Origin of the sequence: Streptomyces sp. NPDC002328 (assembly GCF_042890065.1) — a bacterium.
Taxonomy (GTDB): domain Bacteria; phylum Actinomycetota; class Actinomycetes; order Streptomycetales; family Streptomycetaceae; genus Streptomyces.
This window is the reverse complement of the sequence record NZ_JBIARQ010000007.1, coordinates 57672-114262: the sequence shown is the minus strand read 5'-3', so window position 1 is coordinate 114262 and position 56591 is coordinate 57672. Positions and strand designations below refer to the sequence as shown.

Annotated in this window: 50 protein-coding genes and 7 tRNA genes (2 of these 57 cut by a window edge); 40 read left to right on the top strand and 17 right to left on the bottom strand. The window is 72.4% G+C overall.

The genetic code is table 11. The features are described 5' to 3' along the window. The 3 genes from ACFYX4_RS19905 to ACFYX4_RS19895 form a co-directional block, all read left to right on the top strand. Nucleotides 1–264, top strand: the final stretch of a protein-coding gene (locus ACFYX4_RS19905) for an aldo/keto reductase (RefSeq protein ID WP_389334514.1). The gene continues 708 nt to the left of window position 1, outside the view; only the last 264 of its 972 coding nucleotides appear in the window; its start codon lies off the left edge, out of view; its stop codon occupies nt 262–264. 83 nt (nt 265–347) lie between these two features. Continuing rightward, nucleotides 348–899 carry a TetR/AcrR family transcriptional regulator gene (locus tag ACFYX4_RS19900; RefSeq protein ID WP_389334511.1) on the top strand — a complete coding sequence of 184 codons (552 nt, stop codon included), beginning with the start codon at nt 348–350 and terminating at the stop codon, nt 897–899. Next, nucleotides 896–2419 (top strand): MFS transporter, encoded by a 1524-nt coding sequence (locus tag ACFYX4_RS19895; RefSeq protein ID WP_389334508.1) that lies wholly within the window; start codon nt 896–898, stop codon nt 2417–2419. Before ACFYX4_RS19900 ends, ACFYX4_RS19895 begins: the two co-directional genes overlap by 4 nt. Nucleotides 2420–2513: 94 nt before the next feature. On the opposite strand, the gene ACFYX4_RS19890 is transcribed toward ACFYX4_RS19895, so the two are convergent. Next, on the bottom strand, nt 2514–3185 hold the full coding sequence (locus tag ACFYX4_RS19890) for a lysophospholipid acyltransferase family protein (protein ID WP_389335200.1): 672 nt from the start codon (nt 3183–3185) through the stop codon (nt 2514–2516). Nucleotides 3186–3525: 340 nt separating this feature from the next. Here ACFYX4_RS19890 and ACFYX4_RS19885 point away from each other — a divergent pair, with 340 nt between their 5' ends. The 3 genes from ACFYX4_RS19885 (at nt 3526) to ACFYX4_RS19875 (ending at nt 5860) form a co-directional block, all read left to right on the top strand. Then, complete coding sequence (locus ACFYX4_RS19885; protein WP_389334505.1) at nt 3526–4734, top strand: glycerophosphodiester phosphodiesterase; 1209 nt, start codon at nt 3526–3528, stop codon at nt 4732–4734. Between the two features lie 76 nt (nt 4735–4810). Further along, on the top strand, nt 4811–5317 hold the full coding sequence (locus tag ACFYX4_RS19880; RefSeq protein WP_389334502.1) for an RNA polymerase sigma factor: 507 nt from the start codon (nt 4811–4813) through the stop codon (nt 5315–5317). A gap of 45 nt (nt 5318–5362) precedes the next feature. After that, the gene (locus tag ACFYX4_RS19875; protein WP_389334500.1) at nt 5363–5860 is read left to right on the top strand and encodes a GNAT family N-acetyltransferase; all 498 of its coding nucleotides are present in this window, start codon (nt 5363–5365) and stop codon (nt 5858–5860) included. 67 nt (nt 5861–5927) lie between these two features. Here the strand turns inward: ACFYX4_RS19875 and ACFYX4_RS19870 are convergent, their stop codons facing one another. Then, nucleotides 5928–6344 (bottom strand): hypothetical protein, encoded by a 417-nt coding sequence (locus ACFYX4_RS19870; protein ID WP_389334497.1) that lies wholly within the window; start codon nt 6342–6344, stop codon nt 5928–5930. Between the two features lies 1 nt (nt 6345). Beyond that, on the bottom strand, nt 6346–6705 hold the full coding sequence (locus ACFYX4_RS19865) for a hypothetical protein (protein WP_389334494.1): 360 nt from the start codon (nt 6703–6705) through the stop codon (nt 6346–6348). A 592-nt stretch (nt 6706–7297) separates the two neighbouring features. On the opposite strand from ACFYX4_RS19865, the gene ACFYX4_RS19860 reads away from it, so the two are divergent. The 8 genes from ACFYX4_RS19860 to ACFYX4_RS19825 all read left to right on the top strand — a co-directional run bounded on the left by ACFYX4_RS19860 (nt 7298) and on the right by ACFYX4_RS19825 (nt 18911). Further along, nucleotides 7298–8341: a methionine ABC transporter ATP-binding protein gene (locus ACFYX4_RS19860; protein ID WP_389334491.1), complete on the top strand. Its 1044-nt coding sequence runs from the start codon at nt 7298–7300 to the stop codon at nt 8339–8341. Next, nucleotides 8338–9084 (top strand): methionine ABC transporter permease, encoded by a 747-nt coding sequence (locus tag ACFYX4_RS19855; RefSeq protein WP_389334488.1) that lies wholly within the window; start codon nt 8338–8340, stop codon nt 9082–9084. Before ACFYX4_RS19860 ends, ACFYX4_RS19855 begins: the two co-directional genes overlap by 4 nt. A gap of 88 nt (nt 9085–9172) precedes the next feature. Further along, on the top strand, nt 9173–9997 hold the full coding sequence (locus tag ACFYX4_RS19850) for a MetQ/NlpA family ABC transporter substrate-binding protein (protein ID WP_389334485.1): 825 nt from the start codon (nt 9173–9175) through the stop codon (nt 9995–9997). A gap of 155 nt (nt 9998–10152) precedes the next feature. After that, the gene (locus ACFYX4_RS19845; RefSeq protein WP_389334482.1) at nt 10153–10791 is read left to right on the top strand and encodes a GNAT family N-acetyltransferase; all 639 of its coding nucleotides are present in this window, start codon (nt 10153–10155) and stop codon (nt 10789–10791) included. Between the two features lie 102 nt (nt 10792–10893). Then, nucleotides 10894–12111, top strand: a complete 1218-nt coding sequence (cbiE, locus tag ACFYX4_RS19840; protein WP_389334479.1) for a precorrin-6y C5,15-methyltransferase (decarboxylating) subunit CbiE — start codon at nt 10894–10896, stop codon at nt 12109–12111. 367 nt (nt 12112–12478) lie between these two features. Next, nucleotides 12479–16555, top strand: a complete 4077-nt coding sequence (gene cobT, locus ACFYX4_RS19835; protein WP_389334476.1) for a nicotinate-nucleotide--dimethylbenzimidazole phosphoribosyltransferase — start codon at nt 12479–12481, stop codon at nt 16553–16555. A 198-nt stretch (nt 16556–16753) separates the two neighbouring features. Further along, nucleotides 16754–17995: a uroporphyrinogen-III C-methyltransferase gene (gene cobA, locus ACFYX4_RS19830; RefSeq protein ID WP_389334473.1), complete on the top strand. Its 1242-nt coding sequence runs from the start codon at nt 16754–16756 to the stop codon at nt 17993–17995. Nucleotides 17996–18092: 97 nt separating this feature from the next. Continuing rightward, complete coding sequence (locus tag ACFYX4_RS19825) at nt 18093–18911, top strand: TrmH family RNA methyltransferase (RefSeq protein WP_389334470.1); 819 nt, start codon at nt 18093–18095, stop codon at nt 18909–18911. 12 nt (nt 18912–18923) lie between these two features. Here ACFYX4_RS19825 and ACFYX4_RS19820 read toward each other — a convergent pair whose 3' ends face one another. Continuing rightward, on the bottom strand, nt 18924–20291 hold the full coding sequence (locus tag ACFYX4_RS19820) for a protein kinase (protein ID WP_389334467.1): 1368 nt from the start codon (nt 20289–20291) through the stop codon (nt 18924–18926). Between the two features lie 618 nt (nt 20292–20909). Between ACFYX4_RS19820 and ACFYX4_RS19815 the strand changes: the two genes are divergently transcribed. The 3 genes from ACFYX4_RS19815 to ACFYX4_RS19805 all read left to right on the top strand — a co-directional run bounded on the left by ACFYX4_RS19815 (nt 20910) and on the right by ACFYX4_RS19805 (nt 22819). Beyond that, nucleotides 20910–21089 (top strand): hypothetical protein, encoded by a 180-nt coding sequence (locus tag ACFYX4_RS19815; protein ID WP_352344700.1) that lies wholly within the window; start codon nt 20910–20912, stop codon nt 21087–21089. Nucleotides 21090–21454: 365 nt separating this feature from the next. Further along, nucleotides 21455–22432, top strand: coding sequence for a phosphotransferase family protein (locus tag ACFYX4_RS19810; protein WP_389334464.1), 978 nt, complete (start codon nt 21455–21457; stop codon nt 22430–22432). 81 nt (nt 22433–22513) lie between these two features. Beyond that, complete coding sequence (locus ACFYX4_RS19805) at nt 22514–22819, top strand: zf-TFIIB domain-containing protein (RefSeq protein ID WP_389334461.1); 306 nt, start codon at nt 22514–22516, stop codon at nt 22817–22819. Between the two features lie 80 nt (nt 22820–22899). Here ACFYX4_RS19805 and ACFYX4_RS19800 read toward each other — a convergent pair. The 5 genes from ACFYX4_RS19800 to ACFYX4_RS19780 all read right to left on the bottom strand — a co-directional run bounded on the left by ACFYX4_RS19800 (nt 22900) and on the right by ACFYX4_RS19780 (nt 23356). Next, a tRNA-Val gene (locus ACFYX4_RS19800) sits at nt 22900–22971 on the bottom strand. 34 nt (nt 22972–23005) lie between these two features. Then, nucleotides 23006–23077: transfer RNA gene (locus ACFYX4_RS19795), tRNA-Val, on the bottom strand. 18 nt (nt 23078–23095) lie between these two features. Further along, nucleotides 23096–23167: transfer RNA gene (locus tag ACFYX4_RS19790), tRNA-Val, on the bottom strand. A 1-nt stretch (nt 23168) separates the two neighbouring features. Continuing rightward, a tRNA-Cys gene (locus ACFYX4_RS19785) sits at nt 23169–23242 on the bottom strand. Nucleotides 23243–23283: 41 nt separating this feature from the next. Beyond that, nucleotides 23284–23356: transfer RNA gene (locus ACFYX4_RS19780), tRNA-Gly, on the bottom strand. Nucleotides 23357–23522: 166 nt separating this feature from the next. Here ACFYX4_RS19780 and ACFYX4_RS19775 point away from each other — a divergent pair. From ACFYX4_RS19775 to ACFYX4_RS19765, 3 genes are all read left to right on the top strand, one after another. Beyond that, a complete protein-coding gene (locus ACFYX4_RS19775; RefSeq protein ID WP_389334458.1) occupies nt 23523–24572 on the top strand; it encodes a chorismate-binding protein in 1050 nt (349 codons plus the stop codon). 11 nt (nt 24573–24583) lie between these two features. Next, entirely contained in the window at nt 24584–25405 is an 822-nt protein-coding gene (locus ACFYX4_RS19770) for an aminotransferase class IV (protein ID WP_389334455.1), read from the top strand. 104 nt (nt 25406–25509) lie between these two features. After that, a complete protein-coding gene (locus ACFYX4_RS19765; RefSeq protein ID WP_389334452.1) occupies nt 25510–26334 on the top strand; it encodes a GNAT family N-acetyltransferase in 825 nt (274 codons plus the stop codon). A 129-nt stretch (nt 26335–26463) separates the two neighbouring features. Here ACFYX4_RS19765 and ACFYX4_RS19760 read toward each other — a convergent pair whose 3' ends face one another. Then, nucleotides 26464–27021, bottom strand: a complete 558-nt coding sequence (locus tag ACFYX4_RS19760; RefSeq protein WP_389334449.1) for a DsbA family protein — start codon at nt 27019–27021, stop codon at nt 26464–26466. Nucleotides 27022–27268: 247 nt separating this feature from the next. Here ACFYX4_RS19760 and ACFYX4_RS19755 point away from each other — a divergent pair, with 247 nt between their 5' ends. Both ACFYX4_RS19755 and ACFYX4_RS19750 read left to right on the top strand, forming a co-directional pair. Next, nucleotides 27269–27712: a hypothetical protein gene (locus tag ACFYX4_RS19755; protein ID WP_389334446.1), complete on the top strand. Its 444-nt coding sequence runs from the start codon at nt 27269–27271 to the stop codon at nt 27710–27712. A gap of 45 nt (nt 27713–27757) precedes the next feature. Next, a complete protein-coding gene (locus ACFYX4_RS19750; RefSeq protein WP_389335235.1) occupies nt 27758–28015 on the top strand; it encodes a hypothetical protein in 258 nt (85 codons plus the stop codon). A 96-nt stretch (nt 28016–28111) separates the two neighbouring features. Here ACFYX4_RS19750 and ACFYX4_RS19745 read toward each other — a convergent pair whose 3' ends face one another. Beyond that, nucleotides 28112–28672, bottom strand: coding sequence for a CGNR zinc finger domain-containing protein (locus ACFYX4_RS19745; RefSeq protein ID WP_389334443.1), 561 nt, complete (start codon nt 28670–28672; stop codon nt 28112–28114). A 210-nt stretch (nt 28673–28882) separates the two neighbouring features. Continuing rightward, nucleotides 28883–29296 (bottom strand): SsgA family sporulation/cell division regulator, encoded by a 414-nt coding sequence (locus tag ACFYX4_RS19740; protein WP_004002642.1) that lies wholly within the window; start codon nt 29294–29296, stop codon nt 28883–28885. A gap of 191 nt (nt 29297–29487) precedes the next feature. Here ACFYX4_RS19740 and ACFYX4_RS19735 point away from each other — a divergent pair, with 191 nt between their 5' ends. From ACFYX4_RS19735 to ACFYX4_RS19705, 7 genes are all read left to right on the top strand, one after another. Further along, nucleotides 29488–29946: a TIGR02611 family protein gene (locus tag ACFYX4_RS19735; RefSeq protein ID WP_389334440.1), complete on the top strand. Its 459-nt coding sequence runs from the start codon at nt 29488–29490 to the stop codon at nt 29944–29946. An 88-nt stretch (nt 29947–30034) separates the two neighbouring features. Then, nucleotides 30035–30106 (top strand) — tRNA-Val (locus tag ACFYX4_RS19730). Nucleotides 30107–32491: 2385 nt separating this feature from the next. Continuing rightward, nucleotides 32492–33781 (top strand): extracellular solute-binding protein, encoded by a 1290-nt coding sequence (locus ACFYX4_RS19725; RefSeq protein ID WP_389334437.1) that lies wholly within the window; start codon nt 32492–32494, stop codon nt 33779–33781. Between the two features lie 14 nt (nt 33782–33795). Next, a complete protein-coding gene (locus tag ACFYX4_RS19720; protein WP_389334434.1) occupies nt 33796–34752 on the top strand; it encodes a carbohydrate ABC transporter permease in 957 nt (318 codons plus the stop codon). Further along, complete coding sequence (locus ACFYX4_RS19715) at nt 34749–35654, top strand: carbohydrate ABC transporter permease (protein ID WP_389334431.1); 906 nt, start codon at nt 34749–34751, stop codon at nt 35652–35654. The genes ACFYX4_RS19720 and ACFYX4_RS19715 overlap by 4 nt, the downstream gene beginning before the upstream one ends. 10 nt (nt 35655–35664) lie before the next feature. Continuing rightward, the gene (locus ACFYX4_RS19710; protein ID WP_389334428.1) at nt 35665–36267 is read left to right on the top strand and encodes a hypothetical protein; all 603 of its coding nucleotides are present in this window, start codon (nt 35665–35667) and stop codon (nt 36265–36267) included. Nucleotides 36268–36459: 192 nt separating this feature from the next. Next, nucleotides 36460–39207 carry a Tat pathway signal sequence domain protein gene (locus ACFYX4_RS19705; protein ID WP_389334425.1) on the top strand — a complete coding sequence of 916 codons (2748 nt, stop codon included), beginning with the start codon at nt 36460–36462 and terminating at the stop codon, nt 39205–39207. Between the two features lie 23 nt (nt 39208–39230). Here the strand turns inward: ACFYX4_RS19705 and ACFYX4_RS19700 are convergent, their stop codons facing one another. After that, the gene (locus ACFYX4_RS19700; RefSeq protein ID WP_389334422.1) at nt 39231–41630 is read right to left on the bottom strand and encodes an SCO7613 C-terminal domain-containing membrane protein; all 2400 of its coding nucleotides are present in this window, start codon (nt 41628–41630) and stop codon (nt 39231–39233) included. 66 nt (nt 41631–41696) lie between these two features. Here ACFYX4_RS19700 and ACFYX4_RS19695 point away from each other — a divergent pair, with 66 nt between their 5' ends. Further along, nucleotides 41697–42143, top strand: coding sequence for an SRPBCC family protein (locus ACFYX4_RS19695; RefSeq protein WP_389334419.1), 447 nt, complete (start codon nt 41697–41699; stop codon nt 42141–42143). Between the two features lie 39 nt (nt 42144–42182). Continuing rightward, a tRNA-Val gene (locus tag ACFYX4_RS19690) sits at nt 42183–42254 on the top strand. Nucleotides 42255–42292: 38 nt separating this feature from the next. Here the strand turns inward: ACFYX4_RS19690 and ACFYX4_RS19685 are convergent. Beyond that, nucleotides 42293–43018, bottom strand: coding sequence for an exonuclease domain-containing protein (locus ACFYX4_RS19685; RefSeq protein ID WP_389334416.1), 726 nt, complete (start codon nt 43016–43018; stop codon nt 42293–42295). Nucleotides 43019–43209: 191 nt separating this feature from the next. Here ACFYX4_RS19685 and ACFYX4_RS19680 point away from each other — a divergent pair, with 191 nt between their 5' ends. The 3 genes from ACFYX4_RS19680 (at nt 43210) to thrS (ending at nt 47172) form a co-directional block, all read left to right on the top strand. Beyond that, the gene (locus ACFYX4_RS19680) at nt 43210–43776 is read left to right on the top strand and encodes a DUF4365 domain-containing protein (protein ID WP_389334413.1); all 567 of its coding nucleotides are present in this window, start codon (nt 43210–43212) and stop codon (nt 43774–43776) included. Then, nucleotides 43773–45041, top strand: coding sequence for a hypothetical protein (locus tag ACFYX4_RS19675; RefSeq protein ID WP_389334411.1), 1269 nt, complete (start codon nt 43773–43775; stop codon nt 45039–45041). Before ACFYX4_RS19680 ends, ACFYX4_RS19675 begins: the two co-directional genes overlap by 4 nt. Nucleotides 45042–45195: 154 nt before the next feature. After that, nucleotides 45196–47172 carry a threonine--tRNA ligase gene (thrS, locus tag ACFYX4_RS19670; protein WP_389334408.1) on the top strand — a complete coding sequence of 659 codons (1977 nt, stop codon included), beginning with the start codon at nt 45196–45198 and terminating at the stop codon, nt 47170–47172. Nucleotides 47173–47206: 34 nt separating this feature from the next. On the opposite strand, the gene ACFYX4_RS19665 is transcribed toward thrS, so the two are convergent. Then, nucleotides 47207–47866, bottom strand: coding sequence for a potassium channel family protein (locus ACFYX4_RS19665; protein WP_389334405.1), 660 nt, complete (start codon nt 47864–47866; stop codon nt 47207–47209). Nucleotides 47867–47933: 67 nt separating this feature from the next. On the opposite strand from ACFYX4_RS19665, the gene ACFYX4_RS19660 reads away from it, so the two are divergent. Next, nucleotides 47934–48494: an HIT family protein gene (locus tag ACFYX4_RS19660; protein WP_389334402.1), complete on the top strand. Its 561-nt coding sequence runs from the start codon at nt 47934–47936 to the stop codon at nt 48492–48494. A gap of 148 nt (nt 48495–48642) precedes the next feature. On the opposite strand, the gene ACFYX4_RS19655 is transcribed toward ACFYX4_RS19660, so the two are convergent. Continuing rightward, nucleotides 48643–50304, bottom strand: coding sequence for a hypothetical protein (locus tag ACFYX4_RS19655; RefSeq protein ID WP_389334399.1), 1662 nt, complete (start codon nt 50302–50304; stop codon nt 48643–48645). A gap of 210 nt (nt 50305–50514) precedes the next feature. Beyond that, nucleotides 50515–52710 (bottom strand): elongation factor G-like protein EF-G2, encoded by a 2196-nt coding sequence (locus tag ACFYX4_RS19650; RefSeq protein WP_389334396.1) that lies wholly within the window; start codon nt 52708–52710, stop codon nt 50515–50517. 258 nt (nt 52711–52968) lie between these two features. Here ACFYX4_RS19650 and pgsA point away from each other — a divergent pair, with 258 nt between their 5' ends. From pgsA to pdxS, 5 genes are all read left to right on the top strand, one after another. Beyond that, nucleotides 52969–53715, top strand: a complete 747-nt coding sequence (pgsA, locus tag ACFYX4_RS19645) for a phosphatidylinositol phosphate synthase (RefSeq protein WP_389335197.1) — start codon at nt 52969–52971, stop codon at nt 53713–53715. Continuing rightward, a complete protein-coding gene (locus ACFYX4_RS19640; RefSeq protein ID WP_389334393.1) occupies nt 53712–54629 on the top strand; it encodes a phosphatidylinositol mannoside acyltransferase in 918 nt (305 codons plus the stop codon). Before pgsA ends, ACFYX4_RS19640 begins: the two co-directional genes overlap by 4 nt. After that, nucleotides 54626–55792: a glycosyltransferase family 4 protein gene (locus ACFYX4_RS19635; RefSeq protein WP_389334389.1), complete on the top strand. Its 1167-nt coding sequence runs from the start codon at nt 54626–54628 to the stop codon at nt 55790–55792. Before ACFYX4_RS19640 ends, ACFYX4_RS19635 begins: the two co-directional genes overlap by 4 nt. A gap of 5 nt (nt 55793–55797) precedes the next feature. Then, nucleotides 55798–56340: a hypothetical protein gene (locus tag ACFYX4_RS19630; RefSeq protein WP_389334386.1), complete on the top strand. Its 543-nt coding sequence runs from the start codon at nt 55798–55800 to the stop codon at nt 56338–56340. A gap of 128 nt (nt 56341–56468) precedes the next feature. After that, nucleotides 56469–56591 carry the 5' portion of a pyridoxal 5'-phosphate synthase lyase subunit PdxS gene (gene pdxS / locus ACFYX4_RS19625; RefSeq protein ID WP_389334383.1) on the top strand. The gene runs 783 nt beyond the window's last position, so 123 of the gene's 906 nt are visible here — the first part of the coding sequence; the start codon lies at nt 56469–56471; its stop codon lies off the right edge, out of view.

Below are 56591 nucleotides of genomic sequence, written 5' to 3'. Positions count from 1 at the left end.
CTCGCGGACCCGCACGCGCCGGACGCGCTGAAGGCGGTGGCGCGGGAGACCTCCCTCGGCTGCGACGCGGTCGCCCTCGCGTTGGTCCTGCGGCAGCCCTGGGCCGGCGTCGTCCTCTCCGGCGCCGCGACCACCGCCCAGCTCGCCTCCAACCTGCACGCCGCCGCCGTCGACCTCGACGAGGACCAGGTGGCCCGTCTCGCGGCCCTCGCGGAGGAGCCGCACGCGTACTGGGAGCACCGCGGGCAGCTGCCCTGGCACTGAGGGAACCCCTTGTCGCGCCGAGGCCATGAGACGCACATGCCCGCGATGAGACACTGATGTCTCATGTGGGTTATGGTTGTCTCATGGCCGTCGATCGAGACCACGTGCTGCGCAGCGCAGCCGCCCTGCTGACCCGTAGATCCACCGCGACCATGGACGAGGTCGCCAAGGCCGCCGGGATCAGCAGGGCCACCCTGCACCGGCAGTTCGCCGGGCGCGACGCGCTGGTGCGGGCGCTGGAGGCGCTCGGCATCGAGGAGTGCGAAGCGGCCCTCGACCGGGCCCGCCCGGACGACGGCCCCGCGAGCGAGGCCGTGCGCCGCCTGGTCCGCGAGATCGAGCCGGCCGCCGCGCTGCTCGCCTTCCTCTACACCGAGAACCAGCTGTTCGAGGGCGAGGAGCAGAACCAGGGCTGGGCCCGGATCGACGACCGCATCGCCCGCCTGTTCGCGCGCGGACAGCAGAGCGGCGAGTTCCGCATCGACCTCACCCCCGCCTGGCTCACCGAGGCGCTGTACGGGCTGCTGGGCTCCGGTGCCTGGGCGGTGCTGGAAGGCCGGGTCGCCCGCAACGACTTCACCCACATGATCGTCGAGCTACTGCTCGGCGGCGCACTACGGAGAGAGGAACCATGACCAGCACCCTGCAGCCGGTGACCACGCCCGAGGCGGTGAAGCGCCCGGGCCGCTGGCTCGCGCTGTCCGTCCTCGTGCTCGCCGTGCTGCTGGTGGCCGTCGACGCGACCGTCCTCGGTCTCGCGACCCCCTACATCAGCGAGGACCTCGCGCCCTCGGGCACCCAGCTCCTCTGGATCGGCGACGTCTACTCCTTCGTCATCGCCGGTCTGCTCGTCTCCATGGGCAGCCTCGGCGACCGCATCGGCCGCAAGCGGATCCTGCTCTGCGGGGCCACCGCCTTCGGCGCGATATCCGTCCTGAACGCCTACGCGACGACGCCCGAGACGATGATCGCGGCCCGCGCCCTGCTCGGCGTCGCGGGCGCCACCCTGATGCCGGCCACGCTCGCCCTGATCCGCAACCTCTTCCACGACCCGCGCGAACGCAGCCTGGCCGTCGGCATCTGGGGCGCGGCGGCCTCCGCCGGCACCGCGATCGGCCCGATCACCGGCGGCTTCCTGCTCGAACACTTCTGGTGGGGCTCGGTCTTCCTCATCAACCTGCCGGTGATGGCGGTCCTCGTCGTGGTCGGCGTGCGGACCCTGCCCGAGTCCCGCAACCCGAACCCGGGCCCCTGGGACCTGGCCAGCGTCGTCCTGTCCCTCGTCGGCATGATCGGCATCGTGTACGCCGTCAAGGAGGCCGCCTCCCACGGCCTCACCGGGATCACGCTCGCCACGGGCCTGCTGGGCGCGTCCGCGCTGTACGGCTTCGTCCGCCGCCAACTGACGCTCCCGGCACCGCTGCTGGACATGCGGCTGTTCCGCAACCGCGGCTTCAGCGGCGCGGTCCTCGCCGATCTGCTGACCATCCTGGGCCTGTCCGGACTGGTCTTCTTCCTCTCCCAGTACCTGCAACTCGTCCAGGGCAGGCGGCCGTTCGAAGCGGGCCTCGCCGAACTGCCCGCCGCCGTCGGCGCGGTGGCGGCCGGTCTGCTCGCCGGACGTGCGGCCCGCCGCTTCTCCGTCCGCACGGTCGTCACCGGCGGCCTGGCGGCGATCGGCCTGGCCCTGGCCGCCCTCACGGTCGTCGACCGGACCACCGGCTACCCCCTGCTGGGAGCGGCCCTCCTCGTGGTCGGCGTCGGCGCGGGCCTGTCCTTCACGGTGACCTCCGACGTGATCCTCTCCTCCGTCCCCAAGGAACAGGCGGGAGCGGCCTCGGCGGTCTCGGAGACGGCGTACGAACTGGGCGCGGCCCTCGGCATCGCCGTACTCGGCTCGATCGTGACGGGCGTCTACCGCGGCTTCGCCGCCCCGGCGGGCACCCCGGAAGCGGCCCACGAGTCACTGGGCGGCGCGGTGGAAGCGGCCTCGCACATGCCGACGGCGGAGGCGGAGCACATGCTGTCCTCGGCCAGGGAGGCCTTCGTCGACGGCCTGAGCCTGGCGTCGGGGGTGGGTGCGGCAGTGCTGCTGGCGACGGCAGCGGCGGCGTGGTTCCTGCTCAGGGGGCAGCGCCTCGGAAGCACCGGCTGAGGATCGCAAGTCAGGGGCGCGGGGCTGTTTCGATCTGCGGCTCCGCCGCGTGGGCGCGACCAGCCACAACTCACCCGCGCCTGACGACGAACCCTCAAGCCGCTTTCGCCTTGGTCGCGTACATGTCCACGTACTCCTGCCCGGACAGCCGCATCACCTCGGCCATCACGGAGTCCGTCACCGCCCGCAGCACATAGCGGTCCCGGTCCATCCCCTCGTACCGGGAGAACTCCAGCGCCTCCCCGAACCGGACGGTGACCCTGCTGGGCCGGGGCAGCCCCGCCCCGCCCGGCTGGATCTTGTCGGTGCCGATCATCGCGAACGGCACCACGGGCGCGCCGGTCATCAGGGTGAGCCGGGCGATGCCCGTACGACCCCGGTACAGCCGCCCGTCGGGCGAGCGGGTGCCCTCGGGGTAGATCCCGAAGACCCGGCCCTCCTCCAGGATCCGCCGCCCGGTCATCAGGGCGGCGACCCCGCCCTTGCCGCCGTCGCGGTCGACGGGGATCATGCCGACGCCGGTGAAGAACCAGGCCATCAGCCGGCCCTTGAAGCCCTTGCCGGTGACGTACTCGTCCTTGCCGATGAAGAAGACCTGACGGTCGCACACCAGCGGGAGGATCATCGAGTCGATGAAGGTGACGTGGTTGCCGGCGAGGATCACCGGCCCGTCCCCGGGGATGTGCTCCACGCCTTCCACCCGGGGGCGGAACATCAGGCGCATGATCGGACCGAGCACTGCCTTGATGAGCGCGAAGCGGGACAACGAGCCCTCCGATGTCAAGGGAAAACGGTATGAGTATGTGCAGGTGAGGACGATACTCGCGGCCACCCGGGTCCCGCACATCGGGTTCACCGAGGTCTTACGCACTGTTGACGTACGTTTACCTCGTCCGGGCCACGGTCGCGGCGCGTCACCAGCCTGTCACACGGACGGTACCGCCCGGCTACCCCTGTCCGTGCCACCGAACCCGACGGACCGTCATCTGTCGTCGGATACACGCCATCCGCCGTCACCCACCCGTTCGGACCGGGGCCTCCCTCCGGCCATGTCCGCGCCCCTACGATCGGCGCGCACGGGACGATCCGACGGCAGGAGGACCCACATGGGCGGGCATGAGTCGCAGCGGGCGCGGGACGCGCGGGAGCCGGACGGGCAGACGGGCGGCACCGCACGGCGGGCGTTCCTCGGCGCGGCGGCCGCCCTCGGCGCCGGCGGGGCGACCCTCGGCCTGACCGGCACCGCGAGAGCCGCCGAGGCGAAACACGGCGCGGGCGCCCGCGGCAAGGGCCTGAAGAGCCTCCCCGTGCCGACGATCATCGGCCACCGCGGCGCCAGCGGCTACCGGCCCGAGCACACCTTCGGCTCCTATCAGCTCGCCCTCGACCTGGGCGCCGACATCGTCGAGGCCGGCGACCTCGTCCCCACCAAGGACGGCCACCTCGTCTGCCGTCACGAGCCGGAGATCGGCGGGACGACGGACGTCGCCGACCACCCCGAGTTCGCCGCCCGCAGGACGACGAAGCTCCTGGACGGCGTCTCCACCACCGGCTGGTTCACCGAGGACTTCACCCTCGCCGAGCTGAAGACCCTGCGCGCGACCGAACGCATCCCCGCCAACCGCCCCCACAACACCCTCTACAACGGGCGCTGGGACATCCCCACCTTCGAGGAAGTCCTGAAGTGGCAGGACCGGCAGACCCGCGAGCGCGGCAAGCAGGTCTGGATCTACCCCGAGCTCAAGCACCCCACCTACTTCCGGGAACTCGGCCTCGGCCTGGAGGAGCGGGTCGCCAAGGCGCTGCGCCGGCACGGCAAGGACGGCAAGAACGCCCCGGTCATCCTCCAGTCCTTCGAGCCGACCAGCATCCAGCGCCTGAACAAGCTGGTCGACAACCCGCTCGTCGTCCTGCTCTCCGGCGCGACCACCCGGCCCTGGGACTTCGTCGCCACCGGCGACCCGCGCACCGTCGCCGACCTCGTCACCCGCAAGGGCCTGCGCGAGATCGCCGGCTACGCCCAGGGCATCGGCCCCACCCTCGACCTCGTCATCCCGAAGGACGCGGCCGGCAACCTCACCACCCCGACCACGCTGGTCAGGGACGCCCACGCGGTCGGCCTGATCCTGCACCCCTACACCCTGCGCAACGAGAACCCCTTCCTGCCGGCGAACTTCCGCAAGGGCTCCGACCCGGACGGCTACGGAGACGTCTTCGGCGCCTACCGGACGTACTTCGCCACCGGCATCGACGGCGTGTTCACCGACCAGCCCGACACCGGCCTGCTGGCCCGCGAGGACCACGTCAACCGCTGACCCGACCGTGATCCCGTCAGGGTGACGACCGGCCGCCCGGGCAACCCGCCGCCCGGCCGGCCGCGTCGTGCCGCACATGAAGGACGACCTGCTCGCCGCCCTGCGCCCGCTGCTCGCCGCGGAGGCCTCCGCCGAGGCCCACGCCACCGGCGCCGAACCCGCCGACCTCGAACAGGCGGTCTGGCTGCGGCTCCTGGAACACCTCGCCGCCGCCGCCCCGCCCCGCGACCCGCAGCGCTGGCTGCGCCGCGCCGTCCGCGCCGAGTCCCGCCGCGCCCGCCGCACCGCCGACCGGGAACGGCCCTACGCGACCGAACCCGCCGACGCCGACGAGCGCGGCCCCGAGCACGTCGTCCTCGCCGCCGTCGGCCGCCGCGTCCTGCGCGAGGCGGTGCACCGCCTCCCCGGCCGCTGCCCCCGGCTGCTGAGGGCGCTGCTGGCGCCCGAGGACCCCACGTACCGGGAGATCGCGGGGGAGTTGGGTATCTCACAGGGAAGTCTCGGGCCGGAACGTGCCAGATGTCTGGGATGTCTGCGACGTCTGCTGGCCCCGGTGGTTGCGGCTCGCGAAGTGCGGGGATAGGAGTGAAGGACCACAGGCGATCAGGTGAGCGGGAGGCGTGCGCACATGGGCATGAGCGTGACCATCTCGGTGGCGACCGAGCAGGATGCCGAGCAGATCTTCAGGCTTCAGTACCTGTGCTTCCAGAGGGAGGCGGCGCTCTACGGCAACTACCGCATCGATCCGCTCGTCCAGTCCCTGGACTCGGTCCGTCAGGAAGTGGCCGCCGACTGCGTGTTCGTCGCCCGGCTGGGCGACGAGGTGGTCGGCTCGGTCCGCGGTTCCATCACGGAGGACGGCGCCGCCGCCATCGGCAAGCTCTGCGTCCACCCCCGCCTCCAGGGGCACGGCATCGGGGCCCGGCTGCTCCGCGCGGCTGAAGCCGCCCTCGCCGAGGAGCGCGGCGCCAAGAAGTTCCGCCTCCACACGGGCCACCGCAGCGAGGGCAACCTCCGCCTCTACCGCCGCGTCGGCTACGAGACGGTGGGCACGTCCCAGGGCACCGACGGCGTACCGATGATCGTCCTGGAGAAGGCGGCGGGAGCCTACGCGGCCACCGCCTGACCGTACGAGACGCTGCTATCGCTCGACCGCGCGGGACGCTGCTGGTGCTCGACCGCGCGGGACGCGGCTATCGCTCGGCCCTGCGGGACCGGCGCAGCCAGTACAGCGCGGTCAGCGGCAGCAGCACGGGGATGAACACGTATCCCATCCCGTAGTCCGACCACACGGTCGCGTCCGGGAAGGCGGACGGCTCGATCAGCGTCCAGGTGCCGACGACCAGCACGCCCGCGAGCTCGGCGGCGCAGCACACCTGTGCCGCCCGGCGGGCCGTCTCGCCGCCCCGCACCAGCGAGTACGTGATGAACCCGTAGACCAGCCCCGCCACCGCCGACAGCGAGTAGGCGAGCGGCGCCCGGTCGAACTCCGTGGCGATCTGGTACGCCGACCGCGACACCGCCCCGACCACCATCACGCCGTAGAACCACACCAGCACCATGCCCGGCCCGCCGATCAGGCGCGCGGGCCTCTCCTGTGCGGCCGTCATCTCAGCCTCCCCAGATGTCGTAGAGCCGCACCTCGAGGACGGCGAGGACGACCGCTCCGGCCGCGACCGTCACCGACCCCCACCGCGTCCGCTCGGCCAGCGACATGAAGCCCGCCGCCGGCACGCACGCGAACGCCCCCAGCAGATACGCCACGAAGATCGTCGTGCCCTGGGCGGGTTCCTCGCCCCGGGCCAGCTGTACGACCCCGACCACCAGCTGCGCCAGCGCCAGCACCGTGACCACGGCCATCCCGATGAAGTGCCAGTCCTTCGTCGGCTGGTCGCGGTAGGCCGCCCAGCCGCACCACGCGGCGAGCAGCAGCGCGGCGACACCGGTCGCCAGCGTCAGGGCATCAAGCATGAAGTGACCCTATTACGCCCTGATCGGCCCCCCGCGGCCGGGCCCGCGCCGCCTCCCGCCGGGCCCTTCGGCGCGGATTCCCCCGTGGCATTGGTCACCACCGGCCGCGACCCCGCCCTCGCCGCCGCCCCCGTCGAGGGGACCTGTGCCTCTTGTCCGCACTGGTCATGGAAGGGGCGGAGCAGGGTAGGCGGAAGTCCTCCGGCCCTTCGGAGGGGTGTCCACGACTGTCCAGCATGCGGACAGTCGAGGCCTGTCAGGACCGTACGTCTGGTTTACTGATCGCATGACCACGACGAGCAGCCGCACCCTTGCGACCGAGGCGACCATGACGCCCGGTGCTCGTTGTATGTGTCGAATGTGCGCCTTCTAGAGGGCCCCCGCACCACCCCCGAGCTCGCGCCCCGAAGCGAGACGCCGTGGCACGTCCGTACGCCGTGAGCCGTATGAGCCGTACGTGACGCACCGCCGCCCCCGCGCACATGTTCTCCCCGGTTCAGCGCCACAGCGAGAACCGTGTCGCGTCCCTGAACGAACGCATCCGTGTCCGGGCACACCCACGCCCGCGCACTCGACAGTGACGGAAACCCACGTGATCACCACCACGGGCCTCACCAAGGTCTACCGCGCCCGCGGCCGTGAAGTCACCGCCCTGGACGGCGTGGACCTGCACGTCCGCGAAGGCGAGGTGTACGGCGTCATCGGCCAGTCCGGCGCCGGCAAGTCCTCGCTGATCCGCTGCGTCAACCTCCTGGAACGCCCCACCGCCGGCACGGTCACCGTGGCCGGCCAGGACCTCACCGCCCTCGCGGGGCGAGGCCCGCGCGCGGGCCGTGAGCTCCGCCGGGCCCGCAGCCGTATCGGCATGGTCTTCCAGCACTTCAACCTGCTCTCCACCCGGACCGTGCAGGACAACGTGGAGCTGCCGCTCGAAATCCTCGGCACCACCGGGAAGGAACGTTCCCGCAAGGCCTTGGAGCTGCTCGACCTCGTCGGTCTCGCCGACAAGGCGAAGGCCTACCCCGCCCAGCTCTCCGGCGGTCAGAAGCAGCGCGTCGGCATCGCCCGCGCCCTCGCCGGCGACCCCAAGGTGCTGCTCTCCGACGAGGCCACCAGCGCCCTCGACCCGGAGACCACCCGCTCGATCCTCCAGCTGCTGCGCGACCTGAACCGCCAACTGGGCCTGACCGTCCTGCTCATCACCCACGAGATGGACGTCGTCAAGTCGATCTGCGACTCCGCCGCCCTCATGGAACAGGGCCGGATCGTCGAGTCCGGCACCGTCAGCGAACTGCTCGCCACCCCCGGCTCCGAACTCGCCGCCGCGCTCTTCCCGGTCAGCGGCGAGACCGGCGGCGACGGCCGCACCGTCGTCGACGTCACCTTCCACGGCGAGGCCGCCACCCAGCCCGTCATCTCCCAGCTCTCCCGCACCTACAACATCGACATCTCGATCCTCGGCGCGGCCGTCGACACCGTCGGCGGGCTCCAGGTCGGCCGGATGCGCATCGAACTGCCCGGCCGCTACGAGGACAACGTCGTGCCGATCGGCTTCCTGCGCGAACAGGGCCTCCAGATAGACGTGCTGGGCGCTTCCGACGAGGAGCCCCTGCTGGTGAAGGGCGGTGCCAAGTGACCTGGGCTGAACTCTCCGCGCGCTGGCCCCTGCTGGAGCAGGCGTGTTGGGACACCCTCTACATGGTGGGCTGGTCCACCTTCATCGCCGTCGTCGGCGGACTCCCGCTCGGCGTCCTGCTGGTCCTCACCGACCGGGGCGGGCTCCTCCAGAACGTCGTCGCCAACAAGGTGATCGGGCAGGTCGTGAACGTCGCCCGCTCGATGCCGTTCATCATCCTGATGGTCGCGCTGATGGGCTTCACCCGGTCCATCACCGGGACGACCATCGGCCGCGAGGCGGCCATCGTGCCGCTCGCCATCGGCGCCATCCCCTTCTTCGCCCGGCTCGTCGAGACGGCTGTCCGCGAGGTGGACGGCGGACTCGTCGAGGCCGTGCAGTCCATGGGCGGCAACACCTGGACGATCGTGCGCAAGGTACTCGTGCCCGAGTCCCTGCCCTCGCTGATCGCCGGCACCACCACGACGATCGTCGCCCTCATCGGCTACTCCGCGATGGCCGGCACCGTCGGCGCCGGCGGCCTCGGCGACATCGCCATCCGCTACGGCTACCAGCGCTTCGAGACCGACCTGATGTGGATCACCGTCGCGATCCTCGCCGTCGTCATCTCGCTCATCCAGTTCGCCGGCGACTTCGCGGCCCGCTCCATGCACCGGCGCGGCGGGCGCTCCGGCCCGGCCCCCAGGCTCCGCCTGCTGCGGGCCAAGGAAGCGGCCACGGCCGACGTCGGCAAGGTCGCCTGAGCGCCCGGCGCCCTCCCGCACCACCCACCCCACGGATTTCCCCGTACCACCCATCACGGGTCGCACCACCACAGGAAAGGCACTTTTCGTGCGTAACACCGCCAAGTTCACCACCGCCGCCCTCGCCGCCGGAGCCCTCACCCTCGGGCTCACCGCCTGCGGCTCGGGCAACGCCGCCACCGACACCAGCGGACCGCTGATCGTCGCCGCGAGCCCGGCACCGCACGCCGAGATCCTGAACTACGTCAAGGACAACCTGGCGAAAAAGGCGGGCCTCGACCTCCAGGTCCAGGAGTTCACCGACTACGTCACGCCGAACACCGCGACGCAGGACGGCTCCGTAGGCGCCAACTACTTCCAGAACCAGCCGTACCTCGACGACTTCAACAAGAAGAACGGCACCGACATCGTGCCCGTCGTCACGGTCCACCTGGAGCCGCTCGGCCTCTACTCCAACAAGGTCAAGAGCCTCGACGCCCTCAAGAGCGGCGCCACCGTCGCCGTCCCCAACGACACGGTCAACGAGGCGCGCGCCCTGAAGCTGCTCGCCGCGAACGGCCTGATCACGCTCAAGGACGGCGCCGACAACTCGGCCACCCCCGCCGACATCGCCAAGAACCCCAAGAACCTGAAGTTCAAGGAGCTCGAGGCGGCCCAGACCCCGCGCTCCCTGAACGACGTGGACGCCGCCGTCGTCAACGGCAACTACGCGCTCGCCGCCGGCCTCAAGCCCGCCGACCAGGCCCTCGTCCTGGAGAAGGCCGAGAACAACCCCTACGGCAACTTCCTCGCCGTGAAGAAGGGCAACGAGGACGACCCGCGCGTCCAGAAGCTCGCGAAGCTCCTCACCTCGCCCGAGGTCAAGAAGTTCATCGCGGACAAGTACGCCGGCTCGGTCGTCGCCTCCTTCTGAGCCACCGGCTCCACCGAGCCACGGGGTCCGCGCCTCCACCCGGTGCGGACCCCGTGGTGCGACACGGTGCTTTCATGCTGCATGCTGGGCAGTTCAGCGGGTCTGACGGTCAGGCAGGTCGGACCCCGACGGTCTCGAAGGTTACGGAGCTGCGCATGACGAGCACCTTCCCCACCATCTCCATCAGCACGGAGCGGTTGGTGCTGCGTCCCCTCGACGAGGACGACGTGCCCGCCCTGGCCGCGATGATGAACGACGAGCAGATCGCGGCCTGGACCGACGTCCCCCAGCCCTTCACCGAGGCCGCCGCCCGCACCTGGATCACCGAGTACGCCCCCGCGGAGCGCACCGCCGGCCGCGGACTCGACCTCGCCGTCACCGAGTTCCTCACCCAGCGCCTGGTCGGCATCATCCAGCTGACCAAGACGAACTGGTACATCCGCGCCACCGAGCTGTCGTACATCGTCGCCCCCTGGGCGCGCGGCGAGGGCTACGCCTCCGAGGCCGCGCTCGCCACCGCCCAATGGCTCTTCACCGACCAGAAGTTCGAGCGCATCGAGCTGCGCACGGCCGCCGACAACACCGCCTCCCAGCAGGTCGCGCAGAAGATCGGCTGTATCAGCGAGGGCGTCCTGCGCAACGCCTGCATAGCCCGCGCCCGCACCGAGGACGGCGGCTGGACCGAGGTGCGCACCGACTTCATCGTGTGGAGCCTCCTCCCCGAGGACCTGGAGGGCGCGGGGGAGCAGTTCGCCGAGAGCGGCGGCTTCACCTCGTACCCCGACTGGAACTGACCGCCCCCTGATCCACCGCTCGGAACCGCCCCCGCCCGGCCCCGCGCGACCAGGTACCCTCACGGGACCGCTGCCTGCGCAAACCCCGGGAGACTGAGGACGATGGCCGACCGCGTCACGGTGATCGGCTGGGACGGCTCGCCGCTGACCGCCGCGGCCCGCTCCGCCCTGGGCGCCGCCACGCTGGTGGCGGGCGCCGCGCACCACCTGGCGCTGCCGGAGCTGCCGCGCACCGCCGAGCGCCTCCGCCTCGGCAGCGTCGCCCTCGCCGCCCGCCGCATCGCAGGCCACCGCGGCACCGCGGTCGTCCTCGCCGACGGCGACCCCGGCTTCTTCGGCGTCGTCCGCACCCTGCGCGCACCCGAGTTCGGCCTCGAGGTGGAGGTCGTCCCCGCCGTCTCCTCCGTCGCCGCCGCCTTCGCCCGCGCCGGCATGCCCTGGGACGACTCCCAAGTGGTCGTCGCACACCGGCGCACCCTGCGACGCGCGGTGAACGTATGCCGCGCCCACACCAAGGTCGCCGTCCTCACCTCACCCGGCGCGGGCCCCGCCGAACTGGGCCTGCTGATGGAGGGCGTCCACCGCACCTTCGTCGTCTGCGAGGAACTCGGTACCGACCGCGAACAGGTCAGCGTCGTCACCTCCGACAAGGCCGCCGACCACACCTGGCGCGACCCCAATGTCGTCATCGTGATCGGCGGACCGGCGGGCGCCGCCCCCTCCGCCGACGGCGGCTGGATCGCCGGCCGCGCCCCCAGCGCCGGCCCGCGCGGCTGGGCGCTGCCCGCCGAGGAGTACGGCGGCGGACTCGGCGAGGGGGAGACGCAACTCGTGCGCGCGGCCCAGCTCTCCCGGCTCGGCCCGCGCGTGGGCGACCTCGTCTGGGACATCGGCTGCGGCAGCGGCGCGTTCGCGACCGAGGCCGCGCGCGCCGGCGCCGCCGTGATCGCCGTGGACCGGACGCTGGACGCGTGCGCCCGCACCGACGCCACCGCCCGCCGCTTCGGCGTACAGCTCCAGATCGTGCGCGGCACCGCCCCGCACATCCTGGAGGACCTGCCCGAACCGGACGTCGTGCGCGTCGGCGGCGGGGGAGCGGCCGTCGTCTCCGCGGTCGCCGACCGCCGCCCGCAGCGCATCGTCACCCACGCCATGACCCGGGACACCGCCGAACTCGTCGGCCGCGACCTCACCGAACACGGCTACCGCGTCGAGTGCGCCCTGCTCCAGTCCGTCGAACTCGACACCCGGGCCTGGACGGAGACGGAACGGAGCGTCGCGTTCCTGCTCAGCGGGGTGTGGCCGGACCGCTCGGCATAGCCCGTTTTGCCCTCCCCGTGATCCTGTTGTCGTACCGCGCGCGGTAGGCTGGACGATCGTCGTACCGCATCCGGTCGCCCGGCTTTTCGTCGGCCAATGTCCGGAAAACCCCTCCGTTTTGGGGCGGGTGTGGTACGGCGAAACCCGTGGGCGCGCAACGTGGCGCAGTCCACAGCGGAGCGTCTCGGATCAAGCTGTCGCGAGGCCACGACGGCCGCGACAATGCCACTGAATGGCTTTGTCGTCTTTTTGGGGCGGGTCGTTCGTGCCGCTGGGCGCGGACGCTCGTTCTTCACTGCGGGGCGGTCGGTGCGCCGTTCCGGGTGAGCTGGTCGTAGGAGCACTAACCGATGGGCGAGGGGTACGCATGACCGACACCGGCCAGGTCCCGGGCGAGGGACTGCCGGAGACCGCAGGCACGGCGGAGCAGCCGGGCGTCTCCACGTCCGGCGCGTACGCCTACCTCTCCGAGACCACCGCCGAGGACGAAGACCTGTTGCTGCTGCCGGGCGCCCAGAGCGCCTGGGGCAACGAGGTCGCGCCGCCCGCGCCCGAGCCGGTGGTCGAGGCCGTGCACGAGCCCGGCCCGCACGAGATCTCCGGCCGCGACAGCGGCTCGGTCGACCTCAGCGCCGTACGCCTGCCCGGCCCGACGCCCGCCGCCCAGGCGGCCCCCCGCCGTCCCCTGCACCTCGGCCCGGTCATCCCCGACGCCTCCGCCAGCCCGGTCCGCTCCCTCGCCGACCGCGGCCCCGCCGGCGCGCCCGTCCGCCACCCGGCCGCGGCTGCGGCCGTGCCCGCGCCCGCTCCCGGCCCCGAGTACCTCGACGCCGCGCCCGTGCGGGCCACGTCCCCGCAGGGCGCGGCCCCGTGGGGCGCCCAGGCGACCGCGGTCGCGGCCCCGGCCCCCGCCCAGGCGCCGGCTCAGGCCCAGCCCGAGCCGGTGGGCGTGGCGCAGGCGGCCGTGGCCCGGGTGGCCACGGAGGCGATCGCGGCGACCGGGGCTCCGCAGGGGGCGGAGGACTCGGAGGGCGTGCCGGCCGAACAGCCTGCTGAGCAGGTCGGACAGGCTGCCGTGCAGGAGGAACAGCCTGCCGTGCAGGCGGAGCAGGCTGAGCAGGTGGCTGAGCAGGCGGCGGGCGGCGGGGTCACCGCGTCCGTCTCCGTCTCGGTTCCGGCGTCCGCTCCCGTCTCCGTCCCGGCGTCCGTGCCCGCGCCGGTCGCCGTGGAGACGGAGGCTCCGGAGGCCGTGGTGAAGCCCGAGGGCGCGCCCTCGGAGGAGCCCGCCGCAGGTCCGGAGGCCGTGGGGAGGGCCGAACCGGTCTGGGGCGATCCGGTCGCGGCCGAGCCCGCCCAGGGCTCCGAGGCGATCGTGCCGGACGCCGTTCCGGAGGCCCCGGAGGTCCCGGAGGCCGTCGTGGCCCCTGAGGTGCCCGCCGTCGAGGTGCCCGAGGCGGTCGCCGACGCGCCTGCGGCGGAGGTGGCCGCCGAGGTCCCCGCATCCGCGCCCGCGCCCGAGAGCGCCCCCGAGGCCGTCGCCGTACCGGAAGCGGTGGAAGCACCCGAGACGCCCGAGGCACCCGAGACGCCGGCGGAGCCCGAGCCCGCCCAAGCCGCCGAACTCGCCCAGGCCGCCGAACCTGTTGAGGCTGCCGAGGCCGCCCTCGCGACCGAGCCCGTCCAGGCTCCCGAGGCGGCGACGGCAACCGTGGAGGAGCCCGAAGCGTTCGTTTCGGAGACCGAGCCGGTCACCCCCGAGTCGGAGCCGGTCACCCCCGAGCCCGAGTCGGTCGTTTCCGCGCCCGAGCCGGTCGCCCACGAGGCCGAGCCGGTCGTCCCTGAACCCGAAGTCGCCGCCGCCGAGCCTGAAGCGGTCGCCCCCGAGGCCGAGGCCGTCTCCGACGAGGCTGAAGCGGTCACGTCCGCTCCCGAAACGGTCGACCCCGCCACGGAAGAGGTCGTCCCGGTCCCGGAAGTGGTCCCTCCCGCACCCGAAACGGTCATCGAACCGGAGTCGACCGTCGAAGCCCCTGCCCCCGCTCCCGTACCCGCGCAGGAGCCGCTCGTCGAGGCAGAGGCAGAGGCAGAGGCAGAGGCAGCCCCGGTCGAGGCGCCCTCCGCGGCGACGGCGCCCTCGGCGCTCGACACCCTCTACCCGAAGCCCGCCGCCACGGCGTCCGCGGAGGAGCAGCCCGCCGCCCCGCACCCGGAGCACACGCACGCGACGCCCGCCCCCGTCGACCAGATCGCGGACCCGGCGTCTCACACCCCGGACGCCTCGGCCCCCGCGACGCCCGCGCCGGAACCCACGCACGCGCCCGCGCCCATGCAGGACGTGCAGGAGCCCGAAGCCGCGGCCACCCCCGCCGACGCCCCCCTGGACCCCCAACTGCCCCACCCGCAGAGCGACTTCCCGCCGGCCGAGGGCGCGGACGGGCAGGTCTCGCAGGTCTCGGAGCCCCACGCGCCCGTCGCCCAGGCCCCCGAGCCGCAGCCCCTCGACCCCGCGACCGAGCCTCCCGTCGTGACGGTCCCCGCCCCCCGCGCGGCCGACGCCGCCACCGCCCCGGCCACCCCGGAAGCGGAGCCCCGCATGGAACACCAGCCCGACCCGAACGTCGCACAGAACCCGGACGACCTGGACACCATGGCCGCCGACCAGGACGACCTCGACACCCCGGCCCCCGTCGAAGGACCCCGGCAGCCCACCGGCCCCGCCGCCCCCGCCTACGACGACGCCGAGCGCGAGGCCGTGCTGAAGGTCATGCGCGAACGCCGTGACATCCGCAACGGCTTCCGCAGCGACCCCATCCCGCACGAGGTGCTGCTGCGCGTCCTGGAGGCCGCGCACACCGCGCCCTCCGTCGGCCACTCGCAGCCCTGGGACTTCGTCGTCATCCGCTCCGCCGACACCCGCCGCGCCATGCACGAACTGGCCCAGCGCCAGCGCGACGCGTACGCGAAGTCGCTGCCCAAGGGCCGGGCGAAGCAGTTCAAGGAACTGAAGATCGAGGCCATCCTCGACACCCCGGTGAACATCGTCGTCACCGCCGACCCGACCCGCGGCGGCCGTCACACCCTGGGCCGGCACACCCAGCCGCAGATGGCCCCGTACTCCTCCGCGCTGGCGGTCGAGAACCTCTGGCTCGCCGCCCGCGCCGAGGGCCTCGGCGTCGGCTGGGTCAGCTTCTTCGACGAGCGCGAGATGGTCCGCGCGCTGGACCTGCCCGAGCACCTGGAAGTCGTCGCGTACCTCTGCGTGGGCTACGTCGACGAGTTCCCGGAGGAGCCCGAGCTGATGCAGGCCGGCTGGGCCAAGCGCCGCCCGCTGTCGTGGGTCGTCCACGAGGAGACGTACGGCCGTCGCGCGCTGCCCGGCGAGGACCCGCACGACCTGCTCGCGGAGACCGTCGCCAGCGTCCGCCCGCTGGACGCCAAGGCGCTCGGCGAGGCCTGGGAGCGGCAGAAGCGCATGACCAAGCCGGCCGGCGCGCTCGGCATGCTGGAGATCATCTCCGCCCAGCTGTCCGGCCTGTCCCGGCAGTGCCCGCCGCCGATCCCGGAGCCCGCGGCCGTCGCGATCTTCGCCGGCGACCACGGTGTGCACGCCCAGGGCGTCACTCCCTGGCCGCAGGAGGTGACGGCCCAGATGGTCGCCAACTTCCTCGGCGGCGGCGCGGTCTGCAACGCCTTCGCGACCCAGGTGGGCGCCGAGGTCTGCGTCGTCGACGTCGGCGTGGCGACCGACCTGCCCGCCACCCCCGGGCTGCTGCCCCGCAAGGTCCGCGCGGGCACGTCCGACATGACCACCGGCCCCGCGATGACCCGCGAGGAGGTCAAGCAGGCCATCGAGGTGGGCATCGAGACGGCCCGCGACCTGGTCGCGGCCGGCAACAAGGCGCTGCTCACGGGTGAGATGGGCATCGCCAACACGACCGCCTCCGCCGCCCTCATCGCCGTCTTCACCGGCGCGGACCCGGCCGAGGTCACCGGCCGCGGCACCGGCATCAACGACGAGACCCTCGCCCGCAAGACCGAGGTCGTCCGCCGCGCCCTGGAACTGCACCAGCCGGACCCGGCCGACCCCATCGGCGTCCTCGCGGCCGTCGGCGGCTTCGAGCACGCGGCGATGGTCGGCCTCCTGCTGGGCGGCGCCTCCCTCCGCACGCCGGTGATCCTGGACGGCGTCAGCGCCGGCGCCGCCGCCCTGGTGGCCCGCGCCATCGCCCCCGAGGTCCTCGCGGCCTGCATCGCCGGCCACCGCAGCGCCGAACCGGGCCATGTGGCCGCCCTCAACAAGCTCGGCCTGCGCCCCCTGGTCGACCTCGACCTCCGCCTCGGCGAGGGCACCGGCGCCCTCCTGGCCCTCCCCCTGGTCCAGAGCACGGCCCGGGCGATGCACGAGGTGGCGACGTTCGACTCGGCAGGAGTGACCGAGAAGTAGCCCACACGGCTGGGGGCAGGCGTTCCGCAGGGCTGAGGGGCCTCGACACGGCAGCAGGACGGTGCCGGGGCCCCTTTTCCACGCCCTGGTGCCCCCGGCACCGATGCCCAGCCACCGGACCCGGATCCGCCGTACCCGCCCCGCAGCATAAAATCCGCACGTCAGGGCAACGCACCGCCGTAAAGGAAGCCGCACCTCATGGCCGAACACCCCGCCTACCCCGTAGGCCTCCGCCTCACCGGCCGCAGGGTCGTCGTCCTCGGCGGCGGCCAGGTGGCCCAGCGCCGCCTCCCCGCCCTCATCGCGGCCGGCGCGGACATCCACCTCTTCTCGCCCTCGGCGACCCCCTCCGTCGAAGCCATGGCGGACGCGGGCGAGCTCACCTGGCACAGGCGCCGCTACGCCGACGGCGACCTCACGAACGCCTGGTACGCCCTGATCGCCACCAGCGACCCGGAGGCGAACACCCGGGCCTCCGCCGAGGCGGAGGCGCACCGCGTCTGGTGCGTCCGCTCCGACGACGCCGACGCGGCCACGGCCTGGACCCCGGCCACCGGTCACAGCGCGGGCGTCACCGTCGCCGTCCTCACCACGGACGCGCGCGTCCGCGACCCCCGCCGCACGGCGGCCATCCGCGACGCGGTGGTCGAGGCACTGCGCGACGGCACTCTGGTCGCCCCCCACCACCGCACCCGCACCCCCGGCGTCTCCCTCGTCGGCGGCGGCCCCGGGGACCCGGACCTGATCACCGTCCGCGGTCGCCGCCTCCTCGCCGAGGCGGACGTCGTCATCGCCGACCGCCTCGGTCCGCGCGACCTCCTCGCCGAACTCCCGTCCCACGTCGAGGTGATCGACGCGGCGAAGATCCCCTACGGCCGTTTCATGGCCCAGGAGGCGATCAACAACGCGCTGATCGAGCACGCCAAGCAGGGCAAGTCGGTCGTGCGCCTCAAGGGCGGCGACCCGTACGTCTTCGGCCGGGGCATGGAGGAACTCCAGGCGCTCGCCGAGGCGGGCATCGCCTGCACGGTCGTCCCGGGCATCTCCAGCTCCATCTCGGTCCCGGGCGCGGCCGGCATCCCGGTCACCCACCGGGGGGTCGCCCATGAGTTCACCGTGGTCAGCGGCCATGTCGCCCCCGACGACGACCGCTCCCTCGTCGACTGGTCCTCGCTCGCGAAGCTGACCGGCACGCTCGTGATCCTCATGGGCGTCGACAAGATCGGGAAGATCGCGGAGACGCTCGTCGCGCACGGCAAGTCCGCCGACACCCCCGTCGCCCTCGTCCAGGAGGGCACGACCGCCGCCCAGCGCCGCGTCGACGCGACCCTCGCGACGGTCGCCGAGCGGGTCCGCGCCGAGAACGTGAAGCCCCCGGCGGTCATCGTGATCGGCCCGGTCGTCGCCGTCGGCCGGCAGACGAACGCGACCCGGCCGTAGCACGACCTGGCCGTAAGACGACCCGGCCGTAACCCCGGGTAACAGAACCTGTACCGAGCCGTTGGCACCACACCCAGGACAAGGCAGTATCACCCCTGTGGCCGATCTCATCACCGTCGAGGACCCCGCCGACCCGCGCCTGCGCGACTACACCGGCCTGACCGACGTCGAACTGCGCCGCAGGCGTGAGCCAGCCGAGGGCCTGTTCATCGCCGAGGGCGAGAAGGTCATCCGACGCGCCAAGGAAGCCGGCTACGAGATGCGCTCCATGCTGCTCTCCGCCAAGTGGGTCGACGTCATGCGCGACGTCATCGACGAACTCCCCGCCCCGGTCTACGCCGTCAGCCCCGACCTCGCCGAACGCGTCACCGGCTACCACGTCCACCGCGGCGCGCTCGCCTCCATGCAGCGCAAGCCGCTGCCCACGGCCGCCGAACTCCTGCGCAGCGCCCGCCGGGTCGTGATCATGGAATCGGTGAACGACCACACCAACATCGGCGCGATCTTCCGCTCGGCCGCCGCCCTCGGCATGGACGCCGTCCTGCTCTCCCCGGACTGCGCCGACCCCCTGTACCGGCGCAGCGTGAAGGTCTCCATGGGTGCGGTCTTCTCCGTGCCGTACGCCCGTCTCGACACCTGGCCCAAGGGCCTGGACTCGGTCCGCGAGGCGGGCTTCACGCTCCTCGCGCTCACCCCGGACGAGAAGGCCCGCAGCCTCGACGAGGCCGCCCCGCACACCATGGACCGGGTGGCCCTCATGCTCGGCGCGGAGGGCGACGGCCTGTCCACGCAGGCCCTGGTCGCGGCCGACGAATGGGTCCGCATCCCCATGTCCCACGGCGTGGACTCGCTCAACGTGGGCGCGGCGGCCGCGGTCGCCTTCTACGCGGTGGCCACGGGCCGCCCCAGCCCGTAGAACTCCACCCGCCTACTGCTGTCGCGGCGGCTGCTGCTGTGCCTGCCGCTGATCCCGTACGACGCCGTCGCCGCCCCCGAGTCCCTGGGCCGGCCCCTGGCAGCCCTGCACGAGGGCGATGCCCAGGGCCACCAGCAGCGTCACGACGACGAAGACGAACAGCCGCTGGCGCAGCAGCCGGGGGTTGGCGGGACGCCGGCCGGTGCCCGTGGGTCTCGGCCCCGGCCGCCCGGAACCGCCCCGAGGCGCGGGCCGACTGCCGCTGCCGGGACGGCTGTTGCGCTTCGCCGGAGTGTTCCGCGGCGCGGGCGTGGGACGGGCCCCGGGCCGGGAAGACGGCCCCCCGCCGCCCCGCGGGACGCCCCCGCCCCGCGGCGCGGGCGTCCCGCCACGCGAGGGCACCGGCCCGCGCGGGGACGACGACCCTCCCCGCGGCGGAGGCGTGCCGGGCTGGCGCAGCGCGCGCTCCGGATAGGTGCTGTCCATGAGCCGCCCCGTCGGCCGGTCGGCCTCGGCGGCCCGCGGCACGGGAGGCCGCGTGTCGGCCAGGCCCTGCGCCTCCCGAGCCGCGATCTCCTTCAGCCGCAGGGAGAGGTCGAGCGTGCTGGGCCGCTCCTCGGGATCCTTCGCGAGACAGGCCCGGATCAGCGGGGCGAGGGCGTCCGGGACGCCGTACAGATGGGGCTCCTCGTGCACCACCCGGTACAGCATCACCTCGGAACTGCCGTGCCCGAAGGGGGAGTCGGCGGTCGAGGCGTACGCGAGCGTGGCCCCGAGCGAGAACACGTCGGTCGCCGGGGTGACCATCGCGCCCCGCACCTGCTCGGGCGCGAGGAAGCCGGGGGAGCCGACCGCCGTGCCGACGTGCGTGAGCGTCGAGGCCCCCGTCGCCCAGGCGATGCCGAAGTCGATGATCCGCGGGCCCTTGGGGGAGAGCAGGATGTTCGACGGCTTCAGGTCCCGGTGCACGACCCCGGCCTCGTGGACCGCGACGAGCCCCTCCGACAGCGCGGCCCCGATCGCCGCGAGCTCCGCGGCCCCGAGCGGGCCCTCGTCGTTGATCTTGTCGTGGAGGGAGGGGCCGGGCACGTACTGGGTGGCGAACCACGGCCGGTCGGCGTCCAGGTCGGCCGCGACCAGCCGGGCCGTGCACCCGCCCCTGATCCGCCGCGCCGCCGAGACCTCCCGCGCGAACCGCGACCGGAACTCCTGGTCCTCCGCGAGATCGGGCCGGATCACCTTCAGCGCGACCCGCTGCCCCTTCTTGTCGGAGCCCAGGTAGACGACGCCCATCCCGCCCGCGCCGAGCCGTCGGTGAAGCTTGAACGAGCCGACGACGCGCGGGTCCTCGCGCCTCAGGCGCATCATCGCCATGTTCATCCCCGCTGCCCGGTCCGTGTGACGTGGCACAGCTTACGTTTCCACGGCCGTCCGCGCGCAGAGGCCGCGCCCTCTCCCTCCGATCGATTGTCAGTGCCCGACGGGAGAGGTGAAGAGTGGTCAGGGAGCCAGACAACAGGCGTGCCTTACCGCCCCATCGACCCCAACCACCTCCCGGTGACGGGGGATTGGACCCGCGAAGGGCGACCGGCCGGAGACGCTCGTCGGCGCCGGCGACCCGACCCGGACGGACGAGCCGGCAGCGAGCGGAGCGGGCCGCCGGACGGAGACGGCGGTGCGCCCGGGGGTGGTGGAAGTGAGCGAAGTCACCCCCTGGGCTCGCCCCCGCCTTCCGGCCGGCGGGGAGGGGAGATACCGGCCCGGACCGGGCACCCCCTCCGGGAAGACCCCGAGACCTGGGTCTCCGTCTCCACCCAGGGGAGTACACCGCAGGTCACGGCTCATCCTCCGGGAGGCCCGGCAATCGGTACGAGGGCATGACGTGCCGCGTCCGCCGCGCGCCTAGATTTGAGGTCAAGCGGCGGGTGCAGCACTCGTCCCCCGAGGTCAGACACCCGCCGCTGTCGACCACAACGGAGAACGGTCAGGAGAGGGACCATGGCCCACACGGCACCGCGGACGCACTTCCGCACCAGACCCCGCCGCACGGGCCGTCGCCACCCCTTGGTGGCGACGCTCATGGCCCTCCCCCTGGCCGCACTGCTCCTCGTCGTCTTCGACGGCTGGGAGACAGTGGCCACACAGGCGTCGTCCGTGGGCGTGATGCTGGGGCGCTGAGCGGCGACCCCAGGCCCGGAAGAGCGGTCCGGGCGGGGACATCCACCCATGAAACCCCGTGGGGACGGGGGTACGGCGGACGGCAAATAATGCCGGCGCAGCTGGGGAGCTGCGCCGGCATTGCCATACCCACCGCGTAGCTGCGCGGGCAGCACCCTCCCGCCGCGCAGCTGTTGGCAGCGCCCCATGCCGCGTTAGCTGCGGGCAGTCGTGCCGCTGGGGCGGCACGGGTGGGGCGCAGCGGCACCCCGCGACGCCGGGCCACGCGCCCCACCCCCGGCCCGCACCGACCCCGGGCACCTGACGCACCGACCCCGCTGCCCCCTGCGTACCCTCGCGGAGCAGACCCGCACCCAGGGAGCCCCGTGACCGTCACCCCCCTCCTGACCGCTCTCACCCGACAAGCCACGACAGAAGCCCACTCCCGCACGACAACCACGTGCCCCTGCGGCGCAGCCACCCTCGCGGACCGCCCCGACGCCACCGTCGTACGCCACGCCGACACCGTCGCCAAAGCGCACGCCCCCGGCACCACCCCCACCGACCTCACCCCCCGCCTCACCACCGCCGCCCGCCTCCCCGACGTCCTCCTCCCCCCGCTCACCCCCACCCCGATCCCCCTCCACGACCGCCTCGTCACCCTCTGGCCGTACGGCAGCCCCGTGAACCCCGACGACCCGGACGCCGCCCCCTGGGAAGAAGCCGCCACCCTCCTCGCCCGCCTCCACCGCACCCCCGCCCCGCATCCCGTCCCCCCGATGCGAGGTCCGGCCAAGGCCGCCCAGGCGATCACCCGCCTCGAAAAGGCCACCGCCACGACCACCACACACCACCCCGCCGCCGCCCCCGTCCTGCGAGCCTGGTCCACCCTCCCCGCCTGGGCCCGCGCGGCAGCCCCCATGCCCGACACCACCACCCTCTGCCACGGCGACCTCCACCTCGGCCAGCTCGTCCGCCACCCCGCCCCCGACGGCCCCTGGCGTCTCATCGACGTGGACGACCTCGGCACCGGCGTCCCCGCCTGGGACCTCGCCCGCCCCGCCGCCTGGTACGCCTGCGGCCTCCTCCCGCCCGAGGACTGGACCCGCTTCCTCACCGCCTACCGCGCCGCGCACGGCCCCGCCGTCCCCGCCGACGGCGACCCCTGGCCCGCCCTGGACGTGCCCGCCCGCGCGCTCACCGTCCAGACCGCCGCCCGCGCCCTCACCAAGGCCCTCGCGCAGAACCGACCTCTGGACGAGGTGGAGCAGGCGCTCGTCGACGCCTGCGCCCGCATGAGTTCCGTACCGCCCGCCGTATCCCGTTCCGTACCTTCCCAGTTGCCGTCAAGCTCGGCGAAGTAGGGTGCAACCGACCGCAGCCGGACAGTGTCTGTCCTGGCGATACGTGAAGCAGGACCGACCGGCGAGGAGTTGAGCCGAATCATGCAGTGTCCGAAGTGTCACGCCCCGATGCACACGTACAACCGCAACGGCGTCCAGATCGAGCAGTGCGCGAACTGCCGCGGGATCTTCCTCGACTACGGCGAGCTGGAGGCGCTGACCCGTATGGAGTCGCAGTGGTCCCAGCCGGGCCCGCCGCCCCCGCCCGCCCCCCAGGCCTACCCGGCCGCGCCGCAGGCCCCGCACGCCCCCGCCTGGGGAGCCCCGCACGGCGGCCATGGCGGCCACGGCGGTCATTACGGGCACAAGCGCAACAAGGGCTTCGGCCACATGCTCTTCTCCAGCTGACCCGCCGGTCCGGCAGGCCCGCCGGGCACGGGCACGACGAAGCCCCCGGCCGTGAAGACGGCCGGGGGCTCCGGTGCGTGTGGACGATACTGGGATTGAACCAGTGACCTCTTCCGTGTCAGGGAAGCGCTCTCCCGCTGAGCTAATCGTCCTCGGGAACACGGCCCGAGGGGCCGCGGTACTGCGTGCGCGATACTGGGATTGAACCAGTGACCTCTTCCGTGTCAGGGAAGCGCTCTCCCGCTGAGCTAATCGCGCGGGGATCCGAAGATCCAGTGGACGATACTGGGATTGAACCAGTGACCTCTTCCGTGTCAGGGAAGCGCTCTCCCGCTGAGCTAATCGTCCTTGGAGGTGGAGACGGGATTTGAACCCGTGTAGACGGCTTTGCAGGCCGTTGCCTCGCCTCTCGGCCACTCCACCAGGAGTGCGGGGGTTCGGGAAGATCCCCCACCGTTCCTGCGAGCGGACGACCAGGTTCGAACTGGCGACCTCAACCTTGGCAAGGTTGCGCTCTACCAACTGAGCTACGTCCGCTTGTCGTTTCGGTCCGCTCTCACGGCCCGGCGACGTGTTGAACTCTAGCGGATTCCTGGGCCAGCACAAAAACGCGTTTGTGCAGCGTGCTGCGCTGAGTCCCGCGGAAGACCTGCTCAGGCCTCACCGGACGGCCGGCCCGGACACCCGTCCTAGACTCGTCACTGTGCCCGAACTCCCCCCTCTCGCCCGTTTCGGCGACCGAACAGCCACCGGCCTCCTCGACGTCACCGACGATCCGGCGGCCCTGGACTCCGCCGGTTTCTGGGCCGTGTGCGCCGACTTCGAAGGCCGTCTGACGTGCGCTCGCTTCGCGGAGACAAGGGTGGCGCCGGTGCCCGCGCCGAGGCCGGGGGAGTGGCGGGGCCCCGCCGCCGGTGACTGGACGTCGTCCCTCGACCGCGCCGCGTACACGGCCGGAGTGCGCCGCATCCGCGAGCACATCGCCGCGGGCACGGTGTACCAGGCGAACCTCTGCCGCGTCCTGTCCGCCCCCGTCCCGGCCGGCGCCGACGTGGACGCGCTGACCGCGCTGCTCGCCCAGGGCAACCCGGCGCCGTACGCGGGAACGATCCGACTCCCCGGGCACGGCGTGGAGATCGCCACCGCCTCCCCCGAGCTCTTCCTGCGCCGCGACGGGCGGATCGTCGAGTCCGGGCCGATCAAGGGCACCGGGCGCACCGAGGCCGACCTCCTCGACAAGGACCACGCCGAGAACGTCATGATCGTGGACCTCGTCCGCAACGACATCGGCCGCGTCTGCGCCACCGGCAGCGTGACCGTCCCCGACCTGTGCGCCGTGGAGAAGCACCCGGGCCTCGTCCACCTCGTCTCGACGGTCCGCGGCGAGCTCCGCGCGGACGCCGGCTGGCCCGAACTCCTCGACGCCGCCTTCCCGCCCGGCTCCGTCACCGGCGCCCCCAAGTCCAGCGCCCTGCGGATCATCGACGAACTGGAGACCGCGCCCCGCGGCCCGTACTGCGGCGGCATCGGCTGGGTCGACGCCGACCGGGGCACGGGCGAGCTCGCCGTCGGTATCCGCACCTTCTGGATCGACCGCGCCGAGGGCGCGCTCCGTTTCGGCACCGGCGCCGGCATCACCTGGGGCTCGGACCCCGAGGCGGAGTGGGAGGAGACCGAGCTGAAGGCGTCCCGGCTGCTCGCGATAGCGTCGGGAACGTACGAAGCGGACGGCAGGACTCCGACGTATCGGTGAGGTGGAGAGCAGTGAAGCTTTGGCTCGACGGAGGGCTCCAGGACATCGGGACCGCCCGCGTCTCAGTCCTCGACCACGGGCTGACCGTGGGCGACGGCGTCTTCGAGACGGTGAAGGCGGTGAACGGCACGACGTTCGCGCTGACCCGGCACCTCGACCGGCTGACCCGCTCCGCGCGCGGCCTCGGCCTGCCCGACCCCGACCTCGACGAGGTCCGCCGCGCCTGCGCCGCCGTCCTCGACGCCGTCCCCGTGCCGCTCGGCCGCCTGCGCATCACCTACACGGGCGGCCTCGGCCCCCTCGGCTCCGACCGCGGCGACCACGGCCCGACCCTCGTCGTCGCCGTAGGGGAGGCCGCCCGCCGCCCCGACTCCACGGCCGTGATCACCGTCCCCTGGACCCGCAACGAGCGCGGCGCCCTCACCGGCCTGAAGACGACCTCGTACGCCGAGAACGTCGTCGCCCTGGCCCGCGCGCACGAACAGGGCGCGTCCGAGGCGCTGTTCGGCAACACCGTCGGCCGGCTCTGCGAGGGCACCGGGTCGAACGTCTTCGTCGTCCTGGACGGCGAGATCCACACCCCGCCGCTCGCCTCCGGCTGCCTCGCGGGCATCACGCGCGCGTTGGCCGTCGAGTGGACCGGCGCCAAGGAGACCGACCTGCCGCTGGACGTCCTGGAGCGCGCCGACGAGGTCTTCCTGACCTCCACCCTGCGCGACGTCCAGTCCGTGCACCGCGTCGACGACCGCGAACTGCCGGGCACGGCGGGGCCGGTGACCGCCAAGGCGATGCGGATCTTCGACGAGCGCGCGGGCGACGACCTCGACCCGTAAGGGCTCCCGACCTGTGCGGGCTTCCGACCCGTCAGGGCTCCCGACCTGTAAGGGCCGGTAAAAAAGGGCTGACTTCGGCCCGTACGGCGGGTAGAAACCCCCTGATGACCACGACCCTGCGGCCGACCGAGCCGCTCCAGCGCGCCGCAGACGGGGCGTTGTCCCGTCACTACCAGGTGTGCGTGAACGGCCGCCCGGTCGGCGCGGTGCACCTGTCCACCCACCCCGCGTTCGGACCGGCCGTCGCCCGCGTCGACGATCTGCGCGTCGACGAGGCCGACCGCGGACGCGGCCGGGGCACGGTCGCCGCGCTCGCCGCCGAGGAGGTGGCGCGCGGCTGGGGCTGCCGGGGGATCGAGATCCGGGTCCCCGCCGCGGCCGGGGCCGCCCTGCGCCTGGCCACCGCCCTCGGGTACGTCCACCGCAACCGCGGCATGGAGAAGCCTCTCGGCGCGGTGGCCCCCGAACTGCCGCCCGGCACCCGGGCCAGGCCCCTGACCGAGGCCGAGTTCGGGCCGTGGCGGCAGCACGGCGTCGAGGAGTTCGCCGAGTGCTGGAGCACCCGCGGCGTCGCCCCGGACGAGGCCCGCGCCCGCGCGGAGAGCGACACCGACCACCTCCTGCCGGACGGCCGGGACACCGCGAACACACGGATCAGCGTCCTGGAACACGAGGGCTCCCGTGTCGGCGTGCTCTGGCTGGCCCTCCACGAGGACCGGGCGTACGTGTACGACGTCGAGACCGACGAGGCCTGCCGCGGCCGGGGCCACGGCCGCTCGCTGATGCTGCTGGCCGAGATCCAGGCGATCGCGGCGGGCAAGCCGGTCATCGGCCTCAACGTCTTCGCGGACAACGCTCCCGCCGAGCGGCTCTACGAGTCGCTGGGGTACGTCCCGGTCGGCTACTCGATGTACAAGAGCCTGCTCTGAGCGCGTCCCCGCGGGGCTTCGCGGTGCCGTGTGGTGACGGGGGGTGCCGTGTGGTGACGGCGAGTGAGTGCCGTGTGGTGCCGGGTGTGCCGTGTGGTGCCGTGGGGTGGCTTGAAGCCTTGAGCGTTGTCAGCCCCGTTCGGCCTCGGCCAGCAGCCGGTCCGCGATCTCCTCGATGCGCTCGCGCAGCCCCTCCTGGCTCTTGCCGCCGTCGAGGCGCTCGCCGCCGATGACATAGGTGGGGGTGCCCGTGACGCCGATGGCCTTGCCCTCGGCCTGGTCGGCGTCGACGATCAGGATGTGCCGGCCGTCGATGAGCGCGGTGTCGAACTCCTCGGCGTCCAGGCCGAGTTCCCGGGCGGCCTCGATCAGGAACGGCTCGCCCGCACGGTCCAGCTCCTCGACCCGGCCGAGGACCGCCTCGACGTACGCCCATCCCTGTCCCTGCTCCGCGGCCTCCTCGGCGGCCTGCGCGGCGGCGAAGGCGTGCTTGTGCTTCTCCAGCGGGAAGTGCCGCAACCGCAGCTCCAGCCGGTCGCCGTAGCGCTCGCGCAGGGCGCGAAGATCGCCGAGCGCGCCGCGGCAGTCCGAGCACTGCAACTCGCACCACACGTCGAGGACGACGGCGGGACGGGCGGAACCGGACGCCGACGCGGAGGGGGCGGGGGAGGGAGAGGAGTCGCTCATGCCGTCAGTCTCCCAGCCCACCCGCTCCGCTCGCACCACGCGGGCCGGTGACCGTGGGATCCGCGCGGCCCGGACCGGCACCTGCGGAGGAGACGACCCCGAGGCGACCCGGAGATGTCCCTGATGTCCGTCCGTGGCATGGCCCAAGACCATTGCGCAGGTGCAGGATGGAAGGGACGAAGCGCCGCCCGTGCCGCGGCGCCGAGCCGCTCGACCCTGCCCGATTGTGCCGCGTCTGGAGGACCGGATGATTGCCGAGACCGTCTGTTCCGCCGCAGCCGCGGCCGGCCTGGGCATCGCCGCGGTCACGGCGTACCGCAGGCGTTTCCTCACGGCGGCCCGTATCGCCGCCTACGCCCTCGTGCCGCTCGGCCTCGTGCTGACCGGCGTCGTGGAGTGGGCCGCCGACACCGCCTTCAGCCCCACCGCCTGGCTGGGCTTCGGTCTGCTCGGCGGGGCCTGGGCCCTCTTCGTGACGACACGTGCCGTGGAGCGCCGCCGGGGCGGCACCCGCAAGGAGCGCAAGGCGGCGGCGCGGTCCGAGCGGGGCGGGGCCGTGGCCCCCGCCGCATCGGCGCCCTCCCTTGGCCAGTCCTCCCGCCCGGCCTCCCGGCCCACCGCCGCACCGCGCGCGACCGCCACCGACGACTTCAGCGACATCGAGGCCATCCTCAAGAAGCACGGCATATGAAGAACGGCGGCTGAAGCGACACAGTCGAGCCGCACGCGCGCGTAAGTGATCACGGCCGGAAACCGACGTCACGGATTCCGGCGAACTCCCGCCCAATCCGAGCGTGTTGATCGCGCGCTGTACCGGGCCTGCGTCATCATCGCCCGCGAGATGCTGGACACGACACAGAGCGACGCCGCGCCGCCTCAGGACGAGCCGCGCGGGTGCCTCTTCGCCCTTTCCCAGCCACCGCTGATGATCTTCCTAGCGGTGATCGGGTGTCTGCTGCTCATTGCTTCGCTGCACGACCTGCTGCTGCTCTGAGCCGTACCCGCGGTCCCCGGCGTCACCCGCCGGGGCCGCGTCGGCACCAACCGGACGACCGCGAGAACCCCCGGAGCTGTGGCCCGGCGGGCGCTCTCAGCCCGCGGCCTCCTTGCGGCGCGCCCGGTAGGCGGCCACATGCAGGCGGTTTCCGCAGGTGCGGCTGTCGCAGTACCGGCGGGAGCGGTTGCGGGAGAGGTCCACGAAGGCGCGCCGGCAGTCCGGAGCCTCGCAGCGGCGCAGCCGTTCCTGCTCACCGGCCACTACGAAGAAGGCCAGCGCCATCCCGCAGTCGGCGGCGAGATGGTCGGCGATCGAGGCGCCCGGCGCGAAGTAGTGCACATGCCAGTCGTAGCCGTCGTGGTCGGTGAGCCGTGGGGTGGTGCCCGCGGCGGCGACGAGCTCGTTGATCAGTCCGGCGGCGACCCGGGCGTCCGAGGCGGCGAAGACTCTCGCGAACCGCCCGCGGACCTTGCGCACGGCGGAGAGGTCGAACTCGGACAGCACGCCCACATCGCTGATCTCGTGCTTTCGTACGAAATCAGCGAGGGTCGCCACGTCCGGCAGTCCGTCCGGGCTGGTGTCGTCCTCCGGTGCGGTGTTCACCAGATCCACCACGGCATCGAGCGCGCACCGGGTGTCGTGGGTGATCAGCACGTTTCGCTCCCTGGCCTGGGGGACGGGCGGGCGCCCGCCGATGCTGGCCGATGGTAGCCGCTCGGCCCGGCGAGGTGACCCGGCCGAGCGCGCCGGCGCCGCTCCACGGGTTACCCATGGAGCGGCGCCGGAGCTTGCCCTATGCGGTTGTCCGCGCCCGAGCCGTCTCCCCGAGTGGACGGCGTCGGGCAGCTCTGCGGGAGCCCCGTCCTAGCTTTCCGCCAGGATGTGCGAGAGCTCCTGATCGAGATCGAAGTGACGGTGCTCCGTGCCGGGGGGCACGGCCGCGTCGGTTCGCTTCAGGAAGGATTCCAGGGCCCGCGCCGGGGCCTCGAGCAGGGCCTCCCCCTCAGGGGAGCTCAGGGCGATGCAGACGACGCCCTGACCGTGACTGCGCGACGGCCAGACGCGGACGTCGCCGGTGCCCGTGGGCCGGTGCAGGCCCTCCGCGAGGAGGTCGCGGGCGAACACCCACTCGACGGTCTCCTCGGCTCCGGTGTGGAAGGTGGCGTGCACGGCGTAGGGGTCGGCCGTGTCGTACCGCAGGCCTGCGGGGACAGGCAGGGAGGACTCGCTCGACACAACGAGGCGCAGGTGCAGCTCGCAGCTGACCGTGGTGTTCATAAGCGCCAGGGCCTTTCGCTCAGTGTGCGCTCGGGGATTCGCACGTCGGCGAAATCGACATGCCACCTACGGTGCCGTTGTAAACCCCTCTGCGTGTTTTGCGTGCGTTTACGTAACTCTTCCGGCCGAGAGAGCGTTCGCGAAGTACCACCATTACGGTGACCGGAATCTCTCGGGTAGGGTTTGGCCGTATGAATACGGGGAGTGACGAGCCGGGCGAGGTTGCCATGGCGGCGGACGACGCGAGGACGGGCGAGGCGGAGGAGCGGCACGAGCAGGGGCTCGGCTCCCGGGCGCCCGAGTTCATCAAGGCCCGACGCATACTGCATCTGAGCTGGCAGGTCGGGATCTTCGTGGTCGGCCTGGCGGTCGTGATCGCCGGCATCATCATGCTCCCGCTGCCCGGACCGGGCTGGGTCGTGATCTTCGGCGGCATGGCGATCTGGGCGACCGAGTTCGTCTGGGCCCAGTTGGTGCTGCGCTGGACCAAGCGCAAGGTCACCGAGGCCACCCAGCGCGCCCTCGACCCCAAGGTCCGCAAGCGCAACATCATCCTGACCTCGATCGGCCTCGTGATCATCGGCGCGATTCTGGGCTTCTACCTGTGGAAGTTCGGCTTCGAGATGCCGTGGAACATCAAGAACCAGTGATCCACGGGGCGCCCTCCCGGGAGCCTCGACCGCGGTCCGGGCCGGTGACACCCACCCCCTGACATGGGGTAATGTTCTCCCTGCGCCCGGGCGATTAGCTCAGTGGGAGAGCGCTTCGTTCACACCGAAGAGGTCACTGGTTCGAACCCAGTATCGCCCACCCGGAACGACGGCCCGTCTGCGACTACGCAGACGGGCCGCCGCCGTACCCGCCGAACGTGCGCCCACGCGGCACGATGACGGCACCACCGACGGCCCTGCCCCCCTCGGGCTGAGCGCCGACAATGCCGCAAGGCGCGAGGCGCATCCAGGGCAACGCCGCGCGCGGGCGGGAGCGTCTGTGGGGCCGGGGTCGGGGTCGGGGCCGGGGCCGGGGCTGGGACTCGGGCTCGCCTTGGCATCGGGTTGGAGGCTTGGGCCGCGGGCTTCGGTCTGGGCGGGTGCTGGGCCGGGGTCGGGACTCGGGCTGGGCCTCGCCTTGCGATCGGGCCGGAAGCTTGGGCGGGGTGCTTGGGCCGGGGCTGAGCGCTGGGTACTGGATGCGGGGCGCGGTCCTGGAGACCTGAGTCGCCATCCCGGCCGACCGACGGCCGACAGGCCGACGCGCAAATGCTGCGGCATGCTGGGTGTGGCAGGCGTGCACGCCAACGCTCCGACATCCGCTGAGTCGGGAACGCTCCGCCTCTGCGAGCGGCGACGCGTGTCGTAGAGGCCGGCCCCACGCTTTGCGCGCAGGCTGACACCAACCCCCTCGTCCACACGCTGCGCTGTGAGCGGCACTGGCCGGCGTGGGCTCGCCCTGTGCAGGGCGCTCGCCCCGGGGCGGTGCCGACGGCTGACGGAACTGGTGCGCGCGCTGTACTGCGGGCATCTCCGCTGGTAAGGGCAGCGTGGGCGGTGACTTCCCAGCTGAGGCGATACCGACCCCGGGCTCCTGGGCGCGCGCTGTGCTGGATGGGCTCTCGCTGGTGAGGTGGGCGCAGGGCAAGGTTCGTCGCGTCGGAGGCGGTGCCGCCCCGACCCCCGGGCGCTCTTCGATTCAGTGAGTGTCGGCACCGGTTCACGCGGGCCGCGATGGCCGCTGCTGCGTGACCAGGGCGGTGCCTGCGGCGGCGGCCGGCTCCCCGACGCGTACTGCGCGTGCGAGGGCTTTCGCAGGTCACTGCTGGGCGCTGCCTCCCCTCCGGTGCAGTGCTGGCTGCCGTAGGCCCGTCTGAGGTGCTGCCGACTGTGGCGGCTCTTCGGTGCCAGCCGCCCAGGATGGGCGCGTCCGAAACGGGATGCTGGGGGTGGCTTCGCGTGTGCGGCGGTGCCACACCGCGCCGACACGTGTTGCGGTGCGGGCGGTCTTCAGCGGTGACCGCTCGCACGCGAGGTCCGCGCCGGACGGGTTCTCGCTGGTGACGGCTGGCGGCCGGGGGCGGCACCGGCCATCGATCGCCCCGGTGCACGGGCTGTGGTGCGGCGGTCTCCGCTGGTCAGGGATCGAGCCGGCGGTCGGGTTGCGCTGGAGGTGGTCCCCCCGTGGACGGTTCCGGTCGGAGCTGCGCGGCGTGGGTTCTTGCTGTTCAGGAGGGCCGCAGCAGCGCGGTTCATCGAGCTCGGTACGGGTTGCCGGTCCCCGACCGTTCCTCTTCGCGCGCTGCGGTGCGGACCCTCACCGCAGCGCGGGCTTCGCGACTCCGGAAGCGGGCCCGGGGGCCGTTCCACTTGTTGGCCCGCGCTGTTGCAGTCCTGGCCGAGGGCGACTTGCCCTGGGGCCTCGTGCCTGTCGCGGTGTCCGTCGCCACCGGCCCAGCCCGCACGTCGTGCACCTCGCGCTGCTAAGCCCCCACATCGGCACAGCACCGCCGTGGGACGTGTGCCTCGCGTCTCGACGCCTCCGCTTCCACGCCCGCCGACACCCGCCTCCCGTCCCACTCCAGCCGCCCCCGCGCATCCCACAACCCCGTCGCACCCTTCCGCCGCCAACGCTCCGAGTCCCCCAGCCCAGCCGATGGAGAAGCCCGACGACACCACTCACCCCCCACCCCCTCATCAGCAGCACCGTCACCCCCGGTCACCCGACACCCCGTCACGCCCCCTCCTCCTCCCCTCCGATCACCGCCGCGCCCCCGCCCCTCACCCCCTCCCACCGCCCTCCACCTCGCCCCTCCCGATCTCCACTCCGCCCCACCCGAAACCGCCCCCACTCCACGCCAACCCCACCACCACCCGCCCCCCGACCCAACACCCACCCCTCACCCACCCCACCACCCCCGCACCCCCAACCGAATCCCACCCCCTCTCCCCGCCCCCTTCCACCCCCCACCCCCGACCCCCACCCCCGTCCGCTCCCCCCGAACAACCACCCCCCACCTGCACCTTCACCCCCCACCCCCCGCCACCGCCACCCCACCCCGCCCCCAACACCCCCCACCCGCCCCACAAGAAATTCCTGTCCGAATCATTGACGCTCCCTCAGCCCCCTCGTACCTTGTGCCAGCAAGCGCTTTCTTGAAACGATTCATGCAAGTGGCAACGACGCTGCGGGGAGGGCCCGACTGTGGGAACCAGCAGGAATGTTGAGAGGCGAACGATCCTCAAGGCCGCGGGGGCGACGGCGGCCACGCTGGGCCTGGCCGCGACCACGGGGTGCGGGGGAGGCGACGGGGCCTCCGCGGACGGAACGGTGACGATCCGTTACGCATGGTGGGGCGGCGAGCCCCGCACCATCGCCATCAAGAAGTCGATCGCGCTCTTCGAGAAGAAGTACCCGAAGATCAAGATCAAGCCCGAATTCACCGACTACGAGGCGTTCTGGGAGAAGTTCCAGACCCAGGCCTCCGGAGGGAATCCCCCGGACGTTTTCCAGAATGCGGTCGGCTTCCTGCGCAAGTACGACAAGCGCGGAGTTCTGATGGATCTCAAGGCGCAGGCCGACGCCGGAAATCTGGACCTGAAGAACTTCCGCAACGGCGTCCTGGCGAACGGTCAGGTCGACGGCAAGCAGATCGGCATCCCCGTGGGTGCCAACACCATGGCGCTCGTCATCGACCTCAAGGCCTTCCAGAAGGCGGGCGTCGAGGCCAAGTTCGGCTGGACCTGGGACGACTACTTCGCCGCGCTCCAGAAGATCCAGGACAAGCTGAAGATCGCCGGTGACAGCGGCTACTTCAGCATCATGTACCTCTACGACCTCTACCTGCGTCAGAACGGCAAGGCCTTCTTCACCGAATCCGACCTCGGCTTCACCGAGGACGATCTCACGCAGTGGTGGACGGACGGCTACAAGCGCGTGAAGTCCGGCCTCGTCGCCGACCCGAAGAAGGTCGAGCAGGTCAAGCCCAAGTCCGCCCTCTCGGCAGGCCTCGCCGCTTCCGAGTTCACCTGGGACAACTTCTCCATCCGCTACGAGGGCGAGGGCGAGTCCGACTACGGGCTCGCGCCGATCCCCACCACGAACGGCAAGGACACCGGCCAGTACCTCGGCTCGCTGATGATGAGCGCCTTCTCCGGGACCAAGCACCCCAAGGAAGTCGCCCAGTTCATCTCCTTCATGGTCCACGACCCCGAGGTCGGCAAGATCATGGGCTACGACCGCGGCATCCTCGCCACCACCGAGCAGTACGACGCCTTCAAGCCCACCGACCCCAACAACAAGGGCGTCGCGGCCTACGAGGAAGAGGTCGCCAAGGCGGGCGTCCTCGGGAAGATCACCCCGCACCCGTCCGGCACCGACGTCATCGAGGCGGCGTTCCTGCGCATCGGCGGTGAGGTCGCCCAGGGCAAGACCAAGCCGGCCGACGCCGCCAAGGCGCTGTTCAGCGAGGCGAAGGCCGCGTTCGCGGGCTGAGGGGACGTACCACCATGACGCTCGTCAAGGAAGCGCCCGCGCGCCCGGCCGGGAAGCGGTCCGCCGCTCCCGCCGCCGGGCGGCGCGGGCGGCGCCGCGAGAACCTCGCCGGCTATCTCTTCATGTCGCCGTGGATCGCGGGGTTCCTGCTGCTCACGGCGGGGCCGATGATCGCGTCGCTGTACTACGCGTTCACCAGCTACAACCTGTTCACGCCGCCCCGGTGGGTGGGGCTCGACAACTTCACGACGATGTTCCAGGACCCGCGCTGGCAGAAGTCGGTCGAGGTCACTCTCCAGTACGTCGTCGTGGCCACCCCCCTGAAGCTGCTGCTCGCGCTCGGCGTCGCGCTGCTGCTCGCGCAGAAGCGGCGCGGACAGGGGCTGTACCGGGCCGCGTTCTACATGCCCTCGCTCATCGGCGCCAGCGTCTCCGTCGGCTTCGTGTGGCGGGCGCTGTTCTCGGACGACGCCGTCGTGGACCGTACACAGAAGATCTTCGGGCTCGACGTGGGCGGCTGGATCGGCAACCCGGACTACGTCCTCTACGCCCTGGTGGCGCTGAGCATCTGGCAGTTCGGCGCGCCGATGGTCATCTTCCTGGCCGGTCTCAAGCAGGTCCCGCGGGAGCTGTACGAGGCCGCCGAGATGGACGGGGCCGGCCCGTTCCGCAGGTTCTGGAACGTCACCCTGCCGATGATCTCCCCGGTGCTGTTCTTCAACGTGCTGCTGGAGTCCATCCACGCGTTCCAGGTGTTCGGCTCCGCGTACGTCGTCTCCGACACCCGGTGCGGTCCCGCCGACGCCACGCTCGTCTACACCTGTTACCTCTACCAGAAGGGCTTCAAGGAGGCCCAGATGGGCTTCGCCTCCGCGATGGCCTGGACGCTGGTGATCGCGGTGGCGCTGGTCACGGCGGTCCTGTTCTGGTCGCAGAAGAAGTGGGTGCACTACGAGGAGGCCGCCAAGTGACCACCGCCACCAGCCCCGCCCCTGCCACCGGCCCGGCCCCCAGCCCCGCCGCGCGCACCGCGCGCGAGCGGCGGCGCACCGGGTCGATCGCCTGGCACGTCGGCGCGCTCCTCGTCCTCGCCGTCGTGCTGTATCCCGTGGTCTGGGTGGTCGGCGCCTCGTTCAAGCCGAGCAAGGACATCATCGCCAGCCTCGACCTGCTGCCCACCGAGCCGGTCTGGGCGAACTTCTCCGGGCTCGCCGACGGCATCTCCGGCATCTCCGTCAGCAGCTTCTTCGTCAACTCGCTGATGTACGCGGTCCTCGCCGTCGTCGGTGTCGTGGTGTCCAGCTCGCTGACCGCGTACGCCTTCGCCAAGATCCGGTTCGCCGGGCGGAACCTGCTGTTCACGCTGATGATCGGCACGCTGCTGTTGCCGTACCACGTCCTGCTCATCCCGCAGTACGTGCTGTTCCGCAACCTCGAACTCGTCGACACGCTGGTGCCGCTCGTCGCGGGCAAGTTCCTGGCCACGGAGGCGTTCTTCGTCTTCCTCATGGTGCAGTTCATGCGCGGACTGCCGCGCGAACTGGACGAGGCCGCCAAGCTCGACGGCTGCGGGCACCTGAGGACCTACTGGTCCGTCGTACTGCCGCTGTGCCGCCCCGCCCTCATCACCAGCGCCATCTTCACCTTCATCAACGCCTGGAACGACTTCATGGGCCCGTTGATATACCTCAACACGCCCTCCAAGTACACCGTCTCGCTCGGCCTGATGATGTTCCGCGACCAGGAGGGCATCTCCAACTACGGCAGCATGATCGCGATGTCGCTGGTGGCGCTGGTGCCGGTCATCGCCTTCTTCATGGCCTTCCAGCGCTATCTCATCGACGGCATGGCGACGTCCGGACTGAAGGGATGAGGCGGTCACCGTGGCGCAAGCACCCGTGAAGGCCCGCGCCCGGCGCGGGGAGTCCGTGTTCGGCGAACGGTTCGCGGTCTTCGCCGAGTGTCTGCTCACCGGCGTGTGGATCGCCGTGGCCTCGCTCGGAGTCGTCACCTACCCCGCCGCCTTCGCCGCCGGCGCGCGCCATCTGCGGCGGCGAGTCCGTCATGAGGGCGGCGGATGGCGGGCGTTCGTCTCCGACTTCCGGGCGGCCCTGCACGGCGGATGGGTCGTCGGGATCGCCGGCTGGGCGGCGGTGGCCGCGGTCTGGGTGGACGTCCAGGCCGCGCGGTCCGGGCTGCCCGGCGGTCCGTTCGTCGGGGCCGTCGGCCTGTTCGCGCTGATCGGACTGACCGTGGCCCTGCTGCGGGCGGCGGCCCTGTGGACGCCGGGCGACTCCTGGCGTGCGCTGCTCGCGGACGCCGGGCGTCGAACGGTGCTCGATCCCGCCGGGTCCTTCCTGATCGTCGGCGGGCTGGGCGTCGTGGCCCTGTCCGCGATGTTCATCGCGCCGCTGGCGGTGCCCGTCCTGGGCGCCGTCGCGGCGGCGGCCGTCGCCGTCGAGGAGCGCTACCGGCGCCGCCGCTGACGGGCGGCGCCGCCGCGCGCCAGGCGGCGGACCCGCCGGGCGCCGCCCCTCCCTCTGTCATGCCCCTGACCACCCACCATCCCGCACCCCGCACCCACCATCCCGCACCCCGCACCCCGCACCCCGCATCCGCACCCGCACCCGCACCCGCACCCCCCATCCCGCACGCACGGAAAGGAAAGGCCGCACCCCATGTCTCCCATCCCCCGCAGGTCCCTCCTCAAGGCGGCGGCCGTCGCCGGCGCCGCCGCCCAGTTCAGCTGGGCGCTAGGGGCGAAGGACGCGCAGGCCGCCCCGAGAGCCGCGGACGCGGACGCCGACGCCGACCCGGTCACCCTGGACTGGCTGGAGGACGGCGGCCTCGGCGCCGCCCCCGGCTCCACCCTCGGCGTGCCCTGGCCCATGGGCGCGTACCAGGAGGACCAGACCTTTGCGCTGACGGACGCTGCCGGCCAGGCCGTCCCCGTGCAGTCCTGGCCGATCGCCTACTGGCCGGACGGATCCCTGAAGTGGACCGCGCACGCGGTCAGTTCGGGCACCGGCAAGCTCACCCTCGCCGCCGGCGCCCCCGCCGCGCCCGCGAAGAAGGTCACCGTCGACCGGAGCGGCGGCGGCGTCACCGTCTCCACCGGCGTCATCACCGCGAAGTTCGGCAAGTCCGGCACCACCACCCTCGTCAAGTCCGTCACCCGCGGCTCCACCGAGATCGCCAAGAACGGCCGCCTCGTCCTGATCCGGCAGCCCGAGATCGAGGACGACGACCAGGGCAGGGTCAAGACCGAGCAGTTCGAGGGCGCGATCGGCGAGGTCACCGTGGAACAGGACGGCCCCGTCCGCGCGGTCGTCCGTGTCGACGGCAAGCACCGCAGGGCGAGCCGCAGTTGGCTGCCCTTCTCCATCCGCCTCTACTTCTACGCCGGCGCCGACTCCTTCCGCATGGTGCACACCGTCACCTTCGACGGAGAGCAGGAGCCCGGCAAGGCGACGGGCGACTTCATCCGCGGCCTCGGCGTCCGCTTCACCGTCCCGATGCGCGACCAGTCCTACGACCGCCACATCCGCCTCGGCGGCGAGGGCACCGGCCTGCTGCGCGAAGCCGTCAAGGGCATCACCGGCCTGCGCCGCGACCCGGGCGCGGCCGTCCAGGCGGCCCAGTACGCCGGCCAGAAGCTCCCCGACCCCGCCACCTGGGACCAACGGGTCACCACCCGCCTCCAGTACATCCCCGAATGGGGCGACTACACCCTCTCCCAGCTCTCCGCCGACGGCTTCACCGTGCGCAAGCGCACCAAGCAGGGTCACGGCTGGATCGCCGCGGGCGGCGGCCGTCGCGCCTCGGGCTTCGGATACGTCGGCGGGGTGAGCGGCGGGCTCTCGTTCGGCCTCAGGGACTTCTGGGAGAGCCACCCCTCCCAGCTAGACGTCCGCGACGCCCACACCGACGAGGCCGACGTCACCCTCTGGCTCTGGTCCCCCGAGGCCCAGCCCATGGACCTGCGCTTCTACCACGACGGCATGGGCCAGGACACCTACCCCGAGCAGCTCGAAGGCCTCAACATCACCTACGAGGACTACGAGCCCGGCTTCGGCACCCCCTACGGCATCGCCCGTACCTCCGAACTCCTCTTCTGGGCCAACGCCTCCACCCCCAGCCCCGAGACGCTCGCCGCCCAGGTCGAGACCGTACGGGTGCCGCCGCAGCTCGCCGCCCCGCCCAGGCAGCTCATCAAGGCCAAGGTGTTCGGCCCGGGCCTCTACTCCGAGCCGGACCGCTCCACACCGGCCAAGGCGAAGATCGAGGACCACCTCGACTTCCTCTTCACCTACTACAAGGACCAGGTGGAGATGCGCCGTTGGTACGGCTACTGGGACTACGGCGACATCATGCACACCTACGACACGGTGCGGCACCAGTGGCGGTACGACATCGGCGGCTATGCCTGGGACAACTCCGAGCTCTCGCCCGACCTGTGGCTCTGGTTCGCGTACCTGCGCAGCGGACGCGCCGACATCTTCCGCTTCGCGGAGGCGATGACCCGGCACACCGGCGAGGTCGACGTCTACCACCTCGGGCAGTGGGCCGGCCTCGGCACCCGGCACGGCGTCCAGCACTATGCCGACAGCGCCAAGCAGCAGCGCATCGCCAACACCACCTACCGCCGCTACTACTATTTCCTCACCGCCGACGAACGCGTCGGCGACCTCATGCACGCCAACGTCGACTCCGACGAGACCTTCCTCGTCCTCGACCCCATCCGCAAGATCCGCACCGAGCCCTACACGCCCGACCGGCACGCGCTGTCGATCGGCTTCGGCACCGACTGGAGCGGTCTGGTGTCGGCCTGGCTCACGGAGTGGGAGCGCAGGGGCCCCAAGTGGGAGAAGGCCAAGGCCCGCGTGCTCTCCACCATGGAGACCATCGCCGCCCAGCCGAACGGCTTCGTGCAGGGCAGCGGCCTGTACGACCTCGACACGGGCCGGTTCGCCGTCGCGGACAAGCCGGTCGTCGGCGTCTCCCACCTCTCCGCCGTCTTCGGCCTCAACGAACTGTGCGCCGAACTCATCCACCTCGTCGACATGCCGAAGTTCAACGAGGCCTACTTCGACTACTGCCGCTACTTCAACGCCACCAAGGCCGAACAGGCCGCCCGCTACGGCTCCAACTTCGGCTCCCTGCTGCTGTTCCAGGGTCACTCGCGCCTCGACGCCTACGCCGCCGTCCAGACCGGCGACGCGAAACTCGCCGCACGCGCGTGGGACAAGTTCTACAACTCCGACGGCTACAAGGAGTCCGCCCCCTGGAGGACGGAACGCCTGACCGGCCCCGCCACCCTGGTGCCGGGCAGCGAGGCCGCCTGGGTGTCCACCAACGACACCGCGCTCTACGGCCTCGCCGCCATCGAGAACCTCGCACTCCTCGGCGACAGGATGCCGTCGTAGGACGCTGGTTCAGTCGTGGGGCGCTAGTTCATCCGCCCCAGCACCTCCCGCACCCGCCGTGCGTCGCGCAGCCGCTGTTCGTAGGTGGCGCCCAGCGCGAGCAGCAGCAGACCGGCGAGTGCGGGAGGGGCCCAGCGGGGCAGGACGCCGGCCATCTGGGCGAGGTACGGGGCCAGTTCGTGCAGCGCGACCAGGGTCAGGACCGAGCCGCCGAGGACCAACGGGGCCTGGAGGCGGTGCCGGGCGCCCAGGAGGGTGACCAGCAGGGCCGCCGCGCCCAGCAGCAGCGGACGCGTCCACTGCGTGTCGCCCCAGGCCGCCGCGAGACTCGGTGCCAGCGTGGCGGCGAGACCGGGGCCGTACGCCGCCCAGGACGACGTCCGCGGCTCGCGGTGGCGGCGCCAGGCGCCGACGAGCAGCGCCGGGACGCTCACCGGCAGCACGTACGCCTCCGGGGTGGTCACGTCCCACGCGGCGAGCCGCACCCACACCGACAGCACGGACAGGACGGCCGCCGCGTATCCGACGGCACGCCGGTCGGCGCGTACCGCCGTGCCCGCCGCGATCACCGCGCACAGCCCGAGCACCAGCGCCAGCATCGGCGGATCGGCGACCGCCAGACCCACGGCCAGCACCCCGGCCGCCACACCCGTCACCTCGACGGGCACGGTCGCCGGGCCCCCGCCCGGCCGGGCGGCGAGCAGCGCCGCCGCCACCGGCACCACGAGGACCAGCAGCGCGGTGTGCGCGACCTGCCAGTCCGCCGCCGCGCCCGTCGCGCACGCCAGCGCGGTCGCGTACCCGAGCGCGGCCGGAGCCGTGAACGGCGCGAAGCCCGGCCGCCGTGAGGCCGCGCCCAACAGCGCGGTCAGCGCCGACAGCACGGCCAGCGTCGCCGACTGCGTCGCCAGGGAGAGCGAGGCGAGATGGACGGAGGTGGCCAGGGCGAGCCACGGCGTGGAGAGGAAGACCGCGGCCACCGCCACGCAGCCCACGAACACCAGGGCCGCCACGTACGGCAGTCGAAGCGTCGCGGGCAGGAGCAGCGCCACCGCCCACGCCAGGCCCAGCGCACCGGTCACCGCCTGCGGACGCCAGGCCTCCCGACGGCCGGCCACGACGAGCGCCACGGCCACCGCCGCCAGCACGACGACCGCCTGGACCGAGTGCGTCGGCCACGGCAGGTCGCCCGCCACCGCGGCACGCGCGTCCGACGGCACGCCCGACCACGGGCTCGCCGCCCGGCCGAGCGGGCCCAGCAGCGTGACCACGACCAGCGGCACGGCCCACAGCAGCGCCAAGCCGTGCACGACGGCGGACGCCCGCAGCAGACCCTGCCGCACCGGCTCCGCGAACCGGCCCCGAGCCACCGCCAACAGCACGACGGCGCAGGCCAGTTGAGCGGGAACCGCCCAGCCGTCGGGCAGCGCCACCCGCAGCGGCGTCCCGGCCGCCGCCACCAGCAGCAGACCGCCGACGAGCGCCGACTCCCGCACCGCGGCGGGCTTCGGCAGCACGCGGGCCACGCCCAGGGCGACGGCAGCGCCGAGGACCAGGAGCGCCGCCGCCCGTGCGGCGGCGCTCGGACCGGCGGCCGTCCACGACAGCCAGCCGGCCGCCAGAACGCCCCCGCCACCCGTCCCGCACGTCCCGACGACGGCGGTGACCCGCACGGAACGCACGGCCACGCGCAGCGCCACCGCCGCGTCGAGACCCGAGGTCACCAGCAGCGCCGCCGCGACCGCGTACGGATCCGCGCCCGCCGCCACCGCCCAGAGCAGCAAGGGGAGTTGGGCGGCGGCGAGCGAGGCCGGCAGGGGCAGACGCAGCGCGTCGAGAGCACGCCCGTACCCCGCCCACAGCCCCGCCAGCGCCGCCGAAGCGACCGCCGCGTACGCGGCGCCGTCCACGCCCGGGAGGGCGACCTCGTGCAGCGCGTACGCGTCCAGCACCGTCAGCGCCAGCCCCAGCCCGGCCACCGCCTCCGCCGTCGACCGCAGCCCGCGCCGCATCAGAGCCAGCGGCGCGGCCAGCACGGCCACCGTCACCGTGCCCAGCACCGCGGACCGCCCGGTGATCCCCAGGTGACCCCAGCTGACCAGCGTGAACACCATCGCCGCGATCGTGAGCAGAACCCCGCCGAGCAGCAGCAGGACGTTCTGGACCCCCGGCGCGGTCGCCTCGGGGCGCGCCCCGGCCGGACCCGCCGACGGCGACACGGGCGGCTTCGCCGACGGCGGTCCGGACGGCCGCGCCGGCGGCTGCGCCTGGAGCGTGGCCACCAGCCAGGCGCGACGGGCCAGCAACTGGGCCCGGCGGGCGTCCAGTCGCCACAGCTCGGCATCGAGGAGCCGCAGTTCCTCGGCGGGAGGCGGAATGTGCGTCATGCCTCGGAGTGTGGTCGGCGTCACGTCGTACGGCATGAGCGCGGCTACTCAGGACGTACTCAGATCCCCACCCCCGTACCGGACACACGGCACACTCGCCCCATGGACTGGACCCACTACCGCTTCCGCAGCCTGTGGCCCCTGCCCGCACCCCCCGAAGCGGTGTACGCCGCCCTGGAGCGCCCCGAGGACTACCCGCGCTGGTGGCCCCAGGTCCGCGAGGTGACCCGGCTCGACGACACCGCCGGCGTCATCCGCATCCGCTCCCTCCTCCCGTACGACATGACCTTCACCGCGCGCGAGGTGCGGCGCGAACCGGCGGCCGGGGTGCTGGAGATCGCGATGACCGGCGACATCGACGGCTGGGCGCGCTGGACCGTCACCCCGCACGGCACGGGCACCCTCGCCCGCTACGACCAGGTCGTCGACGTGACCAAGCCGCTGCTCAGGCGGTTCGCCGTGCCGGGACGCCCCCTCTTCCGCGCCAACCACCGGCTGATGATGCGCGCCGGGCGGCGCGGCCTGACCGCGTACCTGCGAGCGGTTTGAACGAACCCCGCGGGGACCTGTATTGTTCAGTGCGTTCCCGGGCGATTAGCTCAGTGGGAGAGCGCTTCGTTCACACCGAAGAGGTCACTGGTTCGAACCCAGTATCGCCCACCGGGAAAGGCCGGTCCGCACACGCGGGCCGGCCTTCTTCATGCCGCCGCCGGCAGCGACGGGCGCAGCGGCCACGACGTGTCCACCGTCTCCGGACTGCCGCTGCGCGCGAACCACGCCTGGAGCCCCCGCGCCTGCGCCGCGTGCCACGCCGTCTGGAGCGCGTGCAGCTCGGCGGGGGACAGCCGCTCCAGCCGGGCCGCGAAACGCCGGCCCACCGCCCGCACCACCTCCAGCGCGGCCACCGCGTCCGCCGCCGCGTCATGCGCGTCGGCCAGCGCCACCTCGTAGTGCGCGCACAGGTCGGTCAGCGTGCGGCGGCCCTTGCGGTAGCGGTCCAGATGCTTGTCCAGGACCCGCGGGTCCAGCACCCTCAGCGGCGCCGGCTCCAGCCAGTGCCCCAGCGACGAAGCGCGGTGCCTGCGCAGCTCACGGTCGAGCAGCGTCAGGTCGAACGGCGCGTTCATCACCACCAACGGCCGCCCCGCCGCCGCCTGTTCGGCGAGCAGCTCGGCTATCTCGAACATCACCGGCGCCGGCCAGCGGCCGTTGCGGTGCAGATGATCCTCCGTCAGCCCGTGCACCGCCGTCGCCTCGGCGGGCACCGGCACGCCCGGATTGACCAGCCAGCGGCTCACCCGCGGCCGGACGCCGGGCGCGTCCTGCACCACGAGCGCGGCCGACACGATCCGGTCGGTCTCGACGTCGACACCCGTCGTCTCCGTGTCGAAGGCGGCCAGAGGGCCCTCGTACCAGCACGACATACCACCACAACCCCTCGTTCACCCACGGCAGCTGACGACCCGTCTTCTGCCTGTCTGGTGATACCCGGGCTGTTTGCGCCGTACGCCGCCCGGACACAACAGGAGTACGGGTCATCGCAGTTCAGAGGCTCGAAACGGACTTTCACCCGGATCCCCGAGCGGGATCCCCTTGGCACGAAAGGCTGTCGGTCATGGCGATAGCGCAGCCCGAACGGGGCGGGCTGCTGCCCGAACGCACGGGCCCCCAGCGCGGCACACTCGCCACCACCGCCTGCATGGAGACGTTGCAGGTGGGCTACCTGCACGCGGTCGCCGCGGCCGCGGGCTGCTCACTGTCCCAGCCCTTTCCCGACAACGGCATCGACTGGCACGTCAGCCACAGCGCCCCCGGGCACACCGTCGACGACGAGGTGACCATCAAGGTGCAGCTGAAGGCCACTTACCAGATCCCGCCGAACCCGCCCGGCCGCACCTTCTCCTTCACGCTCGACAACGACCACCTGAGGAAGCTCGCGCGCACACCGGTGTCCGTGCACAAGATCCTCGTGGTGATGATCGTCCCCCGGTTCCAGGACCAGTGGCTGCGGGCCGGCCACGACCGGCTCGACCTCAGACACTGCTGCTACTGGGTCAACCTGGCCGGGCACCCGATCACCGGCCGCACCCGGACCACCGTGCGCATACCGACCACGCGCGTCTTCGACGACCGGGCCCTGTGCGAGATCATGACGAGGGTCGGGACGGGAGGCAGACCATGACCCACCGCCCGCTCGACGAACCCCTGCGGCCGGTACGACCGCACCCCGCCGAGGCCGGCTGGAACGGTTCCGCCGAGCCCGCCTGGAGCCGCCCGCCCGAGCCCGCCGAGGTCGACCCCGCCGTCCTCGCCGCCCTGCTGCGCCGGCACGGCTGGCAGCGACGCGGCGGGGCCGCCGGACGCTACGGCCGCTGGACCCCGCCCGGCCCGGCCGCCGCCGGGACCAGCCTGCTCGTGCCCGAGAGCCGCGCCTTCCCCGACAGCGACGACCTGCTCGGCGAGGCCCTCCAGGCGCTCGTGCGCAGCCAGACGCCCGCCGCCCGCGAGGTCCTCGTCGCGCTGACCGTCCCCAGCGACGAGATCCGCTGGTGGCGCGACGCCCCGGCCGGGCCCGCCGAGACCGCCGGCGCGGCCGGCGCCGCCACCTGGACCGTCGAGGAGCAACTGCGCGGCGCGGCACGGCAGACGCTCCTCGCCGGCGCGCTCGCCACCCACGCGCGTGCCGGCTACTACGGCGCACGGCACCGGCGTACGGCCGCCGCCGCCCTGGAGACCGTCCTCGTCGGCGCGGCGGCCGGCGGACGCCGGCTGACCGCGTTCGTGCCCGTCGACACCGGACGCCCGCTCGCCGTCCGCCTCCACCAGGCCCTGTACGCCGTCCGCGAGGCCATCGACTACCAGCGCGCCGCCGGCGGCATGGACGCCTTCGACGGGGCCGTGGAGGCGGGCGTCAGCCGGGAGCTGACCGAGGCGCTGATCGCCCTCGTCCGCGGCACCGAAGGCGCCCGCATCGCCGTCGACTGGGCGCCCGCGGCCGGGGTCCCGGCGGACTGCGCCGCGCACGCCGAGCCGATCGAGTTCTCGCCCGGCGACCTGCCCGTCCTGCGCGAGGCCGGCGCGCGCTATCTGCGCGAGGAGCCCTCCGTGCCCGTGCGGATCACCGGCACCGTGGTGCGGATGCGCAGATCGGGGCCGCGCGGCGAGGGCACCGTACGGCTGCGGGTGCTCGCCGGCGCGGAGATCCCGCACGTCCGCCTCACCCTCGACGAGGAGGACTACCGCATCGCCGGGCAGGCCCACCTCGTCGGGCTGCCGGTGCGCGTGCAGGGGCGGCTGGAGAGCCGGGGCGGCTTCCGCCGGGTCACCGGCGCGCAGGACGTCGTCCCCGTGCAGGTGGACGAGGCCGAGCGGGACCGACTGATGAAGTCCCTCCAGGAGACCGCCGAGATCACCGCCTTCTTCGAGGAGGCGTGCGGCGGGGACTGAACCGCGGGGACTGAACCGCGGAAGATGCGGCGGGGGTCGCGGGAGAGGCCGCGAGGACAGCCGTTTCGCGGTCGGGCGGCCCGGCTCGGTACGATCCGGTCATGCGCGCGCTCCCGGTATGGCGCCGCAGCCCCCCTTCAGTCAGGAGAGACCGGTGTCAGACGTCCGTGTGATCATCCAACGCGATTCCGAGCGGGAAGAGCGCACGGTGACGACGGGCACCACGGCCGCCGACCTCTTCGCCGGCGAACGCTCGGTCATCGCCGCCCGCGTGTCCGGCGAACTCAGGGATCTCACCTACGAGCTCCGGGACGGCGAGACCGTCGAGGGCGTCGAGATCTCCTCCGAGGACGGCCTCGACATCCTGCGCCACTCCACCGCGCACGTCATGGCGCAGGCCGTGCAGGAGCTCTTCCCCGAGGCCAAGCTCGGCATCGGCCCGCCCGTCAAGGACGGCTTCTACTACGACTTCGACGTCGAGAAGCCCTTCCACCCCGATGACCTGAAGGCCATCGAGAAGAAGATGCAGGAGATCCAGAAGCGGGGCCAGAAGTTCGCCCGCCGCGTGGTCACCGACGAGGCCGCCCGCGAGGAGCTCGCGGACGAGCCCTACAAGCTGGAGCTGATCGGCCTCAAGGGCTCCGCGTCGCACGACGACGGCGCGGACGTCGAGGTCGGCGCCGGCGAGCTGACGATCTACGACAACCTGGACGCCAAGACCGGCGAGCTGTGCTGGAAGGACCTCTGCCGCGGTCCCCACCTGCCCTCCACCCGCCTCATCCCGGCGTTCAAGCTGATGCGCAACGCCGCCGCATACTGGCGCGGCAGCGAGAAGAACCCGATGCTCCAGCGCATCTACGGCACCGCCTGGCCGTCCAAGGACGAGCTGAAGGCGCACCTCGACTTCCTCGCCGAGGCCGAGAAGCGCGACCACCGCAAGCTGGGCAGCGAACTCGACCTGTTCTCCGTCCCGGAGCAGATCGGCTCCGGCCTCGCCGTCTTCCACCCCAAGGGCGGCATCGTCCGCCGGGTCATGGAGGACTACTCGCGCCGCCGGCACGAGGAGGAGGGCTACGAGTTCGTCTACACCCCGCACGCGACGAAGGGGAAGCTCTTCGAGACGTCCGGGCACCTGGACTGGTACGCCGACGGCATGTACCCGCCCATGCAGCTCGACGAGGGCGTGGACTACTACCTCAAGCCCATGAACTGCCCGATGCACAACCTGATCTTCGACGCGCGCGGCCGTTCGTACCGTGAACTGCCGCTGCGCCTCTTCGAGTTCGGGACCGTGTACCGGTACGAGAAGTCCGGCGTCGTGCACGGTCTGACCCGGGCCCGCGGCTTCACGCAGGACGACGCGCACATCTACTGCACGCGTGAGCAGATGTCCGAGGAACTGGACAAGACGCTCACCTTCGTCCTCGGCCTGCTGCGCGACTACGGCCTGACCGACTTCTACCTGGAACTGTCCACCAAGGACCCGGAGAAGTTCGTCGGCTCCGACGAGGCCTGGGAGGAGGCGACCGAGACGCTGCGCCAGGTCGCCGAGAAGCAGGGCCTGCCGCTGGTCCCGGACCCGGGCGGCGCCGCGTTCTACGGCCCGAAGATCTCCGTCCAGACGAAGGACGCCATCGGCCGCACCTGGCAGATGTCGACCATCCAGCTGGACTTCAACCTGCCGGAGCGCTTCGACCTGGAGTACACCGGCGCGGACGGCGCGAAGCAGCGGCCGGTCATGATCCACCGCGCGCTGTTCGGCTCCATCGAGCGGTTCTTCGCCGTGCTCCTCGAGCACTACGCGGGCGCGTTCCCGGCGTGGCTGGCTCCGGTGCAGGCGGTCGGCATCCCGGTCGGCGACGCGCACGTGGAGTACCTGGAGAAGTTCGCCGCCGAGGCGAAGAAGAAGGGGCTGCGCGTCGAGGTCGACTCCTCGTCGGACCGTATGCAGAAGAAGATCCGCACGGCGCAGAAGCAGAAGACACCGTTCATGATCATCGTCGGTGACGACGACATGAACGCGGGCAACGTGTCGTTCCGCTACCGCGACGGCTCGCAGGAGAACGGCATCCCGTTCGACGAGGCCATCGCGAAGATCGCGAAGGTCGTCGAGGAGCGGACGCAGGTCTGATCCCGCGCGGACTGAATGAAGGCCCCCGGGGAGATCAGTTCCCCGGGGGCCTTCCCTCGTCGCCCTCGCGGGAGAAGGTCTGCATCAGCCAGGACGAGAACGAGCCCGTGACCGCGCCCAGGAGGGCCAGTCCGCCGGCCATCATGCCCGTCGCGATCACCCGGCCGAGGGTGGTCACCGGGGTGATGTCGCCGTAGCCGACCGTGCTGAGGGTCTCGGCGGCCCACCACACGGCGTCCCCGAACGTCCGCATGGTCGCGCCGGGCGCCCCCCGTTCCTGCTGGTAGACCGCGAGCGCCCCGGAGAAGCCGAGCAGCACGGTGGACAGTCCCGCGTAGGCGACCACGCGCGCGTACAGCGACAGCCGGGGCTGTCCGCGCCGGCGCTGGACGACGTCGTAGAGCGGGACGATCCGCAGCGGGCGCAGCAGCGGCAGGATGACGACGACGGTGTGCAGGACGTGGGTGGGGACGAAGCGCGGGCCCTGGCCGCTGAGCCGCCAGCGCACGGCGTAGTCCGCGGCGAACAGCAGCCACAGGGCGAGCAGCGCGAACCCGCACACGTCACGCCAGAAGGACGGCATGCTCACGGCGAGCACACGGGTGGCATAGGCCGCGAGGAAGATCAGCGAGGCCACGAAGAGGGGGATCTCGGTGCGCTGCTCCCAGCGGGCCGCGGGGCTGTCGTCGTCCACGGGCCCAGCTTGGCCGGTGACCGGCTTCCCGCCGCCCCGGCGACACGCCGCGATCGGGCGAAGCCATATGCTGCCTTGCATGACGAGTGAGCCGGAGCAGCAGATCGGAGTGGGGACGCGGGACGCGTTCCAGCGCCTGTGGACGCCCCACCGGATGGCGTACATCCAGGGTGAGAACAAGCCGACCGGTCCGGGGGCCGACGACGGCTGTCCTTTCTGCTCGATCCCGGCGAAATCCGACGAGGACGGGTTGATCGTCCGGCGCGGTGAGCACGTGTACGCGGTGTTGAACCTGTACCCGTACAACGGCGGTCACCTGATGACCGTGCCCTATCGGCATGTCGCCGACTACACGGATCTGACCGGGCCGGAGACGGCGGAGCTGGGCGAGCTGACGAAGCAGGCGATGACGGCTCTGCGGAACGCGTCCGGTGCGCAGGGTTTCAACATCGGGATGAACCAGGGCTCCGTGGCGGGCGCGGGCATCGCGGCCCATCTGCATCAGCACATCGTGCCGAGGTGGGGCGGGGACACGAACTTCATGCCGGTGGTGGGCCACACACGCGTACTGCCCCAACTACTGGCGGACACCCGCAAGATGCTCGCCGACTCCTGGCCCACTCCGTGAGTAAAGAGAGCCCGTCCGGGGGCGCCCCCTCTGGGGGAGTTTGAGGACGAGGCCCGTTCAGGGCCGAAGCGGGGGCCTGGGGGCGGCAGCCCCCAGCACGCGGCGCCCAGACCCACCCGCACGTCATATCCGCCCCACCGCCGGAGGCTCACGCGTCGTAGGTGTCAGCCTTCCGCGGTGACAGATCCTGCACCGCCCCGCTCAGCACCGACGAGCGCGAGCTGAACTTCTCGACGTCGACGTCGTGTTCCCTGAGGACCTTGAGCGCGGCGGTGTGGACCACCCGCAGCACGGGTGCGGCGGCGCGCAGCGCGTCGTCGGCCATGAAGCGGTGCCGCCAGGGCTGGTCGGCCCAGGCGTGGCGCAGGCCGAAGGGCTCGGGGAGGCCGATGGAGCCGCCGAGCCACTTGAGCAGCGGCGGGTACCAGCTGATGGTGGCGCGGGCGGCGAGTCGTACGACCTCGTCGGCGGTGACGAGGGGCAGCTTGACCGTCCGGGTCTCCCAGAAGCGGACGGTCTTGGCGACCTGCTTGCTGGGTGCTTCGGGCTTGCTGGTGAAGAGGCCGTTCACGGGGCCGAGGGCGTGTCCGGTGACCTCGATGCGCAGGGTCTCGTGGAGCACGGTCACGGTGATCAGCATGGTGATGATCAATTGGCCGTCCCAGAGGGGCCATTGGACGCCGAGGTAGTGCCGGTCGCCGCCGCCGAACTGCTGTTGGTCGCAGATCTTCTCGATGGCCTTGGGCTTGACCTGGTAGGCCTCCACGTCGGTGCCGTCGGGGCGGGCCACGGCCGCGGCATTCTCGCCGACGGGGGTGACGATCCAGTGCCGGACGGAGGGCGGCGGGAAGCCGCCGGTCTTGAGGCTCTGCCGGTTGAGCACGGTGAGCTGGTCGTGGATGGCTCGTATGACGGTCCAGCTGCGGAACTCGTGGACGCCCTTGTTGGGGTCGGTCGGGACGAGTTCCTCCGCGAGGTGCCAGGCGCCCCAGCGGGTGCCCATGCCGAGTATGCCCTTGGGGCCGGCGTAGAAGACCGAGTTGGACTGCTGTTCGGCGCTGAGCCGGGCCAGGGACTGGCGCAGTTGTTCGGCGGCGGTGTGGTTGGGGCCGGTGGGGACGGCCTCGGGGACCTTGGCGCCGACGCTGCTGCCCGCGAGGAGGCTGGCCCAGCGTTCGCGCAGGTCGACGGCGGTGCTCTCGCAGACGCGCTTGGCGAGGAACCAGCCGATGACGGGCGCGACGACCGCTCCGCGCGCGTACCAGCCCCAGAAGCCCGAGAAGGGCATGCGGAGCAGGAAGATCACGGCGAGTGCGCCGACGGCGACGAGCAGGCCGGTGGCGAGGCCGGAGACGCGTCGGCCGCCGGCCTTCTCCATGGTGGTGCGCAGTTGGAAGACGAGCAGCCAGACCAGCAGTCCGGGCAGGAAGAGCACGCCGAACAGGACCATGATGCCGGTGAGTTTCTGGTCGCGTTCGCGGCGGATGCGGTTGGCGGCCAGGCAGTGTTCGACGACGGCCTGCGGCTCGGCGCCGAACGACTGGATGAGGGGTGCGCGGCCGACGCCGAGCATGCGGTCGATCACCGCCTGGGAGAACGCCTCACCGAGGTTGGGCCGGAAGATGCGGGCCCAGCTGCGGCCCGGGTCGACCTTCGACTGGTGCCATTCGTTGTCGGCTTTCTTGATGTCCTCGACGGGGTTGTCCCGGTAGGCCGCCGATGCCAGCGCGAAGGTCGCCGTCTGACCTCCGTCGCCCGTCTGCGGCACCTGTGGCCCGAAGATGTCCGCGTAACCGCTGTCAACGGTCATTCCCGCCCCCTCGCCGCTGGTCTCGCTCCTGCGGCCTTCCCGACTTCCGTACTCCGCACACCTGTTGATCAGGTCATCAGCGTATCCCCAGCCGCTGACGTCCGTCGGCGGACGGCCTCAAGGGGTCCTGTGGCCGCCCGCCGAACCGGAGGGGAGCTTTCCCGGCGCGGCTCCCGTCATGCGGAATTGGGCCTCGTCATGCGGACCGCGTCACGCGGTCTGCGTCTGTTTCCTCACCCGCTCCGCGACCTGGGCCGGCATGGGCTCGTGCCGGGCGTAGGAGCGGTGGAAGCGGGCCGTGCCGTGCGACAGGGACCGCAGGTCGACCGCGTACCGGCCGATCTCGATCTCCGGCACCTCGGCGCGCACCAGTGTGCGGCCGCCGCTCGTCTGCTCGGTGCCGAGCACCCGGCCGCGCCGGCCGGACAGATCGCTCATCACGGGGCCCACGTACTCGTCGCCGACCAGCACGGTCACCTCGGCGACCGGCTCCAGCAGATGGATCTTCGCGTCGGACGCGGCCTCCCGCAGGGCGAGCGCGCCGGCCGTCTGGAACGCGGCGTCGGAGGAGTCCACCGAGTGCGCCTTGCCGTCGAGGAGGGTCACCCGCACGTCGATGAGCGGATGGCCGGCGGCGATGCCCTTGGCGGCCTGCGCCCGTACGCCCTTCTCCACGGAGGGGATGAACTGGCGCGGCACCGCGCCGCCGACGACCTTGTCGACGAACTCGATGCCCGAACCGCCCGGCAGCGGCTCCACCTCGATCTCGCAGATGGCGTACTGCCCGTGCCCGCCGGACTGTTTGACGTGCCGTCCGCGACCGGCGGACCGGGCGGCGAACGTCTCCCGCAGGGACACTTTGTGCGGGACGACGTCGACCTGCACGCCGTAGCGGTTGCGCAGGCGTTCCAGCGCGACGTCCGCGTGGGCCTCGCCCAGGCACCACAGGACCACCTGGTGGGTGTCCTGGTTCTGTTCGAGCCGCATCGTCGGGTCCTCGGCGACCAGCCGCGACAGGCCCTGGGAGAGCTTGTCCTCGTCGGGCTTGCTGTGCGCCTGGATGGCCAGCGGCAGCAGCGGGTCGGGCATCTGCCAGGGCTCCATGAGCAGCGGGTCGTCCTTGGCGGAGAGGGTGTCGCCGGTCTCCGCGCGGCCCAGCTTCGCCACGCACGCGAGGTCGCCCGCGATGCAGTGCGTCAGCGCCCGCTGCTGTTTGCCGAAGGGAGCGGTGAGCGCGCCGACGCGTTCGTCGACGTCGTGGTCCTCGTGGCCGCGGTCGGCCAGTCCGTGCCCGGAGACGTGCACCGTCTCGTCGGGGTGCAGGGTGCCGGAGAAGACGCGGACCAGGGAGACGCGTCCGACGTAGGGGTCGGAGGACGTCTTCACGACCTCCGCGACCAGCGGCCCGTTCGGGTCGCACGGGTTCAGCTCGCGCGGCTCGCCGCCGACGGTGGTGACGCGGGGCGCCTCGCGCTCCAGGGGCGTCGGGAAGCCCCGGGTGACGAGTTCGAGGAGTTCGACCGTGCCGAGGCCCTGGCGGGCGCCCTCGGCGGCGGGCGCGGCGGCCAGGACGGGGAAGAAGGTGCCGCGGGCGACGGCCCGCTCCAGGTCCTCGATCAGCGTCTTGACGTCGATCTCCTCGCCGCCGAGGTAGCGGTCCATGAGGGTCTCGTCCTCGCTCTCGGCGATGATCCCCTCGATCAGCCGGTTGCGGGCCTCCTCGATCAGCGGGAGCTGGTCCTCGCCGGGTTCGGACTCCGCGCGCTCCCCGGTGCTGTAGTCGAACAGCTTCTGCGACAGCAGTCCGATCAGGCCGGTCACGGGCGCGTGCCCGTCCGGCGCCTGCGGTCCGTGCAGCGGAAGGTAGAGCGGGAGCACGGCGTCGGGGTCGTCGCCGCCGAAGGTCTCCGCGCAGATCCGCGTCATCTCCTCGAAGTCGGCGCGGGCCGCCTCCAGGTGCGTGACGACGATCGCGCGGGGCATGCCGACGGCCGCGCACTCCTCCCACACCATCCGGGTCGAGCCGTCCACGCCGTCCGAGGCCGAGACGACGAAAAGGGCCGCGTCCGCTGCCCGCAGACCGGCCCTGAGTTCCCCGACGAAGTCGGCGTAGCCGGGGGTGTCGAGGATGTTGACCTTGATGCCGTCCCATGCGACCGGCACCAGGGAGAGCTGCACCGACCGTTGCTGGCGGTGCTCTATCTCGTCGTAGTCGGAGACGGTGCCGCCGTCCTCCACGCGGCCCGCCCGGTTCACCGCTCCCGCCGTCAGCGCGAGAGCCTCCACCAAGGTCGTCTTGCCCGAACCGCTGTGGCCGACCAGCACCACATTCCGTACGGACGCGGGGTGGTCGGCCGCCGTAGCCCTGCCGGCGGCCCCGGGGTGGTCTTTCGTCTTGTCGCCCATTTATTGCCTCCCGTACACGGTGAGGTCATCGGGGGCGCGGACACGGCGGCGCCGCGTGCGGTGGCGGCTCCGGCGACGCCCGCGGTCCTTCGAGCTTTCCACTCCCGTCACGGCGCGTCCATACGAACGACGCGACGACGCCATGGAGCGCCGGCGGCGGGGGCGGGGGAGCCGGGCACGCGGACCGGCCGGGCCGCGTGCCCGCCAAGGACACGGGGGCGGGTGCCCGACGGTCGCACACGCGCGCGCGTGGCTACGATGGGCCAGCCGGAGGCCATCAGGGCCGCGGCCACACCGACCGTCGGGAAGGCCATGCTGAACAAGTACGCGCGTGCATTCTTCACGCGTGTCCTCACACCGTTCGCCGCGTTTCTCATCCGCCGGGGCGTGAGCCCCGACGCGGTCACGCTCGTCGGCACCGCCGGCGTGGTCGCGGGCGCGCTGGTCTTCTACCCCCGGGGCGAGTTCTTCTGGGGCACGATCGTGATCACGCTCTTCGTCTTCTCCGACCTCGTCGACGGCAACATGGCCCGCCAGCTCGGCCGCTCCAGCCGCTGGGGCGCCTTCCTGGACTCCACCCTCGACCGGGTCGCCGACAGCGCGATCTTCGGCGGCTTCGCCCTGTGGTACGCGGGCGGCGGCGACGACAACATCCTGTGCGCCGTCTCGATCTTCTGCCTGGCCAGCGGCCAGGTGGTGTCCTACACCAAGGCGCGCGGCGAGTCGATCGGACTGCCGGTCGCCGTCAACGGGCTCGTCGAGCGGGCCGAGCGGCTGGTGGTCTCGCTGGTCGCGGCCGGCTTCGCCGGACTGCACAAGTTCGGCGTCCCCGGCATCCAGTACCTGCTGCCGGTCGCCCTGTGGATCGTCGCCGTCGGCAGCCTGGTCACGCTGATCCAGCGGGTCGTCACGGTCCGCCGCGAGTCGGCCGAGGCGGAGGCCGCCGCGGCGGCGCAGAGCACGGCGGACCGGCCCGAGACCGAGGGGCACGAGGCCGCCAAGTGAACCCCCGGGACCAGGTCTCCGACGCGCTGTACGGCCTCGGCTGGAGCACCGTCAAGCAGCTCCCCGAGCCGGTCGCGGCGCGTCTCGGCCGGACCATCGCCGACCTCGCCTGGAAGCAGCGCGGCAAGGGCGTACTCCGGCTGGAGAGCAACTACGCGCGCGTGGCGCCCGGCGCGACCCCCGAGCGCCTCGCCGAGCTCTCGCGCGCGGGGATGCGCTCCTACCTGCGGTACTGGATGGAGTCCTTCCGGCTCCCGGCGTGGAGCCCCGAGCGCGTAGCGGCCGGCTTCGACCCCAAGGACCTGCACCACCTCACCGACGGGCTCGCGACCGGCCGGGGCGTCGTCCTGGCCCTGCCGCACCTGGCCAACTGGGACCTGGCCGGCGCCTGGGTCACCACCGAGCTGCGGATCCCGTTCACCACGGTCGCCGAGCGGCTCAAGCCCGAGACGCTCTACGACCGTTTCGTCGCCTACCGCGAGGGCCTCGGCATGGAGGTCCTGCCGCACAGCGGCGGCGCCGCCTTCGGCACGCTGGCCCGGCGGCTGCGCGAGGGCGGCCTGGTCTGCCTGGTCGCCGACCGGGACCTGTCCGCGTCCGGCGTCGAGGTCGAGTTCTTCGGCGACACGGCCCGGATGCCCGCCGGGCCGGCGCTGCTGGCCCAGCAGACCGGCGCGCTCCTGCTCCCCGTCACGCTCTGGTACGACGAGACGCCCGTCATGAAGGGCCGCGTGCATCCCCGGATCGAGGTACCGGTGTCAGGCACGCGGGCCGAGCGGACGTCCGTCATGACACAGGCGCTGGCCGACGCCTTCGCCTCGGGCATCGCCGACCACCCGGAGGACTGGCACATGCTTCAGCGGCTCTGGCTCGCGGATCTGGAACCCCGCCCTTCGGACGGGGACCAGAGGTGAGGATCGGCATCGTCTGCCCGTACTCCTGGGACGTGCCGGGCGGCGTCCAGTTCCACATCCGCGACCTCGCCGAGTACTTCATCCGGCTCGGCCACGACGTCTCCGTCCTCGCCCCCGCGGACGACGACACCCCGCTGCCGCCGTACGTCGTCTCGGCCGGACGCGCGGTCCCGGTGCCGTACAACGGCTCGGTGGCCCGGCTGAACTTCGGCTTCCTGAGTGCCGCGCGCGTGCGCAGATGGCTGCACGACGGCGAGTTCGACGTGATCCACATCCATGAGCCGACCTCGCCCTCGCTGGGCCTGCTGACCTGCTGGGCGGCGCAGGGCCCCATCGTGGCGACCTTCCACACGTCCAACCCGCGCTCCCGCGCGATGATCGCCGCGTACTCGATCCTCCAGGCAGCCCTGGAGAAGATCAGCGCCCGGATCGCGGTGAGCGAGTACGCCCGCCGCACCCTGGTCGAGCACCTCGGCGGGGACGCGGTCGTCATCCCCAACGGCGTCGACGTCGACTTCTTCGCCGGGGCCGAGCCGAGACCCGAGTGGCAGGGCGACACCATCGGCTTCGTCGGCCGCATCGACGAGCCCCGCAAGGGCCTGCCCGTCCTCATGCGCGCCCTGCCGAAGATCTTCGCGGAGCGGCCGCGGGCCCGGCTGCTGGTCGCCGGGCGCGGCGACGAGAAGGAGGCGGTGGAGAGCCTGCCGAAGGAGCTGCGCGCACGCGTGGAGTTCCTCGGCATGGTCAGCGACGAGGACAAGGCCCGCTTCCTGCGCAGCGTCGACCTGTACGTCGCCCCCAACACCGGCGGGGAGAGCTTCGGCATCATCCTCGTCGAGGCCATGTCCGCCGGGGCCCCGGTCCTCGCCTCCGACCTCGACGCGTTCGCGCAGGTCCTGGACCAGGGCGCGGCGGGCGAGCTGTTCGCCAACGAGGACGCCGACGCGCTGGCCGAGGCGGCGGTACGGCTCCTGGGCGATCCGGGCCGGCTCGCCGAACTGCGCGAGCGGGGCAGCGCCCATGTGCGGCGCTTCGACTGGTCGACGGTCGGCGCGGACATCCTGTCGGTGTACGAGACGGTGACGGCGGGAGCGGCCGCGGTGGCGACGGACGACAAGGGTTCACCCGGGCTGATGGCCCGCTTCGGCTTGGCGAGGGACTGAATCCCGTGACCGCGACCCTGATCTGGATCCTCGTCGTCCTCCTCGCGATCGGCATGTACCTGAGCTGGACCGCGGGACGGCTGGACCGGCTGCACGCGCGCATCGACGCCGCCCGCGCCGCACTGGACGCGCAACTGCTGCGCAGGGCGTCCGTGGCGCAGGAGCTGGCCACCTCCGGAGTGCTCGACCCGGCCGCCTCGATCGTGCTGTACGAGGCCGCGCACGCCGCCCGGCAGGCCGAGCAGGAGCACCGGGAGATCGCCGAGAGCGAGCTGAGCCAGGCGCTGCGCGCGGTCTTCGCCGAGACGCAGCAGGTGGAGGTCGTCCGGGAGGCGCCCGGGGGAGAGGCGGCGGCACGCGAGCTGGCGGAGGCCGTCCGCCGGGTCCCGATGGCCCGCCGCTTCCACAACGACGCCGTCGGCGCGGCCCGCAGGCTGCGCGAGCACCGCAAGGTGCGCTGGTTCCGGCTGGCCGGCCACGCCCCGTTCCCGATGGCCTTCGAGATGGACGACGAGCTGCCGGCGGCACTGGCCGACCGCGCCGCCTAGGGCGGTCAGGGCGCCCGCCGCCGGCGAAAAAAATCCACCGCCTTCTCATTGGCCCTTGCTGTGGACTGGTCCATTCCCGTTTCCTCGGTGCTGCACCGAACCCTCTTCCACTCCAGTGAGGTCAACCCGTGTCCAGCACCCAGAACCAGGCTCCCGAGACCGGCACCGCGCGCGTGAAGCGCGGCATGGCCGAGCAGCTCAAGGGCGGCGTGATCATGGACGTCGTCACGCCGGAGCAGGCGAAGATCGCG

Excerpts from the sequence above, each read along its gene's own strand:
- ACFYX4_RS19845 (WP_389334482.1), top strand. The coding sequence starts at position 10,153 with ATGACGAGCACCTTCCCCACCATCTCCATCAGCACGGAGCGGTTGGTG.
- cobA (WP_389334473.1), top strand. The coding sequence starts at position 16,754 with ATGGCCGAACACCCCGCCTACCCCGTAGGCCTCCGCCTCACCGGCCGC.
- ACFYX4_RS19875 (WP_389334500.1), top strand. The coding sequence starts at position 5,363 with ATGGGCATGAGCGTGACCATCTCGGTGGCGACCGAGCAGGATGCCGAG.
- ACFYX4_RS19755 (WP_389334446.1), top strand. The coding sequence starts at position 27,269 with ATGATTGCCGAGACCGTCTGTTCCGCCGCAGCCGCGGCCGGCCTGGGC.
- cobT (WP_389334476.1), top strand. The coding sequence starts at position 12,479 with ATGACCGACACCGGCCAGGTCCCGGGCGAGGGACTGCCGGAGACCGCA.
- ACFYX4_RS19685 (WP_389334416.1), bottom strand. The coding sequence starts at position 43,018 with ATGTCGTGCTGGTACGAGGGCCCTCTGGCCGCCTTCGACACGGAGACG.
- ACFYX4_RS19900 (WP_389334511.1), top strand. The coding sequence starts at position 348 with ATGGCCGTCGATCGAGACCACGTGCTGCGCAGCGCAGCCGCCCTGCTG.
- ACFYX4_RS19895 (WP_389334508.1), top strand. The coding sequence starts at position 896 with ATGACCAGCACCCTGCAGCCGGTGACCACGCCCGAGGCGGTGAAGCGC.
- ACFYX4_RS19695 (WP_389334419.1), top strand. The coding sequence starts at position 41,697 with ATGGACTGGACCCACTACCGCTTCCGCAGCCTGTGGCCCCTGCCCGCA.
- ACFYX4_RS19680 (WP_389334413.1), top strand. The coding sequence starts at position 43,210 with ATGGCGATAGCGCAGCCCGAACGGGGCGGGCTGCTGCCCGAACGCACG.
- ACFYX4_RS19705 (WP_389334425.1), top strand. The coding sequence starts at position 36,460 with ATGTCTCCCATCCCCCGCAGGTCCCTCCTCAAGGCGGCGGCCGTCGCC.
- ACFYX4_RS19765 (WP_389334452.1), top strand. The coding sequence starts at position 25,510 with ATGACCACGACCCTGCGGCCGACCGAGCCGCTCCAGCGCGCCGCAGAC.
- ACFYX4_RS19820 (WP_389334467.1), bottom strand. The coding sequence starts at position 20,291 with ATGAACATGGCGATGATGCGCCTGAGGCGCGAGGACCCGCGCGTCGTC.
- ACFYX4_RS19815 (WP_352344700.1), top strand. The coding sequence starts at position 20,910 with ATGGCCCACACGGCACCGCGGACGCACTTCCGCACCAGACCCCGCCGC.
- ACFYX4_RS19655 (WP_389334399.1), bottom strand. The coding sequence starts at position 50,304 with ATGACCGTTGACAGCGGTTACGCGGACATCTTCGGGCCACAGGTGCCG.
- ACFYX4_RS19885 (WP_389334505.1), top strand. The coding sequence starts at position 3,526 with ATGGGCGGGCATGAGTCGCAGCGGGCGCGGGACGCGCGGGAGCCGGAC.
- ACFYX4_RS19760 (WP_389334449.1), bottom strand. The coding sequence starts at position 27,021 with ATGAGCGACTCCTCTCCCTCCCCCGCCCCCTCCGCGTCGGCGTCCGGT.
- ACFYX4_RS19720 (WP_389334434.1), top strand. The coding sequence starts at position 33,796 with ATGACGCTCGTCAAGGAAGCGCCCGCGCGCCCGGCCGGGAAGCGGTCC.
- ACFYX4_RS19805 (WP_389334461.1), top strand. The coding sequence starts at position 22,514 with ATGCAGTGTCCGAAGTGTCACGCCCCGATGCACACGTACAACCGCAAC.
- ACFYX4_RS19870 (WP_389334497.1), bottom strand. The coding sequence starts at position 6,344 with ATGACGGCCGCACAGGAGAGGCCCGCGCGCCTGATCGGCGGGCCGGGC.
- ACFYX4_RS19740 (WP_004002642.1), bottom strand. The coding sequence starts at position 29,296 with ATGAACACCACGGTCAGCTGCGAGCTGCACCTGCGCCTCGTTGTGTCG.
- cbiE (WP_389334479.1), top strand. The coding sequence starts at position 10,894 with ATGGCCGACCGCGTCACGGTGATCGGCTGGGACGGCTCGCCGCTGACC.
- ACFYX4_RS19650 (WP_389334396.1), bottom strand. The coding sequence starts at position 52,710 with ATGGGCGACAAGACGAAAGACCACCCCGGGGCCGCCGGCAGGGCTACG.
- ACFYX4_RS19700 (WP_389334422.1), bottom strand. The coding sequence starts at position 41,630 with ATGCCGTACGACGTGACGCCGACCACACTCCGAGGCATGACGCACATT.
- ACFYX4_RS19880 (WP_389334502.1), top strand. The coding sequence starts at position 4,811 with ATGAAGGACGACCTGCTCGCCGCCCTGCGCCCGCTGCTCGCCGCGGAG.
- pgsA (WP_389335197.1), top strand. The coding sequence starts at position 52,969 with ATGGGCCAGCCGGAGGCCATCAGGGCCGCGGCCACACCGACCGTCGGG.
- ACFYX4_RS19675 (WP_389334411.1), top strand. The coding sequence starts at position 43,773 with ATGACCCACCGCCCGCTCGACGAACCCCTGCGGCCGGTACGACCGCAC.
- ACFYX4_RS19865 (WP_389334494.1), bottom strand. The coding sequence starts at position 6,705 with ATGCTTGATGCCCTGACGCTGGCGACCGGTGTCGCCGCGCTGCTGCTC.
- ACFYX4_RS19735 (WP_389334440.1), top strand. The coding sequence starts at position 29,488 with ATGAATACGGGGAGTGACGAGCCGGGCGAGGTTGCCATGGCGGCGGAC.
- ACFYX4_RS19660 (WP_389334402.1), top strand. The coding sequence starts at position 47,934 with ATGCTGCCTTGCATGACGAGTGAGCCGGAGCAGCAGATCGGAGTGGGG.